The sequence below is a fragment of the Rhodococcus pyridinivorans genome, assembly GCF_900105195.1.
Classification (GTDB): domain Bacteria; phylum Actinomycetota; class Actinomycetes; order Mycobacteriales; family Mycobacteriaceae; genus Rhodococcus; species Rhodococcus pyridinivorans.
This window is the reverse complement of the sequence record NZ_FNRX01000001.1, coordinates 1-57,671: the sequence shown is the minus strand read 5'-3', so window position 1 is coordinate 57,671 and position 57,671 is coordinate 1. Positions and strand designations below refer to the sequence as shown.

At 67.0% G+C, this 57,671-nt stretch carries 51 protein-coding genes and 2 pseudogenes (1 of these 53 running past the window's edge); 25 read left to right on the top strand and 28 right to left on the bottom strand.

Annotation, left to right across the window (positions count from 1 at the left end; all coding sequences use genetic code 11):
• Window positions 1-465: the 5' portion of a DsbA family protein gene (locus tag BLV31_RS00270; protein WP_006553274.1), read on the bottom strand. It extends 207 nt beyond the left edge of the window; 465 of the gene's 672 nt are visible here — the first part of the coding sequence; the start codon lies at window positions 463-465; its stop codon lies beyond the left edge, outside the window.
• 173 nt (window positions 466-638) lie between these two features.
• Between BLV31_RS00270 and BLV31_RS00265 the strand changes: the two genes are divergently transcribed.
• Together BLV31_RS00265 and BLV31_RS00260 are read left to right on the top strand one after the other, a co-directional pair.
• Window positions 639-1,208, top strand: coding sequence for a copper resistance CopC family protein (locus BLV31_RS00265; protein ID WP_006553275.1), 570 nt, complete (start codon window positions 639-641; stop codon window positions 1,206-1,208).
• Between the two features lie 123 nt (window positions 1,209-1,331).
• Window positions 1,332-2,567 carry an Nramp family divalent metal transporter gene (locus BLV31_RS00260; protein WP_006553276.1) on the top strand — a complete coding sequence of 412 codons (1,236 nt, stop codon included), beginning with the start codon at window positions 1,332-1,334 and terminating at the stop codon, window positions 2,565-2,567.
• 34 nt (window positions 2,568-2,601) lie between these two features.
• On the opposite strand, the gene BLV31_RS00255 is transcribed toward BLV31_RS00260, so the two are convergent.
• From BLV31_RS00255 to BLV31_RS00210, 10 genes are all read right to left on the bottom strand, one after another.
• On the bottom strand, window positions 2,602-2,874 hold the full coding sequence (locus BLV31_RS00255) for a DUF4229 domain-containing protein (protein WP_006553277.1): 273 nt from the start codon (window positions 2,872-2,874) through the stop codon (window positions 2,602-2,604).
• Window positions 2,875-2,933: 59 nt separating this feature from the next.
• Entirely contained in the window at window positions 2,934-3,671 is a 738-nt protein-coding gene (locus BLV31_RS00250) for a DUF305 domain-containing protein (RefSeq protein ID WP_033098562.1), read from the bottom strand.
• A 68-nt stretch (window positions 3,672-3,739) separates the two neighbouring features.
• A complete protein-coding gene (locus BLV31_RS00245) occupies window positions 3,740-4,447 on the bottom strand; it encodes a thioredoxin-like domain-containing protein (RefSeq protein ID WP_033098563.1) in 708 nt (235 codons plus the stop codon).
• A gap of 202 nt (window positions 4,448-4,649) precedes the next feature.
• Window positions 4,650-5,321, bottom strand: a complete 672-nt coding sequence (locus BLV31_RS00240; RefSeq protein ID WP_006554177.1) for a M23 family metallopeptidase — start codon at window positions 5,319-5,321, stop codon at window positions 4,650-4,652.
• A 252-nt stretch (window positions 5,322-5,573) separates the two neighbouring features.
• Complete coding sequence (gene lnt, locus BLV31_RS00235; protein ID WP_006554178.1) at window positions 5,574-7,151, bottom strand: apolipoprotein N-acyltransferase; 1,578 nt, start codon at window positions 7,149-7,151, stop codon at window positions 5,574-5,576.
• Between the two features lie 69 nt (window positions 7,152-7,220).
• A complete protein-coding gene (gene ccsB, locus BLV31_RS00230) occupies window positions 7,221-8,198 on the bottom strand; it encodes a c-type cytochrome biogenesis protein CcsB (protein WP_006554179.1) in 978 nt (325 codons plus the stop codon).
• A gap of 3 nt (window positions 8,199-8,201) precedes the next feature.
• Window positions 8,202-9,818 (bottom strand): cytochrome c biogenesis protein ResB, encoded by a 1,617-nt coding sequence (resB, locus tag BLV31_RS00225; RefSeq protein ID WP_006554180.1) that lies wholly within the window; start codon window positions 9,816-9,818, stop codon window positions 8,202-8,204.
• Window positions 9,815-10,636 (bottom strand): cytochrome c biogenesis CcdA family protein, encoded by an 822-nt coding sequence (locus BLV31_RS00220; protein WP_006554181.1) that lies wholly within the window; start codon window positions 10,634-10,636, stop codon window positions 9,815-9,817. Before BLV31_RS00220 ends, resB begins: the two co-directional genes overlap by 4 nt.
• Window positions 10,633-11,256 (bottom strand): TlpA disulfide reductase family protein, encoded by a 624-nt coding sequence (locus tag BLV31_RS00215; protein WP_051121670.1) that lies wholly within the window; start codon window positions 11,254-11,256, stop codon window positions 10,633-10,635. The genes BLV31_RS00220 and BLV31_RS00215 overlap by 4 nt, the downstream gene beginning before the upstream one ends.
• Window positions 11,253-11,885: a TlpA family protein disulfide reductase gene (locus BLV31_RS00210; RefSeq protein ID WP_006554183.1), complete on the bottom strand. Its 633-nt coding sequence runs from the start codon at window positions 11,883-11,885 to the stop codon at window positions 11,253-11,255. The genes BLV31_RS00215 and BLV31_RS00210 overlap by 4 nt, the downstream gene beginning before the upstream one ends.
• A gap of 287 nt (window positions 11,886-12,172) precedes the next feature.
• Here BLV31_RS00210 and BLV31_RS00205 point away from each other — a divergent pair, with 287 nt between their 5' ends.
• The 9 genes from BLV31_RS00205 (at window position 12,173) to BLV31_RS00170 (ending at window position 18,281) form a co-directional block, all read left to right on the top strand.
• Window positions 12,173-12,853 (top strand): metal-dependent transcriptional regulator, encoded by a 681-nt coding sequence (locus BLV31_RS00205; protein WP_081263500.1) that lies wholly within the window; start codon window positions 12,173-12,175, stop codon window positions 12,851-12,853.
• A 109-nt stretch (window positions 12,854-12,962) separates the two neighbouring features.
• Window positions 12,963-13,340, top strand: a complete 378-nt coding sequence (locus tag BLV31_RS00200) for a BlaI/MecI/CopY family transcriptional regulator (protein ID WP_033098566.1) — start codon at window positions 12,963-12,965, stop codon at window positions 13,338-13,340.
• Window positions 13,337-13,771: a hypothetical protein gene (locus BLV31_RS24865; protein ID WP_162273077.1), complete on the top strand. Its 435-nt coding sequence runs from the start codon at window positions 13,337-13,339 to the stop codon at window positions 13,769-13,771. The genes BLV31_RS00200 and BLV31_RS24865 overlap by 4 nt, the downstream gene beginning before the upstream one ends.
• Window positions 13,732-14,253: a M56 family metallopeptidase gene (locus BLV31_RS00195; RefSeq protein ID WP_162273076.1), complete on the top strand. Its 522-nt coding sequence runs from the start codon at window positions 13,732-13,734 to the stop codon at window positions 14,251-14,253. Before BLV31_RS24865 ends, BLV31_RS00195 begins: the two co-directional genes overlap by 40 nt.
• 196 nt (window positions 14,254-14,449) lie before the next feature.
• Complete coding sequence (locus BLV31_RS00190; RefSeq protein ID WP_006554188.1) at window positions 14,450-15,049, top strand: cadmium resistance transporter; 600 nt, start codon at window positions 14,450-14,452, stop codon at window positions 15,047-15,049.
• Between the two features lie 58 nt (window positions 15,050-15,107).
• The gene (locus BLV31_RS00185) at window positions 15,108-15,470 is read left to right on the top strand and encodes an ArsR/SmtB family transcription factor (RefSeq protein ID WP_081263498.1); all 363 of its coding nucleotides are present in this window, start codon (window positions 15,108-15,110) and stop codon (window positions 15,468-15,470) included.
• Window positions 15,467-17,425, top strand: a complete 1,959-nt coding sequence (locus BLV31_RS00180) for a heavy metal translocating P-type ATPase (protein ID WP_033098567.1) — start codon at window positions 15,467-15,469, stop codon at window positions 17,423-17,425. The genes BLV31_RS00185 and BLV31_RS00180 overlap by 4 nt, the downstream gene beginning before the upstream one ends.
• Entirely contained in the window at window positions 17,422-17,937 is a 516-nt protein-coding gene (gene lspA / locus BLV31_RS00175) for a signal peptidase II (protein ID WP_051121673.1), read from the top strand. The genes BLV31_RS00180 and lspA overlap by 4 nt, the downstream gene beginning before the upstream one ends.
• The gene (locus BLV31_RS00170; protein WP_033098568.1) at window positions 17,934-18,281 is read left to right on the top strand and encodes a DUF3703 domain-containing protein; all 348 of its coding nucleotides are present in this window, start codon (window positions 17,934-17,936) and stop codon (window positions 18,279-18,281) included. Before lspA ends, BLV31_RS00170 begins: the two co-directional genes overlap by 4 nt.
• A 447-nt stretch (window positions 18,282-18,728) precedes the next feature.
• Here the strand turns inward: BLV31_RS00170 and BLV31_RS00165 are convergent, their stop codons facing one another.
• The 6 genes from BLV31_RS00165 to BLV31_RS00140 all read right to left on the bottom strand — a co-directional run bounded on the left by BLV31_RS00165 (window position 18,729) and on the right by BLV31_RS00140 (window position 23,987).
• Complete coding sequence (locus BLV31_RS00165; RefSeq protein WP_039958570.1) at window positions 18,729-19,541, bottom strand: SURF1 family cytochrome oxidase biogenesis protein; 813 nt, start codon at window positions 19,539-19,541, stop codon at window positions 18,729-18,731.
• Window positions 19,529-20,083, bottom strand: coding sequence for a DUF6308 family protein (locus BLV31_RS00160; protein ID WP_006554193.1), 555 nt, complete (start codon window positions 20,081-20,083; stop codon window positions 19,529-19,531). The genes BLV31_RS00165 and BLV31_RS00160 overlap by 13 nt, the downstream gene beginning before the upstream one ends.
• Window positions 20,080-21,054: a DUF8453 domain-containing protein gene (locus tag BLV31_RS00155; RefSeq protein WP_138941583.1), complete on the bottom strand. Its 975-nt coding sequence runs from the start codon at window positions 21,052-21,054 to the stop codon at window positions 20,080-20,082. The genes BLV31_RS00160 and BLV31_RS00155 overlap by 4 nt, the downstream gene beginning before the upstream one ends.
• Before the next feature lie 240 nt (window positions 21,055-21,294).
• Window positions 21,295-23,091 carry an arsenical pump-driving ATPase gene (gene arsA / locus BLV31_RS00150; RefSeq protein WP_006554195.1) on the bottom strand — a complete coding sequence of 599 codons (1,797 nt, stop codon included), beginning with the start codon at window positions 23,089-23,091 and terminating at the stop codon, window positions 21,295-21,297.
• A 54-nt stretch (window positions 23,092-23,145) separates the two neighbouring features.
• On the bottom strand, window positions 23,146-23,541 hold the full coding sequence (arsD, locus tag BLV31_RS00145; RefSeq protein WP_006554196.1) for an arsenite efflux transporter metallochaperone ArsD: 396 nt from the start codon (window positions 23,539-23,541) through the stop codon (window positions 23,146-23,148).
• 29 nt (window positions 23,542-23,570) lie between these two features.
• Window positions 23,571-23,987, bottom strand: coding sequence for an arsenate-mycothiol transferase ArsC (locus tag BLV31_RS00140; protein ID WP_006554197.1), 417 nt, complete (start codon window positions 23,985-23,987; stop codon window positions 23,571-23,573).
• 64 nt (window positions 23,988-24,051) lie between these two features.
• Between BLV31_RS00140 and BLV31_RS00135 the strand changes: the two genes are divergently transcribed.
• From BLV31_RS00135 to BLV31_RS00120, 4 genes are read left to right on the top strand one after another with little or no spacing between them, the layout of a single operon-like run.
• Window positions 24,052-24,459, top strand: coding sequence for an ArsR/SmtB family transcription factor (locus tag BLV31_RS00135; protein WP_006554198.1), 408 nt, complete (start codon window positions 24,052-24,054; stop codon window positions 24,457-24,459).
• 35 nt (window positions 24,460-24,494) lie between these two features.
• A complete protein-coding gene (gene arsB / locus BLV31_RS00130; RefSeq protein ID WP_006554199.1) occupies window positions 24,495-25,535 on the top strand; it encodes an ACR3 family arsenite efflux transporter in 1,041 nt (346 codons plus the stop codon).
• Window positions 25,536-25,560: 25 nt separating this feature from the next.
• Window positions 25,561-26,211 carry an arsenate reductase ArsC gene (locus BLV31_RS00125; RefSeq protein ID WP_006554200.1) on the top strand — a complete coding sequence of 217 codons (651 nt, stop codon included), beginning with the start codon at window positions 25,561-25,563 and terminating at the stop codon, window positions 26,209-26,211.
• 45 nt (window positions 26,212-26,256) lie between these two features.
• A complete protein-coding gene (locus BLV31_RS00120; protein ID WP_033098575.1) occupies window positions 26,257-26,712 on the top strand; it encodes an arsenate reductase ArsC in 456 nt (151 codons plus the stop codon).
• 28 nt (window positions 26,713-26,740) lie between these two features.
• Here the strand turns inward: BLV31_RS00120 and BLV31_RS00115 are convergent, their stop codons facing one another.
• The 4 genes from BLV31_RS00115 to BLV31_RS00100 all read right to left on the bottom strand — a co-directional run bounded on the left by BLV31_RS00115 (window position 26,741) and on the right by BLV31_RS00100 (window position 29,853).
• On the bottom strand, window positions 26,741-27,718 hold the full coding sequence (locus BLV31_RS00115) for an arsenic resistance protein (protein WP_064061720.1): 978 nt from the start codon (window positions 27,716-27,718) through the stop codon (window positions 26,741-26,743).
• 83 nt (window positions 27,719-27,801) lie between these two features.
• A complete protein-coding gene (locus BLV31_RS00110) occupies window positions 27,802-28,569 on the bottom strand; it encodes a MerR family transcriptional regulator (RefSeq protein WP_039586197.1) in 768 nt (255 codons plus the stop codon).
• 60 nt (window positions 28,570-28,629) lie between these two features.
• On the bottom strand, window positions 28,630-28,947 hold the full coding sequence (locus BLV31_RS00105) for a DF family (seleno)protein (RefSeq protein WP_006554203.1): 318 nt from the start codon (window positions 28,945-28,947) through the stop codon (window positions 28,630-28,632).
• Window positions 28,948-28,965: 18 nt separating this feature from the next.
• Complete coding sequence (locus BLV31_RS00100; protein ID WP_064061719.1) at window positions 28,966-29,853, bottom strand: helix-turn-helix domain-containing GNAT family N-acetyltransferase; 888 nt, start codon at window positions 29,851-29,853, stop codon at window positions 28,966-28,968.
• Window positions 29,854-29,953: 100 nt separating this feature from the next.
• Here BLV31_RS00100 and BLV31_RS00095 point away from each other — a divergent pair.
• Together BLV31_RS00095 and BLV31_RS00090 are read left to right on the top strand one after the other, a co-directional pair.
• Window positions 29,954-31,167, top strand: a pseudogene (locus BLV31_RS00095) (NAD(P)-binding domain-containing protein).
• Window positions 31,168-31,343: 176 nt separating this feature from the next.
• Window positions 31,344-31,727, top strand: a complete 384-nt coding sequence (locus tag BLV31_RS00090) for a hypothetical protein (protein ID WP_065996612.1) — start codon at window positions 31,344-31,346, stop codon at window positions 31,725-31,727.
• A gap of 920 nt (window positions 31,728-32,647) precedes the next feature.
• Here the strand turns inward: BLV31_RS00090 and BLV31_RS00085 are convergent.
• Entirely contained in the window at window positions 32,648-33,616 is a 969-nt protein-coding gene (locus tag BLV31_RS00085) for a hypothetical protein (RefSeq protein ID WP_064061718.1), read from the bottom strand.
• Complete coding sequence (locus BLV31_RS00080) at window positions 33,613-34,602, bottom strand: hypothetical protein (RefSeq protein WP_019290647.1); 990 nt, start codon at window positions 34,600-34,602, stop codon at window positions 33,613-33,615. The genes BLV31_RS00085 and BLV31_RS00080 overlap by 4 nt, the downstream gene beginning before the upstream one ends.
• Before the next feature lie 1,680 nt (window positions 34,603-36,282).
• Here BLV31_RS00080 and BLV31_RS00070 point away from each other — a divergent pair.
• From BLV31_RS00070 to BLV31_RS00035, 7 genes are all read left to right on the top strand, one after another.
• A complete protein-coding gene (locus tag BLV31_RS00070) occupies window positions 36,283-36,540 on the top strand; it encodes a hypothetical protein (protein ID WP_019287437.1) in 258 nt (85 codons plus the stop codon).
• A 2,260-nt stretch (window positions 36,541-38,800) separates the two neighbouring features.
• On the top strand, window positions 38,801-39,430 hold the full coding sequence (locus BLV31_RS00060; RefSeq protein ID WP_033098580.1) for a hypothetical protein: 630 nt from the start codon (window positions 38,801-38,803) through the stop codon (window positions 39,428-39,430).
• Between the two features lie 95 nt (window positions 39,431-39,525).
• Entirely contained in the window at window positions 39,526-48,621 is a 9,096-nt protein-coding gene (locus BLV31_RS00055; RefSeq protein WP_064061717.1) for a helicase-like domain-containing protein, read from the top strand.
• A gap of 84 nt (window positions 48,622-48,705) precedes the next feature.
• Window positions 48,706-48,894: a hypothetical protein gene (locus BLV31_RS00050; RefSeq protein WP_064061716.1), complete on the top strand. Its 189-nt coding sequence runs from the start codon at window positions 48,706-48,708 to the stop codon at window positions 48,892-48,894.
• 1 nt (window position 48,895) lies between these two features.
• Window positions 48,896-49,849 carry a Fic/DOC family protein gene (locus BLV31_RS00045; RefSeq protein WP_064061715.1) on the top strand — a complete coding sequence of 318 codons (954 nt, stop codon included), beginning with the start codon at window positions 48,896-48,898 and terminating at the stop codon, window positions 49,847-49,849.
• A 268-nt stretch (window positions 49,850-50,117) separates the two neighbouring features.
• Window positions 50,118-50,468 carry a hypothetical protein gene (locus BLV31_RS00040; RefSeq protein ID WP_064061714.1) on the top strand — a complete coding sequence of 117 codons (351 nt, stop codon included), beginning with the start codon at window positions 50,118-50,120 and terminating at the stop codon, window positions 50,466-50,468.
• The gene (locus BLV31_RS00035) at window positions 50,465-51,253 is read left to right on the top strand and encodes a hypothetical protein (protein WP_064061713.1); all 789 of its coding nucleotides are present in this window, start codon (window positions 50,465-50,467) and stop codon (window positions 51,251-51,253) included. The genes BLV31_RS00040 and BLV31_RS00035 overlap by 4 nt, the downstream gene beginning before the upstream one ends.
• A 336-nt stretch (window positions 51,254-51,589) precedes the next feature.
• Here BLV31_RS00035 and BLV31_RS00030 read toward each other — a convergent pair whose 3' ends face one another.
• The 4 genes from BLV31_RS00030 to BLV31_RS00015 form a co-directional block, all read right to left on the bottom strand.
• Window positions 51,590-52,207, bottom strand: coding sequence for a recombinase family protein (locus tag BLV31_RS00030; RefSeq protein WP_006553200.1), 618 nt, complete (start codon window positions 52,205-52,207; stop codon window positions 51,590-51,592).
• Window positions 52,208-52,335: 128 nt separating this feature from the next.
• Entirely contained in the window at window positions 52,336-52,872 is a 537-nt protein-coding gene (locus BLV31_RS00025; protein ID WP_006553199.1) for a PaaI family thioesterase, read from the bottom strand.
• A 22-nt stretch (window positions 52,873-52,894) separates the two neighbouring features.
• Window positions 52,895-53,344, bottom strand: a complete 450-nt coding sequence (locus BLV31_RS00020) for a universal stress protein (protein ID WP_006553198.1) — start codon at window positions 53,342-53,344, stop codon at window positions 52,895-52,897.
• A 12-nt stretch (window positions 53,345-53,356) separates the two neighbouring features.
• Complete coding sequence (locus tag BLV31_RS00015; protein WP_039583601.1) at window positions 53,357-54,928, bottom strand: MFS transporter; 1,572 nt, start codon at window positions 54,926-54,928, stop codon at window positions 53,357-53,359.
• Between the two features lie 129 nt (window positions 54,929-55,057).
• On the opposite strand from BLV31_RS00015, the gene BLV31_RS00010 reads away from it, so the two are divergent.
• Entirely contained in the window at window positions 55,058-55,726 is a 669-nt protein-coding gene (locus tag BLV31_RS00010) for a TetR/AcrR family transcriptional regulator (RefSeq protein ID WP_006554624.1), read from the top strand.
• Between the two features lie 23 nt (window positions 55,727-55,749).
• Here BLV31_RS00010 and BLV31_RS00005 read toward each other — a convergent pair.
• Window positions 55,750-57,671, bottom strand: a pseudogene (locus BLV31_RS00005) (Tn3 family transposase); the annotation flags it as partial.

Sequence of the window (57,671 nt, the reverse complement as noted above, 5' to 3'; positions counted from 1 at the left end):
AAAACCCCAGAATACTTTTTCCTGGGACTGGCTCGACTCGCCCCACTGTGCCTGGGTGTCGTACATGAGCTGATACATCGGCTCGAGACGCCCTTGCCGGGCCGCGGCTTCGACGACCCGTGCGGCCAGATGGCTGTTGGTGTGGCTGGGAATGGGGAAGTAGCGGATCCCAAAGTCGATCCGCCCGACGTACTCGTTGCGGATTTGTTCCATCACCGGGTACAAGGCCCGGCAGGACTCGCATTCGAAATCAAGGAATTCGACGAGTTGGACCTTGTCGTCGGGGGCCGTGGACAAGGTACGGATATCTGGGGTCCACACCGGTGCCGTGGCAGCGCCGGGCGCCTCTTGGCCAGTCGTCCCGGCGTTCGTCCCGGCCCTATTGGTGTAGAGCAACACCGACAACAACACCACGAACAGGGCGACCAGAGCCGCGGACACTTTCACATTGGTCGTCAGTTTCATATTCTCGTCCGTCTCGGTGTCTGAGCGAGCCGGTAGCGTCACCGACCAACCGTAAAACTACGGTACATAGTAGATGGGCTAGGGTAGACCCCGATCAGCACCCTTTGCGTTCTCTCGACAGGCCACCGCGCCGGACGCTGCGCCGGGGTAGGGAGCCGAGAAAGTATGTTCCCATGACCAGACTCATCACGATCTTCGCCGCGGCCGCCGCGGTGCTGCTCCTCGGCGTCGCGCCCGCGCAAGCTCACAGCATGTTGATCGGTTCGACTCCCGCCGCCGACGCCACGGTGGCAAGTTCCCCGGACGGAATCGAACTCGAGTTCAACCAACCCATCAACACCGCTTTCGCCACCGTGACACTTACCGACAGTTCGGGCACTCAACGGGGAAGCTCCGAGGCGATTGTCGACGCAGAACGGGTGCGGCTGGCCATCCCGGAGCCCTTGACCGCAGGGGAGTATACCGTCGGCTACCGGGTCGTCTCCGCCGACGGCCATCCCATCACCGGTTCCTACGCCTTCACCGTCACCGCGGCGGCCGGGCAGACACCGACCTCCGAGGCTCAGGAGGCGTCCCCCTCGTCGGGCGCAGCCGAGCCCGAGACCACCGAAGCGCAGGTTGCCCCTGAGGACTCACAGTCCTCAGGCTCGTCGATTCCGTTGCTGCTGGGGTTCGCAGTACTGGGGGTGCTGGTCATCGCCGGGGGCACCTGGGCGGCAATGCGCGCCTTCCGGAAGAGCTGACACCGGACTCGGCGAGGAGGTGCTGCCCGCAGTCATCTCCTCGCCGGGACTCTGTGCACACCGCGACTTCTTGAAATTTCGGTTCCCCTGACTTTTAATTCAGGGAAACCTTTTGGAGGGCGGATGACGCTGACGCGCAATGTCGGGCCAGTGCAACGGTGGCGCCGTGGGACTCTTCTCGGACCGGCATTCGTCGCCTCTATCGCCTACGTCGATCCGGGCAACGTGGCCTCCAACGTCAGTGCCGGGGCCCAGTTCGGTTATCTGCTGGTGTGGGTCATCGTGGTGGCCAATGTCATGGCCGCGCTGGTGCAGTACCTGTCCGCCAAACTCGGTCTGGTCACCGGCAGGTCGTTGCCCGAGGTGCTCCGCGAGCGCATGTCCCTACCGGCGCGCTTGGCGTACTGGGGACAGGCGGAACTGGTCGCCATGGCTACCGACCTGGCCGAGGTCATCGGCGGCGCCATCGCCCTGAACCTACTGTTCGATCTCCCGCTACTGACGGGAGCGTTGATCACCGGAGCGGTCTCGTTGCTCTTGCTGCTGGTGCAGGACACGCGTGGTCAGCGCGGTTTCGAACGGGTCATCACCGGTCTGTTGCTGGTCATCGCGATCGGGTTCGTCACCAGCCTTTTCGTTGCCCCGCCCCCCGCCCACGCCGTGGCCGCAGGACTCGTGCCGCGCTTCGACGGTGCCGAATCGGTGCTGCTCGCGGCGGCCATGCTCGGTGCGACCGTGATGCCGCATGCGGTGTACCTGCACTCGGGACTGGTCCGGGATCGTCACGGTCATCCCGAGCCCGGTCCGCGACGGGCCGTGCTGCTGCGGGTCACACGCTGGGATGTCGGACTGGCCATGGTGGTGGCGGGCACGGTGAATCTGGCCATGTTGCTCACGGCCGCGACAACGTTGCAGGGCCGGGAGGGGGTCGATTCGATCGAGGAGGCGCACACGGCGCTGGGCCTAGAACTCGGCTCGACGGTAGCGCTGCTGTTCGCGCTGGGCCTGTTGGCCTCCGGGTTCGCGTCGACCTCGGTGGGTGCCTACGCTGGGTCCTTGATCATGGACGGGCTGCTGCGCAGACGGATACCGCTGCTGGCGCGGCGCTTGATCACCCTGGTGCCGGCGTTGGTGGTGGTCGCGCTCGGGACGGATCCGACCCGGGCCCTGGTGCTCTCGCAGGTGGTGCTGTCGTTCGGTATTCCTTTTGCGTTGATCCCTCTGGTGCGTCTGACCAGCGATCGGGCGCTGATGGGCATCGACGTCAACCATCGGCTCACCACCATGGTGGCGTGGGTTATTGCTGCCACGATCACGGCGCTCAATTTGGTGTTGATCTATTTGACGGCGCGGCCTTGACTGCGTCCGTTCCGAAACATCGGATTGATGAGGATCAGGGCCGGGGCCGTTTCGGTGGGTATTTTCGCTGGTTATCGATGATGCGGATCTCGTCGTTGATCCGGGTGCGCAGCCGATGCAGGGCTACCAGCGACACTGCTATCCCGGCGAGTACACCGACAAGGAGCGTCCACGTCAGCGACACCTCGAGTCCGAGAAGGTGGACGCCGGCCACCGCGGCGCCGGCGCAGCCGGCGACCACCGCCAGACGGACTGCGGTGTAGAGGAACACCAGGCGGGACACCCGCATGGTCGACGACTGTTTCATGATCGCTCCTGAGCGCCGACCCGGGACGGTGCCGGTCCGGGTCCTGGCAGTTTCGCCGGTCAGTTCATCGGTAAGGGTGCGGCGCCGTGGGCCGTAAGTAGTTGCTGCATCGTCGTCGATTCGGCTTGCTGGGTGTCGGCGATCTGTCGGGCCAGCGTCGTGACCACTTGTTCGGTGGCGTTGGCCGCGGCGTAGCGTGCCATCGGCAGGCCGCCTTGATGGTGCCGAAGCAGCAGTTGCAGGTACAGGGTGTCGAATGCGGGGCCGGTGGTGCGTCGTAGCGTGTCGAGTTCGGAGGTGGTGGCCATCCCGGGCATCCGTGGTCCTTGGATGGCCGATCCGGGCGGCATCGCCGCGTGCTCGGTCATACCTGCCGCCGTCCCGGCGCTGTCCTCGGTAGCGCGCATCCAGGTCATCGGTTCCCCGGCCGCCTGCAGCGGTCGGTCCCATACGGCCAACCAGCCCTGCATCGTGCCCCATTGGCCCTGCTGGGTGGTGAGCACGTCGTAGGCGAGGGTGCGGACCGCCGGGTCGGTCGCGTTGGTCAGCGCCATGGCCGACATTTCTACCGCCTGGCTGTGGTGCACCGACATGTCCTGGGCGAAGCCAACCTCGACCGAGTCCTGTGCAGGTGGCTCGGGATGACCGCCTCTCAGTCCCGAGGCACCGATACCCAGATAGAGACCGACGACGAGCGCGAACACACCCACGGCGAGCGTGCGGCCGAGCCTGGCCCATCCACCGGCAGCGGGAGCGGCGGGGGCAGTGAGGACGGGAGTGTCGTCGGACTCAGCCATTGCCGGGTCCGAGGTTCGAGCCTGTCGCCGGGGCGGCGGGGGCAGTGAGGACGGGAGTGTCGTCGGACTCAGCCATTGCCGGGTCCGAGGTTCGAGCCTGTCGCCGGGGCGGCGGGGGCAGACTGCTGGCCCACGGTCATGGGGACGGCGTCCGGCCCCGGCGCGGACGCATCGAACGGCGGCGGAGCGCTCGGATCGAAACTGCCTGGAGTGGTGGAGCAGGTGGCACCTGCCTCGGGGTGGGTGTTGGGGTTTCGGCGCAAGGCAGTGATGAACTGGGCGAGTCGATCGTCTTCGGAGTCATCGAGCGCGAGGCGGTGGCCCCAGGACTGCACCGAGATCGGGGATGGCAAGCCCGGATAGGGCGACATCAGGGTGTAGGGCTGGCCGTCGACCTTCGCCTCCAATGTTGACACCTCGTCCCCGGTGACCTTCTGCGGGTCGTACGTAATCCACACCGCGCCGTGTTCGAGCGAATGCACCGCGTTCTCGCTGCGGATCGGTTCGGAATAAACCGTGCCGGTACAGGTGGCCCAGTACTGATCGTGTGGGCCCCCCATCGGGGGAGTCTGGTCGTAGGCCACCCGTTGCGGTGCCTGCACATGCGTTCCGGCCGGGTAGTCGATCTTCTCCACCCCGTCGATCACCGCAGACGGATCGGGGTTGTCCGCACTGGGCACGTACTTCTGGGCCTCGGTGCGTTCGGAGATCTTCGGGACGAGGTTGTACGCGATGGCCCCGATCAGGGCGATGATCACCACGGCAGCGCCGATCATCGGCCACGGCACCCGGTGCGAGTCGGCTAGGAGGAGCGGTCCCGGTCGCTTTCGGGGCGTCTGCGACTTCGGTTTGTCTGAGCTGTTCACCGCGTTTGCCTTCCTCGGCACCGATAGGCCGTCGCCCTACCGTAAATACTATAAATCATAGTTTTCCACGTGGGGGCCGTCGGAGGCTGCCATCGCCGAGCCGACGCGGCGGCTATGCCATCCGCGACAGGTCTGTCGGGGGTACACCCCGTTGCTGCAGCCACTGGGTCGGATCTACCTTCGTACCGGCCGGATCGGTGGTTTCGAAGTGCAGGTGCGGACCGGTGGACTGACCACGATTGCCGACGGTGGCGATCTGCTCACCGGCTTGCACACGCTGATCTACCTCAACCAGCGTTTCGTTGATGTGGCCATAGGTGCTGGTGGACCCGTCATCGTGCCGGACCTGGACCCACAGACCGAACCCGGAGGCCGGGCCGGAGTCGATCACGGTGCCCGAGGCGGCAGCATAGACCGGGGTGCCGATGCTGTTGGCGATGTCCAGACCGGCGTGGGACGAACCCCATCGCGGTCCGAACGCGGAGGTCAAGGTGCCCGAGACCGGAGCGACGGCGAGGGGCTGCAGTGTCGGTGTCGCCCAGGAGGCTGCGTTTGTCGGCACCGCTGAGCTCGACGGCAGGGCCGGAACAGTGGCGGCAGGGGACACTACCGCGGGAAAACCCGGAACCGCGGCGAGTTGGTCGAGCGCCGCCTCGACCTCCGGCAGAGCGGCCAGTGCTGCGAGTTCGGCTGGCAACGGGACCGGTGCAGGCGCGGCGGCATGCACACCACCCGAGGTCGGCTGGGCAGCCGCGGTGCCCGGAGCGAGAATCTGAGATCCCACGATCAGCAGTGCGCCGGTCGCGACCGACGATGCACATGCCCCGGTCGTGGCGCGGTTCGTCGGCGCCCGGTGCCGCCCCCGGCGTCCTTCGGATCCTGGCGCGGAACCCGGTTCTATATCGGTAAGGTAACGGATTTGGTTCCGGGTTGATGCATGGTGCCGTCCCACAATAACGCTCCTGACATGCTCTTTCGATGTAGATCCGCCGTTGCCGCGACGGGTAAGATAACGAAACGATATACTAAGAAGGCGCTAAAAACTACCTGTCTTAGTAATTGGGTGGGTGTGGGCCTTCTGGCGACCGATGAGCAGGATCCACATCACGGCCGCGGCGGCGAGCACCTCAGGGCCCGAACCGAGCCGGGTCGCCCAGGTCAGTCGGGTACCCAGGGGCAGCTCACCGACGAGGACGTCGGCGGTGAACATCGCACTGCGGTTGGTGACCGCGCCGTCGGGAGTGATCAGAGCGCTGACGCCGCTGGTAGCCGCGACCACCACGGACCGCCCGTGCTCTACCGCCCGTAGCCGAGACATGGCCAGCTGCTGGTAGGTCATCTCGGTGCGGCCGAAGGTCGCGTTGTTGGTGGGCACTACCAGCAACTGGGCGCCTGCCCGCACCGACTCGGCAACCGCATCGTCGAAGGCAACCTCGTAACAGGTCGCCACCCCCACCGGTACGCCGTTGAGCTCGACCCGGCCGGTACCGTCTCCGGGGATGAACCGGCCTGCCTGCGCGGCCGCCGGCCACAGGCGCTCGATCACCGGGCGCAGCGGCAGATATTCCCCGAATGGCACCAGGCGCCGCTTGAGGTGCCGGGCCCCGGGACCTGTCACCGGATCCCACACCAGCGCACTGTTACCGCTGGTGCCGTCCCCGTTGTCGAGCACGGCACCGACGAGGATGGGCACGCCGATGGCGGCAGCGGCCTCATCGAGCTCGGCGTGGGCATCGGCCTGACGCAGCGGATCGATGTCCGAGGAGTTCTCCGGCCACACCACCAGCTGCGGCCGGGGCGCGCGACCCGACGCCACGTCGACGGCAAGTCGTTCGGTCGCCGCGACGTGATTGTCGAGCACGGCCCGACGCTGGGCGTTGAAATCGAGCCCCATTCGCGGCACGTTGCCTTGCACGGCCGCGACCGTGACCGTCGATGCCGGGAAGCGGGCGGAGTCGCGCATCCCGACGAGCGGTGCCGCCGCAAATGCGACCGCTGCCAGCAGCATCGAACCCATCGCGACCGCAGGCCGCCGCTCGCGCGCAGCGATCACGGTTGTGACCACCGCGGTGCCGATCACCGCGACGGCGAAGCCCACACCGGCAGGCCCAGCAAGGGAAGCCAGCTGCAGAAGTGGCCCCTCGGCTTGCCCGAAGGCCAGCCGTCCCCACGGAAATCCTCCGAACGGAATCCGTGCGCGTATTGCTTCGGTGACCACCCAGGCGGCGGCAATCGATACCGGGGCCGCCGGGCGGCGGCTGAGCGCCGCGGCCAGGGCGCCGAATATCCCGACCGCGAGCGCCTCGATCGCTGCAAGCGCCAACCAGGGCACTGGTCCGACGTAGACACCGACCCAGGGCAGCAAGGGCAGAAAGAACCCCAACCCGGCCAGGTAGCCGTAGCCGAAGCCGGCGCGCCTGCGTCGGCCGTGCAGTACGGCGGTGAGCACGGCAATGGCGAGCGGGGCCAACCACCATCCCGTGCGGGGTGGGAAACTGGCATAGAGCATCAGCCCGGCCAGAATCGATGCCGCACTACGCACCGGCACCGACAACTCCGGTCCGCGGCGGCGCACCGAGGTAGGGAGCGCCACGGTGGTGGCCCCCTCACTCATCGACGAGTTCCCTCCTATTAGGCGGACGCGCAGACCCCTGTACACACAGGTACACATGCCCAGGGTGTGTCAGTTCAGTCCGGCATAGGAGTGCAGCCCCGAGACCACCATGTTGATGATGAACAGGTTGAACAGCATAGATACGAACCCGGCAATGTTGATCCAGGCCGCGCGGGTTTCCCGCCAGCCGGCGGTGGCCCGGGCGTGCAGGTAGGCGGCGTAGATCACCCATGCGATGAACGAGACGGTTTCTTTCGGGTCCCAGCCCCAGAACCGGCCCCAGGCGGCTTCGGCCCAGATCGCGCCGAGGACGACCCCGGCACCGAACAAGGGGAACGCGAAGATCGTCGTGCGGTAGGCGAGACGGTCGAGGGCGCGGGCGTCGGGGAGCCGTTGCATGAGTCGGGCCAGCCGGGTATCCGGGCGTTTTTCGGCGTTCAACGCCAGCAGAAACAGCGTGCTGGCCACCCCGGAGACGAGGAAAACTCCGCTCGAGACGGACACGACCGAGACGTGGATCGGCAGCCAGAAAGACTGTAGCGCCGGCACCACCGGGGCGGCATCGGCGTAGAGCACGGTGCCAGCGACGAACAGCAGGATCAGCACCGGGATCAGCGCGAATGCCCACAGCACGCGCAGCGCCGGGCGGCGCAGCACGATCAGCCCGGCAAGTACGCCCACCGCGCAGGTGACGGTGACGAACTCGTACATGTTGCCCCAGGGGAAACGCGCGGTGGCCAGCCCGCGCAGCACCATCGAACCAACGTGCAAGATCAGGGCGATCACGAGGACGCTGACGCCCATGCGGCCGAGCCGGTCCGAAAGGTCCCGCCGGGGTGGCTCGGCGACCCGGCCCGGCCTGTCGGCGGGGACCGCAGAGGTGGTAGAAGTGGCAGAGGTGGTGGCGGCCGCGAGGATGGGTGCGGTACGGCGCACCCGCACGGCCGCGAATTCGGCGATGAACAGCACCAGCGCCAGTAAGTAGATGGCGAAGGCTGTTTCGAAGCTCAGGTCGGAGTAGCGGGCGAGGGTGTCGTCAATCGGCATACGCTATCGGTCTTCCTTCGGAGCAGAGGGCACATCGGGTAGCAGGCGCTGACAGATGTCGGTGAACTCCGAACCCCACCCGGCCTGGTCGGTACGGGCCAATCCCCCCAGTTCGAGGGCGGTGCCGGCGCCGTCAGGGCGCAACCGCACCCAGATCCGGCGGCGCTTGATCACCAGCGAGGCCAGAAGTCCGCCCATCATGGTGATTGCGAAGACCAGCACCCAGTTCTGCGCGGGATCATGAGAGACCTGCAGGTAGGCGAATTCCTCGGCGCCGTCGAACCGTACCGCGGTACCGTCGGCCAGGGTCGTGGACTCGCCGGGCTTCAGGTTGACGCGGTCCTGTTTGACCAACCGGCCCTGATTGATCATTTCGGAGTTCAGCTTGAAGATCGACTGCGGAATGCCGGTATCCAGGCCGGTATCGCCCTTGTAGATGTCGATGGCCACGGCCGGATCCAACATGTCGGGGAACACCGAGGTCAGCAAGGTGCCGTCGAACGCTGCGGTGGGCGCGAACAGCCCTTCGAGCGCGATCTGGTTGCGGCGGCGCTCGTCCGGATCCGGGTAGGTGCCGCCGGGCGGATCGAAACGCAGGGCGCCGCTGCTGAGGAACGTGGTGGCGTCCTCGGGGGCGAACTGCAATGTTTCGGTGCGCGATTGTCCGTCGGGGAAGGTCACGGTGAACCGGGGCGCGTAGCCGTGGCCGGTGAGGTAGACCCGTTCGTTGCCCAGGCGCAGCGGTTCGTTGACCCGCAGTCGGTGCTGCTGCCAGCGGTCGGTGCCCAAGTCCTCTCCGTTTTGGTAGGAGATGTTCGAGGTGAACATCTTCGCTTGGCCGTTGTCGAGGTAGTCGGCGGAAAAGTCCTCGACCCTGACGCAGAAGGGCTCGAGTCCGGTGCCGTCGGTGGCGGTACCGGCTCGGAACGAGTCGTACACCGCCGGGGAGGTGTTGCAGAACCCGGGACCGCCGTCGGCGATGACGATCACCGCGCCCTCGTACCCGAACAACCGGCCGGTGGCCACCGCCACCAACAACCCCACCAGGGAGAAGTGGAAGACCAGGTTGCCGGCCTCGCGCAGGTAGCCCTTTTCGGCGGAGATCGACCGGTGCCCGTCGTCGCCGGTGCGGGTGACCGTTCGCCACCGGCGCAGCACGGTCTGTACCTGCTCGAGAGTGTCGTCGATGGGAGTGTCGAGTTTTCCCTGGTGGTGGTGCGGCAGCCGGGACAGATTGCGCGGTACCGCGACCGGCTCACTGCGCAGCGCCCGCAGATGCTCGCGCAGGCGCGGGAGCAGACATCCGATGAGCGAGATCATCAGCAGCGCGTAGATGGCGGTGAACCAGAAGCTGGCGAACACGTCGAACATTTCGAGTCGGTCCAGGAGCGGGCCGAGAACCGGGCGGGCGGCGATGTACTCGTCGACCTTGCCGACGTTGAGGTTGCGTTGCGGGAGCAGCGCCCCGGGGATCGCGGCGACCGCGAGCAGGAACAGCAGCACCAGGGCGGTGCGCATCGAGGTGAGCTGACGCCACAGGTTCCGGGCCTGGGCGAGGGCGCGGCGCCACGGAGGAGGACTCGGTAGCGGTGGTGCCGGATTCCGGTCGGTGAGGGTCATATCGGTAGCACCACGCTGGTGACGAACTCATCCCGGATCCACGCGATGAACAACTCCCATGCCCCGGTCAGCAGAGCGATGCCGACCGCGAGGAGCATCACGCCGCCGACGATTTGAATGGTGCGAGAGTGGCGGCGCAGCCATCCGACACCGCGCAGGGCCGAGGACGAACCGAACGCCAAGGCGATGAACGGCAGTCCCAGTCCCAGGCAGTACGCGACGATCAACAGCACTCCGCGGGCGGCGGTGGTGCCTTCGGTGCCGGCCGCCACAGACAGCACCCCGGCCAACGTCGGGCCCAGGCACGGTGTCCACCCCAGCGCGAAGACCCCACCGAGCAGCGGGGCGCCGGCGAGTGAGGAGATGCGCCGGGGCGCAAAACGGGTGTCCTTCTGCAATGCCGGAATCAGGCCGATGAAGGCCAGGCCCATCACGATGGTGATCACCCCGCCGAGGCGTTGGAGCAGTTCCTGGTTGATCCGCAGTGCCCCGATCACCCCGAATACCGAGGCGGTGGCCAGCACGAACACCACGGTGAAACCGGCGACGAACAGGCCGGCGGCGCCGGTGACCCGCCACCGGCCCGTGGTGTGTACCCCGGCGGTGCCTACACCGGCAGGGGTCAGGGCCGGTGCTTCGGCGCCGGAGACGCCGGCCAGATACGACAGGTAGCCGGGCACCAGGGGCACCACGCACGGAGAGGCGAACGAGATCAACCCGGCCAACAGACAGGCGCCCACCGCCAACAGCAGCGGCCCGGACGCGGCCGCGGTCTGGAAACTCGCCCCGATTCCCTGCGCGAGCACAGTCACGGTCACTGTTCGGCCGCCACGCGTTCGATGACCGGTTGCAGGTCCTCGGTCAGCAGGGCCCGCAGGAACACCGCCGCGACGCGATGCTGCCGGTCGAGGACGAGCGTGGACGGGATGACGCTGGTGGGAAAGGCGCCACCGAGGGCGGTCAAGGTCGCCATCGGCGGGTCGTAGATCGATGGGTAGGACACATTGTTGTCGATCACGAAGTCCTGGGCCTTGTCGCGCTGGGGATCGCGGACGTTGATACCGAGAAACTGCACTCCCAGATCCTGGGTGGCTGCGTAGGCGCGCTCGAGATCGTCGGCTTCGCTGCGGCACGGGGCGCACCACTGTCCCCACAGGTTGAGCACGACCACCTGGTCGGCGTAATCGGCCAGGTCGACGGTGACGCCGTCGGTCATCAGGTCCGGGCCGGAGAGCGCGCCGAGGGTGCCGCGGTCGGCCGGCGGATCGTAGAAAATGTCGGTCTGTCCACCGGGGGCGACGAAATCGAAGGTGCCACCCTGGGCGACGGCGTCGGAGCCGGTGCCGCAGCCGCTCACCCCCACCAGCACCACCACGGCCAGGACCACTCGGCCCAGCAGTCGAGACGGCCGGCCGCCTGTCGGCTTTACGCCGGTCATCGCAGCAGCCCGTTCACCGCGGCACGGACCTGGTCCGGGCCTGTGAACACCGCGGGCTCGGCGATCCGGTCCACCGAACCGTCGCGCTGCAGAAGGAAGGTCAGCGGCAACACGGGTGGGCCGGCCAGTGCCTGCTGTGCCCGGTCGTCGGTGTCGACGAACGAGGGGTAGCCGATGCGCAGGTCGGTCATCAGCGTCGCGGCGGAGCCCGCGGTGTCCTGCACGTTGATCCCGATCACCCGCACCGCGCCGGGCTCGCGGGCGTAGGCATCGAGCACGGGCATTTCTTCCCGGCACGGTCCGCACCACGAGGCCCACACGTTGAGCAGGGCCGGTTCCCCGGCCAGGGCGCCGCCGAGATCGACGGGGCGGTCCGAACCCAGGCACCGCACCGTCACCTCCGCCAGGGGACCTGCAGCCCCGATGCCCGTGCCGGTCGGGCAGGGCGGGGTCGCGCCCGGGTCGGGCAGAGCGTTGCGTGCCGGGGCGGGGCGGGCGGATACCGCGGTCGGCTGTAGCCCGGAATCGGCTGGGGTCACGGTGTCGTCCTCCCGTTGGGGCCACAGCGCCACCACGAACGCGACGATCACGAACAGACACGTGATCGACCATGCGGCTCTGGTAGACATGTGGCCCCTCTCCGTTGTCGTCCGACCGAAATACTACGCGAGATAGTATTTCGATCGGACGACCGGTCGGGATCAGCAGCACATCATCGACGCACACATCTGGCATGCGCCGCTGAGCATCATCACGTGGCAGTCCCACAGCGCCTGCAAATTCGCAATCATTTCCTGCATGTTTCACCTCCTCCTCGATCGCGATGCGCCGCTTTCGCGCATCTACTATCTCCGTACGTAGATAGTAGATGTAGACGGGAACGCTGGTCCTGGGCTCGTCCAGCAAGGAAGCGTTCATGCCGAAAACGACCGGTTCACCTCCGCTGTGGCGCCCGTGGCGGGTTCACCACCTCGAGGCGGTGGAGGACTACCTTGCGAGCCTCTACCGTCGGAGCGGCCGCTGCGAAGAAACCTCGACCACGGCGCGGGCAGCCCGTCTGGGCTGGAGGCTGTCAGCAGTGTCAACCATGCACCGACGCCAGGGGGCCGCCGATCTGATCGTCCGCCCCACGGCGCACCGAGCGGAGTTGACCGGCCACGGCCGACAACACGCGAGAAACGTGGTGCGGCGGAACTGCCCGGTGAAGACCTTCAGGGCACCGGAGTTGTCCCTGCTGTGGATCGAACTCCCGAGAGAGGCCGACCGGCTCGAGCATGTTGTCGGCATACTGTTCGAGGTCCGACTCGTCCGGGTCCTGGGATATCCGCGGTCGAACCCGTTCGGCAGTCCCATCCCGTTCCCGACCGAAGACCGCGCCGAGTCGTGGCCCGATCTTCTGACCGCCGTCCTGCCCTGTCGACGATTCACCGTTCGGCGCATCGCCGATCACGACTCGGTGGCGCTCGGACTGCTGACCGGAGTCCACATCGGCCTGCACACCGTCCTGACCGACGTGGTGCTCGATCCGGTCACCGACCTGGTGCACTTCGACACCGCCGGCCACCGGCACATCCATCCGCTCGGTTGCGCTCAGTAGGTGCACGGTCGATCCGGGTGATCGGGAGGGTCAACGGCGGTGACCGGCCGCGGACGCATCCGGCCCGCCTTACCCTGGGAGAACGGCAGACACGAAAGCGGAGGCAACGGTGCGGGTGAAGGGGTTCGGTGAACTCGAGGCCGTGGTGATGGACCGGATCTGGGAGCGCGAGGGCACCACCACGGTCCGGCAGATCTTCGACGCTCTCGCCGCGCACCGCGACATCGCCTACACCACGGTGATGTCGACGATGGACAACCTGTACCGCAAAGGGTGGCTGGCACGGGTCCGCACCGGCAAGGCATTCACCTACTGGCCGACACTGAGCCGGGAACAACACACGGCTCGGCTGATGCGCGAGGTGTTCGACGCGGGCGGGCAGACCGATCTGGTCTTGACCCACTTCGTCGAGCAGATGAGCGCGGAGGAGTCGGCGAGCCTGCGCCAAGCACTGCGTCGACTGTCCGGCGGCGAGGACACCGCGTGATCCCCGTCCTCTGCCTGCTGCTCTACGCCGCCGCCGTCGCGGTGTTCGGTCCCGTGGTCCTGGCACGGCTGACCGCCGCCGGGATCGCCCCGCGCCTGGGCGTGGCCGCCTGGCTGAGCGCAATCACAGGTGTGTCCGTCGCCGCAACCGCTGCCGTGGCGATTGCCCTCGTCGACGTGCTCGGCAGAGGTGGTGACGCCGCTCGATGGATCGTCGACTGTGTCGGCGCGCTCTCGACAAGCGTCGGCGAGCACTCCGGCGCAGACATGCGTCTGCTGTCGGGAATCGTATTGTCCGGGGGGCGGCCGTGGGGGTCGTCGGGGCGTGGCGGATCTGCCGGGGTGTGCAGCCCCGCCGAGCCCGCACCCATGAGCACGCCCACCTGGCCCGGATGGTCGGACGTCGCATCCCCGATCTCGACGCAGTGGTGATCGACTCCGAGGAACGAGTGGCGTACTGCATAGCCGGACGCGAAAGATCGGTGGTGATCACCCGTGGCGCGTTGGCGGTGCTCGATCCCCGGCAGCTCGCCGCCGTCCTCGCGCACGAGCGAGCCCACCTCGGCGGCCGCCACTCGCTGGTGCTCGATGTCGTTCACAGTGTGGCAGCGGCACTGCCCGGGGTTTCCCTGTTCCGGGTCGGCGCCACCGAGATCGGGCGTCTGTTCGAGATGTGCGCTGACGACGTGTCGGTCCGCGGACAGGGAAGGCGGGCCCTCCTCGGCGGTTTGCTCGCCTTGGGTGGGCATCCGGCCCCGGAAGGTACCCTCGGCGGCGGCGGTGGGCTCACCGCCCGCGCCGCGCGGCTGGTCAGCCCGCCTCCGCCGCTCGTTCGTCTCGGCGTCACCGTCCTGCTCGGGGCCGTCATCGTCACTGTCCTTGCGGGGCCGTTGATGTGCACCTTGATGGATTGAGGCGTTGGGCGGCACCCGAGGTCCCGGGGGCCGGGGGCCGGCGTGGCCGAGGGCGATCCCACCAGGGCGGCGACTCTGTCATCGTCGAAACCCGATATAATCCCCTTCAATCGATTATAGGTGTGCGCCGAAGCGTTGCTGTCTTCCCGGATCGCTCGTAAGCGGACGGGTTCGGGCGCCGGGTCGAAAGGTGCTCATGAATCTGCTCGCGTCCGTCCTGCAGGCGGTCGGCCTGTTTCTCGTGACCAATATCGACGACATCATCGTGCTGTCGCTGTTCTTCGCTCGAGGAGCCGGGGTTGGGGGCACCACCACAGCGATTTTGGTGGGACAGTATCTGGGATTCGGCGCCATCCTCGCCGCCTCCGTTCTGGTCGCAGTGGGGGCGACGACCTTCTTGCCGGAGGAGGTGATCGCCTACTTCGGTCTGATCCCTCTGCTTCTGGGTGCGTACGCCGCATGGCGGGCATGGCGGGGGCGAGGGGAGGACGACGAACAGAAAACCGCCGGTAAGAAGGTCGCGGTAGGGACGGTCGCCGCGGTTACGTTCGCCAATGGAGGCGACAACATCGGGGTCTACGTCCCGGTGTTCGTCACTGTCGGAGCCCCCGCGGTGGTGGCCTACTCGATCGTCTTTTTGGCCTTGGTTGCAGTTCTGGTCATCGCGGCGCGCTACCTCGCCACCCGCAAGCCGATCGCCGAGGTTCTTGAGCGCTGGGAACACGTGCTGTTTCCGATCGTGTTGATCGGTCTCGGCGTGTTCATTCTCGCCGAGGGTGATGCATTCGGGCTGTGAGGATGCCCGCCGGTGACCCGACCTATTCATATCGTTGAGTGCCGGTTATTATCGTCATATGACGATCAATGATGTGGGTTGCCACGCCCGCGAATCCGTGGATTCGGCAGTGGCGTTGTTCCACAGCCTCTCCGACGGCACCCGCCTAGCCATCGTGCGCCGGCTCGCCGGCGGTGAAGCCCGCGTGGCGGATCTGGTGGGCGCGCTCGACTTGGCGCAGTCGACGATTTCCGCGCATGTGGCGTGCCTGCGGGACTGCGGTCTGGTGCAGGGCCGACCCGAGGGCCGGCAGGTGTTCTACTCGCTGACCCGACCGGAACTGCTCGATCTGCTCGCCGCGGCCGAAACCCTCTTGGCCGCGACGGGCAACGCCGTCGCGCTGTGCCCGAACTACAGCACCGACACCGGGGAGAAGTCGTGAGTGACGCGTGCGGTTGCGGCCACGACGAACCCCGCGTCGAGGGTGAGGAAGACCACGAGCCCGACAAGTGGTGGCAGGTCACCGAGATTCGGGCGGCCGCCGTCGCCGGGCTGCTGCTGGTTGCCGCCCTGGTCGTGGGGTGGACCGACGGCCCCCACCCGGTGAAGCTGACCCTCGAAGCCCTGGCGCTGATCGTCGCCGGCTACACCTTCGTCCCCTCCACCCTCACACGCCTGGCCCGCGGCAAGATCGGGGTCGGCACTCTGATGACGATCGCCGCCGTCGGCGCCGTGCTGCTCGGCGAGGTCGGCGAGGCCGCGATGCTCGCCTTTCTGTTCGCCATCAGCGAGGGCCTCGAAGAGTACGCGGTCACCCGCACCCGCCGCGGCCTACGCGCCCTGCTGAATCTGGTGCCGGACACCGCCACCGTCCTGCGTGGCGGTCGTGAACAGACCGTCGCCCCCGCAGAGTTGGTGCTCGGGGAGATCATGATCGTCAAACCCGGGGAGCGGCTCGCCACCGACGGCACCATCCGCACCGGCCGCACCGCCCTGGACACCTCCGCGATCACCGGCGAATCCGTCCCGGTCGAGGCCGCACCGGGCTCCGAGGTGTTCGCCGGCTCGATCAACGGCACCGGCGTTCTCGAGGTCGAGGTCACCGCCGGTGCGCAGGACAACTCGCTGGCCAAGATCGTGCGGATCGTCGAGGCCGAGCAGTCCCGCAAGGGCGAGGCCCAGCGTCTGGCCGACAAGATCGCCAAGCCTCTGGTTCCGGGGGTGATGGTTGCCGCGGCGCTGATCGCCGCGATCGGCAGCGTGTTCGGCGATCCGCTGGTGTGGATCGAACGCGCCCTGGTGGTGCTGGTCGCCGCGTCCCCGTGTGCGCTGGCCATCGCGATCCCGGTCACGGTGGTCGCCGCGATCGGCGCCGCGTCCAAGCTCGGTGTCCTGGTCAAGGGCGGTGCCGCCCTCGAAGCGTTGGGCCGGATCCGCACCGTCGCGCTGGACAAGACCGGCACCCTGACCCGCAACCGCCCCGAGGTCATCGACGTCGCCACCACCGGCGGCGCCACCCGCGGCGACGTCCTGAACGTCGCCGCCGCCCTCGAGGCCCGCAGCGAACACCCCCTCGCCGCAGCGATCCTCGCCGCCGTCGACGACTACACCCCGGCCGAGGACGTCGATGCGGTCCCCGGGGCCGGACTGACCGGACACGTCGGCGGCATCCCCGCCCGGCTCGGCCGGCCCGGCTGGATCGATCCTGGCCCCCTGGCCGCGGATATCGAGCGGATGCAGCACGCCGGAGCCACCGCGGTGCTCATCGAATGCGACGGCGCCCTGATCGGCGCGGTCGCGGTGCGCGACGAACTGCGCCCCGAAGCCCGCGACGTCGTCGCTGAGTTGCGCCGCGACGGTTACACCGTGGCGATGCTCACCGGCGACAACGAGCGCACCGCACGAGCGTTGGCCGCCGCCGTCGGCATCGACGAGGTCCACGCCGATCTGCGTCCGGAGGACAAGGCCCGCATCATCGACACTCTCCGCGGTACGCGGCCGACGGCGATGGTCGGCGACGGCGTCAACGACGCCCCGGCCCTGGCCACCGCCGACCTCGGGATCGCGATGGGCGCGATGGGCACCGACGTCGCCATCGAAACCGCCGATGTCGCCCTGATGGGTGAGGACTTGCGGCACCTACCCCAAGCCCTGCAGCACGCCCGACGCTCCCGGACGATCATGTTGCAGAACGTCGGCCTCTCGCTCGCGATCATCACCGTCCTGATGCCCCTGGCCCTGTTCGGGATACTCGGGCTGGCCGCCGTCGTCCTGGTCCACGAGATCGCCGAGATCATTGTGATCGCCAACGGGGTGCGCGCCGGACACGCCCGGAGCCTGACCGCGACAACAGAATCGACAAAGTCATCCGTGCCGGTCGCCGGAGCTCGGTCATGACAGATAAGGACAACTCCGTGTCGTCCGTAGTGCCCGTGGGCAGGCGGCGTTGCGGCCGAGGTATTCTCGTCGTGCTGGTGGGTGCCCTGGCTGCGGTCGCGTTGGCCCTCGATCCGGTGGCGCGCGACGCGCTGTCCGGTGGGCGGGCAATCGATTTCGGGTTGTTGCAACTACGGTTGGCCTACAACACCGGGGTCGCGTTCAGTCTCGGTGACCAGCTCCCCCCTACCGTCGTTCTTGCCGTCACCGCTGCCCTCACCGTGACGATCGGCGTGTTCGCCTGGCGCACTGCACTCGACAGTCCACTGATCCAGACCATCGGCCTGGCCGCGATCGTCGCCGGCGCCACCGCCAACGTCGTCGACCGCTTCCTTGATGGCAAAGTCACCGATTATTTCCACACCGGGTGGTGGCCCACCTTCAACCTCGCCGACACCTACATCACCTGCGGTGTTGTCCTCGTCGTCGGCGCCCTGCTTCTCGCAACCTCCAACAGGGACCACATCTCATGAGTCGAATGCCCGAACAGCTGCGCACCCTCTACACCGCGGAGATGACCGCCGCTCGACATAGCAGCGACGATGTCAGGCGCTGGCGCCACCTCGAACGCGCCCACATCTTGTCCCAGCCCTACCCGTGGCCGCACACCCGCAACCACCTCGCCATGTTCACCTTGGCGCTGCGCCAGCGTGATCGCCGCGAGGCTGTGGGCCAGGTCGTGCGGATTCTGCTCGCCGCTCCCGGCTCGGCGCTGGGCCGCTACCCTCAAGGCAACACCGGGCGTACTTCGGCGGGGCTGATGACCCCGATGCAGGTCCCGGAGGATCTGGTTTCGATGCTCACTCGACCCACCTGACACCGCGCCTCTCGCTGCGATTGAGTCAGACGGAACAACAAGTCCGGTAGTGCACCGTCTTCCTCATCTACTACTTGCTGTCCGAGTTCGAAAGGGGCCAGTCAGGGACCACCCGCACGTTGTGCTGCGCAGACACGGATTATGTTGAGGTCCGGGCAATCATGTGGCGGCCAGAATCGCAGGACTCGACTTGCCCTCATACCGTCGAACCGAGGTGAACGAGTCCTGCGACCTGACTCTCCCTTCCCTCAGAAGGGAAGAAAACCTTCCGTCTCATTCTACAGAGCAGATCCCGAAACCGGCACGGCACTTTGTGTGCTGGAACTTTTTTGCTCGAAGCATGAGGAACCGCTGGGCGTTGATGCTGAAATGTGCGCGGTCCAAAGATGGCCGTCGCTGCCCGCGTAGCTCGTGGACTGTCGAATCGGAGCACAACGTTGGGCTCGGTTACCGCGGCCGGCCGTACCGGGCGGCGAGACTCTCGCTCGCGGAGAGCGGCGTCTCGTCGTCGGTTCGGGTGGCCTTCACCTTGCGGCGTTCCCTCAACTCCGCCCACACGAAATACCCCAGTCCCATTGGGGCCATTATCCCGAACGCGAGCCACTGCAGCCCGTACGACAGATACGGACCCGCATCAAGTTGGGGAAGTGGGATGACTCCGAGCCCGCCCGGCTGGTGAGCATCGAGTTGTAGGTAGACGTCTTCGAGTTCGAGACCCGTCACAGCCGCGACCTGCGGCGCGTCGATAAAATACACTTGCTGATAGCCCGCGTCAGTGAAGGGCTCCTTGCCGTCCATTGTGCCTTGGGACTTGCGGATCCGAGCATCGAGCGAGACATTTCCGCCCGGTGCGGCGGGGATTGCGGGGACCTCGCTACCGCGTACCGGACGCACATAACCTCGATTGACGAGAATCGTCCGACCATTACCCAGCGCAAACGGCGTGAGCACTTCGTACGCGGGTTGGGATTCGACGCTGCGCAACCGGACGAGCACATCAGAGTCGGGCAGATACGAGCCCTGCGCGACGACCCGCCTCCACTCGTCGTCGATCGTCGCACTGTCACCGCCGAGCAGCTCGGCGACAGGGACCGGGTCCTGCGCCATCGATGCCGAGATCCGCGCATTCCGATCCTCGGTGCTCGTGTTCTTGCTCAGCTGCCACGGGGCGAGCAGGGTGAAGCACCCATACGCGAAACCGACTACCACCACGGCCAGAATGAACCAGCTCGGACGGAGAAGAAACATCACACGGCGCACTTGTTCACGGTAGACCCCAGAGTGGACTCTTCTGCCATCGCATCCCCTCTCGACGCGCTCAACGCCCAGCTGCTGCGGCGCCTCCACCTCGACCTCACCCACCTGACCTTCGAGTCGAGGATGGGGAACAATCCGGGGCGTTTGAGGTGGAGCACCTTGCTGATCTTGGCTACCCCCACGCGCCGGGGCGCGGCCGTGCGGAAATGGTCGTAGAGGGCTTCGGCCCGGTCGTAGAGCTCGCCGCTGATGTTCGGGTCGGCCTCGACCAGTTGTGCTTCGATCGGCGCCGCCGCCCACGGGGCGTCGACGGCGGTACGGATGAACCAGTCGAGTTGGGCGTGGCTGATGCGGGAGCGCACCTTGTGGGTGCGGGCGATCTCGTCGGCGGTGATCTCCTTGAGTGCTCCGGGTCCGGGCAGGTCGTAGCGGGCCACGGTCACCGCCGGATAGCCGTGGGCCTTGGCGGTCGCGGTGTCGATGTCGATGCTGCGTCCGGCGATCACCAACACGGTGGCCCCGTCCTCGCCGCGGGTGCGGTTCATGGCTTCTGCCGCCCGGCCGGGTCCGGGTCGGTGTCGTTGATGCCTCCCAGATCGGTGTATGGAGTCGCAGCGGACGTGTCTGCGGTCGTCGCAGCGGCGATTTCCGTCGGGTCCGGCCGGCTCGAGATGCGGATCGTGCGAGCGAGTGCCCGCAGGTCCTGGAGCGAGCGGATTCCGTCCGGGACGCTGTCGTCACCGGGTGACCGTAAGGCGTTCGAGTTCAGCGGGTTGGTGGCATGCCGCTCTTCTCCATCCTCGTCCGCGTACGGAGAACGGTCTCCGAGCATCTGGCGGCTCAATTCGCGCATCTGGCGACATTCCTCGATCTTTTCGACGGCCTGCTGTGCTCGGATCTTTTCGGGCTTGAGGTACTCCTCGATCCGTCCGATGTCCGTGGCGAGGTGCGCCATCGCGGGGGCGATCTTCTCCAATGCCTGTATTGAGCGTTTCTGCAGGGAGTGCAGTGAGTCCGAGTGCGTCGAGAATGTTCCCCACCTATGAACGCTCATGTCGAGCACGAACGTGTCGCTGTAGGTATCACGCTCGTTGGGGGCAGATCCGTAGGTGATGGTCACGGTGACTCGATCGGGGATCTGTTCATCGTTGCGGATGGACCGGTCGGGGTCGTCCGGGTCCTCTTTGCCGATGAAATAGATGTTGAACAGTTCGTTACCGGGCATGAAGGTGGGGATGGGGTCGGCGTAGCGCTTGAGGAGGAATGCGATGATGCTCGGCTGGCCGCTGTGGGTAGGTTGCTCAGCCAGTGGTGGGTCGAATTCAACCTTGACGTTGTACGCCACCGAGGGTCCGAAGTTGCGTACGACCAGAGACGCCGTCCGAGCAGATAGTTGAGGATCGATCACCAATTCAGCACCGACCATCGGCCGTGATCGGTCCCGACTGTCACGCTTCGTCGCCCGCAACGTGCGAACAGCCACGAAAGCTGCGGCGACCGCCGCCGCTGCGGCCACGACCGTCGCACCACCACCGACAGCCGCACCCACCGCGGACACAAGATCGGTGGTGTCGGACGCAAGGACAGTCGGCACAGTTCTTCTCCACGGGTATTCAGGCGGCAGGGTGGGCGATAATGTCCGATACATCGTCGCAGCATCGAGTTTCAATACTCGAGCGGCGAGTAGCTCCCGATTCTGGGTAGACCTGTGGACGGACTTCCGCGGGAGAAGTTCCGCTGAATCCTCTACAGGTAGCTACTGCACCGGCGACGGTTCCGGACGCAGTTCGGCCAAGGATCCCACCGCGGTGATTCCGACGGGTTCGGTGGTGGATAGCGGAATCACCGCGTACCGGTCGGCAAGCTCACCCCGGACCTTGTCGATCTGCTCGAGTTCGGCTACGGCCCGCCGGCGGAGCAGCGGTGCGGTGGGCTCCGCTGCGGCAAGAGAGTTGTTGACCACCCACGCCCACGGCTCGATACCGGCGCGTCGCAAATCGCCCTGCAGACCGGCGGCCTCGAGCACCGGAGTGGTCTCGGCGAGCGTGACCAGCACAATCTTGGTCTGTGCCGGGTCCTGCAGCCGCATCAAAGGAGTGGTGAAGCGTCCGCCGTCGCCCATCTGCCGGGCGATCTCACGGTGATACGAGCCGGTCGCATCGAGCAACAGCAAGGTGTGACCCGTGGGGGCGGTGTCGACGACGACAAACTTGCGGCGTGATTCGTGGATGACCTTCGAAAACGCCTGGAACACCGCGACTTCTTCGGTGCAGGGGGACCGCAGATCTTCGGCGAGGGTGGCGCGGCCGGCGTCGTCGAGCCCGGCGCCCTTGGCGGCCAGCACCCGGTTGCGGTAGGCCTGACTGGCCTCATGGGGGTCGATGCGGGAGACCTCAAGATGGTCGAGTTCCCCGGCGAGAGTGTCGGTCAGGTGCGCGGCAGGGTCGGTGGTGGTCAGGTGCACGTCATGGCCACGGCGGGCCAGTGCCACCGCGATCGCGGCGGCGACGGTGGTCTTACCGACCCCGCCCTTGCCCATGCACATCACCAAACCGTGCCCGTCGGACTCGATCTCATCGACCAGATCCGCCAGGGAAGCATCGGTGACCGCCGCGACGTCCGGATCGACGCCGACGGCACTCGAGGCCGTGGTGATGTCGAACAGGGTGGCCAGAGCGTCGAGACCGACCATGTTCACCGGCTTGAGGGCGACCAGATCCGTGGGCAGCGCCGCGATCGCGGCGGGAACCGCGGCGAGCGCCGCCTGTTCGCGGTGATGCACGGCGGTGGCCAGCTGATCGGTGTCGTCGACGGGGGCGGGCAGCACGCCGTTGACGACCACATGCTGTCTCGTCATGCCGATCGCGGCGAGTTCGTCGTGGGTGCGGGCGATTTCGGTCAGCGCAGAGCGGTTGGCGCGGGCGACGAGCACCAGGCGGGTGCGACCGGGATCCGACAGCGCCTCGACCGCGCCGGCGTACATGGCCTTCTGCTTGTCGAGGCCGGCGAGCGGCCCGAGGCAGGACGCGTCGCCCTTGCCGTTATCGAGGAATTCGGTCCAGTTGCCGGGCAGCTGCAGCAGCCGGATGGTGTGGCCGGTGGGGGCGGTGTCGAACAGCACGTGATCGAACCCGGCGACCCGGTCGTCGGGATCGGTGAGCAGCGAGGTGAATTCGTCGAACGAGGCCACTTCGGTGGTGCACGAGCCGGACAACTGTTCGGTGATCGACGCGATCTCCGCGTCGGGCAGCAATCCGCGGACCGGGCCGACGATGCGTTCACGGTAGGCGGCGGCGGCCTGTTCGGGATCGATCTCGAGCGCCGACAACCCCGGCACCGCGGGGATCTCGGTGATCGTGTTGCCGATGCTCAGACCGAAGACCTGCCCGACGTTCGACGCGGGGTCGGTCGAGACCAGCAGCACCCTCTTGCCGGCTCGGGCCAGGCGCAGCGCCGACGCGCACGCGATGGAGGTCTTGCCGACCCCGCCTTTGCCGGTGAAGAACACGAACCTGGGTGGGTCGGTCAGGAACGTCGGGTCGGTGGCAGTCATGGCAGCAGATACTCCTCGTCGGACGGATCGGCGGGCGGGTGCGGATCTGGGTGGTCAGCAGCAGGTGGACTCGTCCGGTGTGCAGCACGAGTCGTTGTCGTCGGCGAGCCCGAGCATGGTCACCCCGGACGGCGCTGCGGCGGGAACATCGAGTCCGGCCCACGTGGCGAGCTCGGCGCGGGTCGGGTAACGCCCGGTGGCGACGGTGACGTCGTCGACGAGCACCAGCGGAAGACCGTCCGATCCGGCAAGTTCGAGGAACTTTGTGACGGTCTCGTTGTGCGCGAACGCGAGCGGGTCGTTGGCCAGATTGTGGCGGGTGATGGTGGCGCCCTGCCCGGTCAGCGCGGCCATGTCGGCGGTGAAGGTGACCAGGTTCTGGTCGAGGTCCTCGCCGCACACGCCGGTGTTGCAGCACAGGGCCGGTTCGAAGACTGCGATCGTGCTCATGGTGTTCTGCTCCTGGTTGGGGTAGGTGCTCAGCGGGTCGCGTCGAGTAGCCGGGTGGCGAGTTCGTCGACGCGGGTGGCGATGTCGCCGCGGACCAGACGCATCCGCTCGATACCGTCGACGCCGCGCTCGGACGGCTCGTCGATGTCCCAGTTCTCCACGACTACGCCGGCGGGCGCGTCGACGTGGGCTTCGCCGCCGAGGGTGACGACGAGGTCGACCTCGGACAGCAGCTGCGGATCGATCGGCTTGGGGTACTCGCCCGCGGTGGGTGCCCCGACTTCCTCGAGAACCTGCATCGACAGGGCGTTGAGCGACGAGCCGGGCGTGGTGCCGGCCGAATGGACAACGATCCGGTCGCTTGCGGTCTTGCGCATGAGGGCGGCAGCCATCTGGGATTTGCCGCCGTTTTTCACGCACACGAACAGCACCGAGGGTGTGGGCACGAGGGGTGGTCCTTTCCGACGGACTCGGGTTGACGATTGAATTGATAGAAGTCAATATAGACGTATGTCGAATCAGATGTCGAGCGAGGCCGAGCTGTGCTGCCCTCCACTCTCGCGTGAGCCCCTGACCTCCGATTGGGCCGGCGACCTGGCCCGCATGTTCAAGGCCCTCGGCGATCCGGTGCGCCTGCGCATGCTCAGCATGATCGCCAGCCACCAGGGCGGCGAGAGTTGCGTGTGCGACATCAGTCCCGCCTTCGACCTGTCCCAGCCCACCATCTCGCACCACCTCAAGGTGCTGCGCGAAGCCGGACTGCTCGACTGCGAACGCCGCGGCACCTGGGTGTACTACCGGGTGATCCCTGCCGCGCTCGAGCAGTTGTCCGCAGTGCTGGCCACCGAATCGGGGGTGCTACCCGGATCGACCTGTGCGTGCACCCCGGCCGAACCTCATCAGGAGACCGTTTCGTGACCACCACCACCGAAAACCGTTCTGTGGCAGGAAAAATGTCGACCCTCGACCGCTTCCTGGCCGTGTGGATCGGCATCTCCATGGTCGTCGGCCTGCTGCTCGGCCGGATGATCCCCGGGCTCGGCGACGCTCTGAGCGTCCTCGAGATCGACAACATCTCGCTGCCGATCGCCCTCGGTCTGCTGATCATGATGTATCCGGTGCTCGCGAAGGTGCGCTACGACCGTCTCGACACCGTCACCGGCGACCGCAAACTGCTGATCTCGTCGTTGATTCTGAACTGGGTACTCGGCCCGGCGCTGATGTTCGCCCTTGCGTGGTTGCTGCTGCCGGATCTGCCCGAGTACCGTACGGGTCTGATCATCGTCGGCCTCGCACGCTGCATTGCGATGGTCATCATCTGGAACGACCTCGCGTGCGGCGACCGCGAAGCCGCCGCGGTGCTGGTCGCGATCAACTCGGTGTTCCAGGTGATCATGTTCGCCGTCCTCGGCTGGTTCTATCTCTCGGTGCTGCCGGGATGGCTCGGACTCGAGCAGACCGCTTTCGACGTCTCCCCGTGGCAGATCGCCAAATCGGTGTTGATCTTCCTCGGCATCCCGCTCGTCGCCGGTTTCCTGACCCGGCACTTCGGTGAAAAGGCCAAGGGCCGTGACTGGTACGAAGACACATTCCTGCCGAAGATCGGACCGTGGGCGCTGTACGGGTTGCTGTTCACGATCGTGCTCCTGTTCGCGCTCCAGGGCGAGCAGATCACGTCGCAGCCGTGGGACGTCGCGCGGATCGCGTTGCCGCTGCTCGCCTATTTCGTCCTCATGTGGGGCGGTGGGTTCCTGTTCGGCGCCGCGATCGGTCTGGGTTACGAGCGCACGACCACCTTGGCGTTCACCGCTGCGGGCAACAACTTCGAACTCGCTATTGCCGTGGCGATCGGCACCTTCGGTGTCACCTCGGGTCAAGCTCTGGCCGGTGTCGTCGGTCCGCTGATCGAAGTGCCGATCCTCGTCGCCCTCATCTATGTCTCGTTGGCGCTGCGCAAGCGTTTCAAGAGTTCAAATACCCCTGCTGTGCAGTAAAAGTCGATACGCCAGGAGGCGACCGATGTCTTCACACCCCGCACAACCGGAACTGCTCATGCCTCAGGCGGTGCTGCAGCGTTCCGCCGAGCACCTCGCCGACAAGTACGCCGGGGTGTTCTCCCCGCAGACCGTGGAACGGATGGTGTTCGAGTCGTACGCTGCGCTGCGCCGCACCGCCAAGATCCACACGCACCTGACCGCCCTGGCCACCCGGTTCGCCGGCGAACGCCTCACCGCGCTGGCACAAGCCGACGGTGCGATCACCAAGGACGTACCGGAGGTGCTGTTCGTGTGCGTGCGCAACAGCGGCCGCTCCCAGATGGCGGCGGCGTTGCTCGCCCACCACGGCGTCGGACGCGTGCATGTGCGCTCCGCCGGATCGGCGCCCGCATCGTCGATCCATCCCGTTGTCGTCGAGGCGATGGCCGAGATCGGGCTCGATCTCGGCGCCGAATACCCCAAACCGCTCACTGATGATGTGGTGGCGGCCGCGGACGTGGTGGTCACCATGGGCTGCGGTGACGCCTGCGCGGTGTATCCGGGCAAGCGCTACCTCGATTGGTCGCTGCTCGACCCGGAAGACGAGTCGCTCGAGGCGGTGCGCGGCATCCGCGACGACATCGATGCCCGGGTCCGTGTCCTGCTGACCGAGCTCGGCGCTGTCTCTGTCTGATCTTGTCTCTGCCTGACCTTCCTCTACGAAAGGACGTTCCACTTCATGACCACCCACTCCGCCACCGATCGCACGCCGTCGGTGCTGTTCGTGTGCGTGCACAACGCCGGCCGTTCCCAGATGGCCGCCGGGTTCCTCACCGCCCTGGCCGGGGATCGGATCGAGGTCCGCTCCGCCGGCTCCGCTCCGGCCGCGCAGGTCAACCCCGCTGCGGTCGAGGCGATGGCCGAGGTGGGGATCGATATCTCCACGCAGAATCCGAAGATCCTCACCGTCGACGCAGTGCAGGCCTCCGATGTGGTGATCACCATGGGGTGCGGCGACACCTGCCCGGCATTCCCGGGCAAGTCCTACCGGGACTGGGTGCTCGAGGACCCGGCCGGGCAAGGGGTCGAGGCGGTGCGGCCGATCCGCGACGAGATCAAGGCCCAGGTCGAGGCGCTGATCGCCGAGCTCGTTCCAAACGTCGCCCGCGCATCAGCGTCCCCGCACTGTCGATGACCTGATCATCGACAGTGCGAGCGATGCCTCACGGCAGAGATGCTGTCGGTGTGTCGGGAACCATGCGTGGCACGAGCCGGACGTAGAGGACCATGCCGACGAGCTCGACCAGGGTTTGCGTGACGACGATGACGGGGGTCAGGGCATAGCCGGCCGGTAAGGCGAGCGCGAGCGGAAGTACCACGAGCGAATTGCGGGTGGCACCACTGAAGATCAACGCACGTGAGCGGCCGACGTCGAACCGGAACACTCGTGCCGCGATGAATCCGAGTCCGGCCATGAGAATCAAGAAGGCGGCGTAGACGGGGATGACCGTGCCGACGTGGTGGAGTTCGTCGCGAATTTTCGGGATCTGACCAGCCACGACGACGAACAGGGTTCCGGCCATCAGTGGAACCATCGCCGCGGTGAACGCGGTGGTGAGCACGACACCGACACGGCGCCGTGCAGCCAGGGCCTGCGTGACCCACGCCAGGGCGAGCGGTGCGACGATCAGGATGAGAAACGCCTCGAGGAACGGTGCGACGTCGACGATATCGGTGAGCTCTGATCCCATGAACAGCCACAACAGCAGCGGCAGTGCCGCCATCTGGGCGAACATCAGCAGCGGTGAGGCGGCAAGCAGTCGCCTGCTGTCACCTCCGGCGAGACCGGAGAACACGATGACGTAGTCGATGCAGGGCGTGAGCAGGGTCAGCAGGATGCCCAGCAGCACGGCCTGCGGGAATGTCACCACCAACGTCAGGGCGGCGACGACGAGCGGGACGACGACGAAATTGAGAACCAGGGCCGCGGTGAGGAACCGGCGGTCGCGGACGGCCTCGGCCAGTGTGGTGAACGGCACCTGCAGGAAGGTGGCGTAGAGCAGTGCCCCGAGCAGCGGGTAGATGCTCGCTTCGAACACCGACGAGGAATCCGGCAGGGTCAGTCCCACGACGGCGCCGGTCACCAGGGCACCGAGGTAGACGAGGATCTGGTGGCGTTCGAGCCACTGGGTCGCGGACATGCGCTGGTAGAGGCCTTTCGAGGCGGGTCGAGCGAGGCAGCAGTGGGGACCGGCTGTGAAAGCCAGGGATGTGGGACCGGTGGTCAGCGAGCAGGTGGGGCGCTCGTGCCGTCGCCGAACAACGCGCGCACCATTTCTGCAGCCGCTGCCGGTGCCCCCACGTCGAGGATCACTTCGGTACCGCGCAGATGCAGGTCGAATTCGTAGAACGGGCAGCAGTGCTGCTCGGCGGCGGCGAGTTCGGCGAGTGCACCGACTCGGTCGATGGGCAGGCGCAGTCGCACATCCGCCGGACCGGGTTCGCGGACAACGTCGACGAGTACCTGCTGCCACCGGTGCACACGTTCCCCGTGGTCGGCGGCGTCGAGGGAGCAGGCAATCGGCGGGTCGGCCGGCACGGTGATCGCCGCGCCAGGCGCAGCGAAAGGAGGGTCGACGACCTGGGTGCGGGGCTGCGGCGCAAGGAATCCGCAGCCGGCATCGCACGGCTCGGCGCGATCAGGCAGGTCGTCGAGCTGGGCAAGAGCATGCCGAAGCGTGTCGGTGAAGGCGGCGAGTTCCGCGGTCCGGGTGGCGGCCTCGTCCAGGCGAGCGGCCATCTTCGGGCGTAGCTGCGCACGGACCTCGGCGCAGGGATCGTGCTCCCACACCGCCAGTAGTTCGCGGATCTCACCCAAGGGGAGTCCCACGTGCTTGGCCGCCTGGATGAACGCAACGCGGTCGACATCCCGATCTCCGTAGACGCGATATCCACTGTCGGTGCGCCCCGCCGGGACCAGTCCTGCGGATTCGTAGAACCGCAAGGTGGTGGCCGGGACACCGGTGTGTTCGGCGAACTGGGAGATCAGCATCGTGCTCACTCCTCGACGGTAAACCTTCGAGTCGACTCGAAGGTCAAGCCCGACACCGGCTCAGCCCTGCCGACCTTCGACCCGGCGGAGCACGTCGATCAGCTCCGCGGTGCTCGGGGCGCCGCCGGGTCCGTCGGCGGTGCGGTAGACGCGGCAGGTCAACCCGACACCCTCGGTGGGACCGAACGGGTCGATCCCGTCGATGCGGATCGTCGGGGAGCCCGCGAAGGCGGCGCGCTCAGCAGCCTCCGGGGTCTCGATACGGCGCAGCCGGATCGGGGTGCCGGCGTTGCCGGTTGCGGCCAGGGCCTCGGCGAGGCGGTCGCGGGCGAGCTGCCAGTTCGGGCAGCCGTCGAAGTACAGCAGTTCGATATCCATGGCGGTCGGTCCCGTTCGTCAGTGGTTGTCAGCGGCGGGAACGGACTCGGAGCGGCGTTCGAGCAGTACCGTATCGCGCCACACCCCGGCGAGTTTGCCGATGCGTTCGCGCACACCGACGGTGCGAAACCCCGCCGAATGGTGCAGGGCGAGGCTGGGACGGTTCTCCGGGAAGATGGAGGTCTGCAGCGTCCACAGTCCGGCCTGATCGGCGGCGATGACCTGGGTACGCAGCAGCGCTTTGCCGACCCCGCGTCCGCGCATGCCGTCGCCGACGTACACCGAGTTCTCGGCCACCCCCCGGTAGCACTCGCGCCCCGACACCGGGCTCAACGCTGCCCAGCCGACCACCTGGCCCTCGATCTCGGCGACCCACCGATGCCCGGGCAGCCACTGGTCCTCGAGGACCTCGCGGGTGGGAACCTCGGTGGTGAACGTTGCGGTACCGGTGGCGATGCCCTCTCCGTAGATGCGGCGCACCGCCTCCCAATCGCGGTCGGCGAGCGGGCGCACGCTCACGTCGGCCGGGACGTCCTCGGGGCAGCACGGCCGTGCGGTGAGCACACCCATGACCGCGTCGGCGGCACTGGGTAGGTCGCTGCAGCAACTCGGGTTGACCATCACCACGGTGCTGGTGCCGTGTTTGCCGGTGGTGACGAAGCCGACGTCGGCGAGCTTGCGGACGTGATGGGAGATGGTGGGCTGGCCGATCCCGAGGATCTCGGCGAGTTCCCCGACGGTGATGCCGGCCGGGCGGGCGGCGACGTGGTGCAGCAGCCGCACCCGGGTGGGCTCGGCCAGGCAGGCGAACCACCCGGCGTAGGTGGCCGCGTCCTCGGGGCTCAGGGCGTCGATGTCCACCTCCGCGCCGGGGATGGCCGGGGTCGGCAGGCCGAGTGATGTCATACCCCCACTATATCGATCGGCATCGATGGCTGCATTCATCGATGCCCATCTATATTCTGGCGGCAGCTTAGATCGATACCCATCGATGAAAGGATCTGTTATGAGCGAGTTGCCCGTCGTCGTGGTGGGAGCCGGACCGATCGGCCTGGCCGCCGCCGCTCACCTGCGTGAAGGCGGCCTCGAGCCGCTGGTACTCGAGCGGGGTACCAGCGCCGGAGCCGCCATCACGCAGTGGCACAGCGTCCACACCTTCTCCCGCTGGGCCGAACTGATCGACCCCGCAGCCCGCGTCTCCTCGACACCACCGGCTGGAGCGCCCCCGGCGTCGACTCCTACCCCACCGGCCAGGACTGGGCCGGCCGGTACCTGACCCCGCTGGCCGACGCCCTCGGCGACGCGGTCCGGCTCGACCACCAGGTCATCGGCATCGCCCGCCGCGGCCGCGACCGGATCGTCGACGCCGGACGCGACACCGAACCGTTGTCGGTGCACGTACGCCACCGCGACGGCACCGAATCCCGCCTGCTCGCCCGCGCCGTGATCGACGCCTCGGTCACCTGGGACACCCCCAGCCCCCTCGGCGGTGAAGGACTGCCCGCCCTGGGCGAGCGCGCCGCCGCCGAGAAGATCACCTACCGCGTCCCGGACCTGGGCGAGGACGCGGTGCGCGCCCGCTACGCCGGCCGGCACACCGTCATCGCCGGTAGTGGCCACTCAACGCTCAATGCCATCGTCGCGCTGGCCGAACTCGCCCGCACCACCCCCGGCACCCGGCTGACCTGGGTGCTGCGCCGCGGCGACGTCGGGCTGCGCGCCAAGACGGCCGTCGACGCCGGACTCCTCGAGGTCGTCACCGGCTTCCGCACCGCCGCCGTCGAACCCACCACCGACGGTCAGCTCACGCTGGTCTCTGACACCGGCGCCCGCATCGACGCCGTCGGCGAGGTCATCGCCTCGACCGGGTTCCGCCCCGATCTGTCGTGGCTCTCGGAAATCCGCCTCGACCTCGACCCGGTCCTGCAGGCCCCGACCGCGCTGGCCCCGCTGATCGACCCAAACGTGCACTCCTGCGGCACCGTCTATCCGCACGGAGTCGCCGAGCTCTCCCACCCCGAACCCGGCTTCTACGTCGTCGGCATGAAGAGCTACGGCCGGGCCCCGACGTTCCTGGCGATGACCGGATACGAGCAGGTCCGCAGCATCGCCGCCGCCCTGGCCGGTGACCACGACGCCGCGGCCCGGGTCGAGCTGACCCTGCCCGACACCGGGGTGTGCGGCGGCGCCGGAGTCTTCGACGAATCGACCAATCCCTGATCCCCCGCTCCCAAGGCCATCACTCGTATCGCAGTCAGATGCGGCGCCGACGCATCGATGCCCGCCTCGTACATGTCGGTGACTGATCGAGCGCTGTGCGTGCGCCTGTAGCTTCCACCGCCGACCAGCTGTCCGAAGGAAACCTCCAAGTCCCGGTTCCCGGTTATCCGGAGATAGTGACCGAAAAGCCGGGTGAACTGATCCGGGGAAAGGCTGATCGCTATGTCGTTGTCGGCTACGTCGTGTCGTCCAGCCGTGCGAGCACCCGTGACAATTACATCGGCGCCCAGTGTGCCTGCGGCACTGGCCAACGCAGCCGCTCGATGGCGGTCGGCGATCGACAACTCATCGTGGCCAGCGGCTACCTCACCACGGTGATGGTCGAGCTGCGAGTAGACACCGAAGAAGTGTCCTGTGGCGCCCAGCACCTGGTCAACGCCAACAAACCCCTCCACCCCCACGACCGAGGAGTCACCCCTTCGGGGAGCCTCGTCCACGGTAGTGAAGTGAAAGCGGTACCACCGGTCGATGCCGAGAGCATTCATCCAATCGGATGGTGAATCGTCGTCGTTCTGAACGACAAGGCAGGACTCGATCTCGCTCCTCGTCAAGAGCGCTACCAGCGCCTCCACCGAGGATTGTTCGAGGGTGCCAGTGTCAACGAGAACTCTGATCTGACGAGTCGCCGGTTGTAGGGGATACAGCGGAACGCTCTCGCGTCCAGGAGAACTGACAGGTGGTCGAACGTAGCGGACGAAACGATGATTGGGGAGACCCCGGGGCACAATCAGCGGCACGATATTAGATTCGCATCTCCTGGCCCCGGGACCATCCAGCGACATCGCCGTCGGCGGCACATCACGTGAATAATCTGTGATCACCTGGTGTAAGTCGCTGGACCTGGCACCTGACGTAAGTGTCGATACTGATGGTGACAGTCCGGAGGCACGGGAGTGTCCGAGCGGGCGGGGATGTCGTCCCCATATCGTGCCGCCGCCGGTTGATGTCGGTGTCTGGTTCACCGGCTCCACGACCGTACCGACAAGGCGTTGCAGAAGCTCGCGGTGCCGGCCGGATGCTGCGCGAGGCAGGTGGGCAATGGGCTACGCCGCCGCAGCGTGCTGGCACGAAGTGGACGGGGAAGGGATCGGGTGCATTCGGTCGCCTCTCGGCGAAAGGCGCAACACGGCTCCAGCCGAACGGAACTCCGTGAAGGCAAAGGGTTGAGCCCGGGGGACACGGAAACGCACCCGATCCGGACAGTGCAACGCGCCCCTGCCTCCGGCTATTCCCGGCGCGAGTTGTCGTGGGCACGATAGCGTGAACTGCACCAGTGGCTCGGACCCAGGCCTTCTGATCCGCGTCGATACCGATGCGTGCAGTGCGTGCGATGCGTGCACGCATCGCGAGCCATGCATGCACCGTGGGTCGCGGACAGCGTGCGAGGTCTGGGGCTCCTCTCGAACAAGGAATGCCGGGCTTACAGCTCCAGGTCGGGGCCAGCCTGGGGACTGTGGTCGGGTGGCTCCGGCTGGGCCGGGGTCGTACTACCGCCGGGTGTACCGGGCTTCGAGCGTGGTGGGTGACCGGACACGGCGGCGCGCAGAGCCGACAGCAACGCCTCCTGTCCGCTGGGATCACGAGCGATCTGCTGCGCGGTGCCGGTGTCGCTTGGCGGTCGGGCCGTGTGGGGGTCGACCACGTAGCGGCGAATGAGACCGGACAGACGCGCCGGGGCGATAGTCAGTCCGTCGATGCGCTGGCCGCGGTCGAGCATGGCGACCAGCTCGTGCAGAGCCCGGGCTGCGTCCTTGCGGGCACCGGTACGGGCGGTGTGCAGCTTCCAAGCGGGAAACCGGTCTCGGTGTTCATGGGTGATCGACAACAGGGTGCACAGGTCGGCGACATCCTTGGCGGCGAGGCGGCTGCGCCAGGCGAGCGCCTTGAGCACCACCGCCTGCTCGACGCCGGGCACCGGCACCCCGAAACGCACGGTCTCGCCGGTCGTCAGGCGTGCCCGCACCCGCACCCGAATCGGGTCGGCGGCCAGCGCGAGGGTCAGACCGGGAATGGCGTCGAAGCCGCGCCCGGCGTACTCGACGCGTTCGATCCGGCGACCACCGGTGCCGGGAACCAGGAGATCAACCGACAGGGGAGTGCCGTCCCCGGAGGGTGCCTCGTAGTGGTTGCCGGTCACCAGCCGATAACCACGGGCGAGTAGCGCGGTGTGGAAGGTGGCGTCGGCTGCGGCGACAGGGTCCATGCCGGCATCGGCGTCGGCGGTGACCCGGGCAGCGGTGTCGGTGGGGTAGAGGCGACCGAGCAGGTGCACCATGTGCCCGCCAACGACCCGATAGTTGGCCCCGGCCGCAGCGGCGGCGAGATCGGCCAACGCCCGCAGGCCGCGGTCGGCGGCATTCGACGCGGCGAGGATCTCCACCTCGGTCACAGAGCAGCCTTCTGACGGATCGTGGCGAACACATGATCGGCGGCTTCGGCGGCATCAGCGCCACCGGTGCGCAGCACATCGCCCGCAGTGATCAGCGGATCGGCCAACAGCACTGGCTCGCTGATCTCCGCGGTGCGCCACAGGGTCGGATCGGCGGGGACCTGCACGGCCATGGTGTGTTCGGCCTCGGTGGCGGGACTGAAGCCCGCGGCGGCGAGGTCGACGAACCGATCGGTGTAGAGCATCGCCCGGGTCGGCAGCCGCCATGGGGCGTACACATCGGCCGCGGCATCGCCGCTGACCAACACTGCCACATCCTGCCGGGCGCAGAAGTCAACAACGGCGGTGGCCTGGGCAATCACCGGATCCAGGCCGTACCAGTAGGTCACGGCGCCACCGGGACCGGGATAGCCGGCCAGATAGTCCGCGAGCAACTCCTCGGGGGATGCGGCGAACCAGCCGTGCTCGGTGCGCCGCACCGCCTGTAGCTGTTTGAGGGCGAATGAGACTGCCTGCTGGGAGACCTCCAGTGTCTCGGCGAGCCGGTGTTGGGTTTGCGCCCTATCCGAGAGCAGCAGGACCCGGGCCAGAGCCCAGCGCACCCAGGGTTTGCGGCCCCGGGCAGCAGATGCGGCAGGGGATGTAGGGGTTGCGTTTTCGGTCACGTCGTAGCGCGCGCCGGCGAATACGAGTAGGTCTTCGTCCACGGCGATGAGATCGATTTCGCCGTTTGTCGCGAGAGTGCGCAGATGCGCCGTGGCGTGTGGGGTTACCACGAGCACGCGCCGGGCTGGGCCCGGTTCGGCGAGCAGCCGGGCGAGGACCGTGGGGGTGGGTGGCCGCCGGGATATGCGCACCCGGGTCGGCAATTCCCGGCCGTCGGGCAGAGTCAGGTCCCAGGCGTCGAGGGAACCGGAGACAAGGCGGATGCCGGCACGACGCAGCAGCGCGATCGCGCCGGAGAGAAGCTGTGATGTTTCGGCCATGCTCGTCCCCTCGACGTGTACAAGCTTAGATGAGAAATCCTACTTTATCTTGTATTAGCTGCTAGAGCGTATAAGAATGTCGAAGTTCGCCCGGTCGCTGGTCGACTGGAGGCACGAGCGGGCACCGAACGGTGGAGCGGCTCGGCGCCGGCGTGCCTAACGTGACGGTGTCCGGTTCTGGTCCACCCTTCCGTGACGATCCAGCGGCGGGGTCGGTATCACCGGTTGTCGGGGTGAGACGGTCGCCGGGTCCCGATCCAGTGAATACCGTCGGGGCCAGGCGAATACGGGTGCGGCAGGTAGCTGGGACAGAACTCGCCGGTGTGCCAGGCGCTCGCGACTGTCTCCGGATCGTCGGGTGCGAAACCTGCTCGGATTGTGGGCAGGTGTTCGCGCCAACCGACCAGGCCGGAGTCATCGCGACCCCATACCCGCACCACCAACGTCATGACCGAATCCGCCCAGCTCAGCCGTTCGATCTCGTACACCCCAGTGTCCCAGGATCGTGCCGACAGATGTCTGGTCAGCGCGGACAAAAAGCGCATATCCTAGTCCGCTTGTTCGAAGTCACCGTGCCGGACGGTCGGCAGTTCCTCACCGACGTCGCTGGTGCTGTAGTACTCGTGGCGACCGTTGTTTCCGGTGCCTCGGTTCCGGTCCATGGCCGAAGTCTGCCAGGCGGAATTGCCAGGATCCCTACCCTGAGTCGCAGTGTCGCACCATCACACACAGTGGTCCAGAACCCGGTTTCCGACCCCACAGAGGATCCCCGGTAGCAACTCGCACGTGCCAGCGGGCTTGACGGCCTCTCGACGTGGCGTCCTTCGGATCGCAGGATGGCGCTGATTGGCGGGGTCACCCTTGCGCAGTTCCGCCACTGCGATAAATCATGGATAACCCCGATTATCCATCAAATGTGGAAGAGGCGAGAAGGGGCGATCGGTGGTCGCAGCACCCCGGGGGACGGGATGATCCCGCGCCACCAACATGCGCATCGTCCGCGCGATCTGCGGCGCGCAACGCGCACGCGACGACCACACGGTGCTGCCGCAACGCCGCATCGGTGAACCGTGGGTCGGTGCAGTGTGCGCGTCGCTGCGGCATGGCACCCGATGCATGAGCAGCCGAACGCGCGTCGAGCGGATCGGCGGCTCGATCCGGCACGGGCGCCGGCAGGCCGGTCGCAGTCCGGAGGTGAGCCGGACTCGAGCCAGAGGCCGAGTGACAGGTGGGGCCCATCGCATCGATCCGGGGCGAACCAGGGATCCCCGAACGCCTCGGACGCCCTGCCGCACCTGTCCGGAGGAGGTCCGGTTCCACTCTAGTTAACATAACTTAGGTTATCGGCAATCCTGCGACCTGCGCCTTTGCCGTCTATCTTGAGATTTGCGCGACTCTCGCTGCTTCGGCACCTCTCGCAGGCTTGTAGTGAGGTCGCTTGGGATCGTTCTACAAACAGGCTGCCGTGCGGAGGGTATAGACAGTAATCCTCGATGTGCAATCTGGTATCAATGACGCACTGTCGTAGCATCACTCGACGGTTTCCCGTCGCTTCGGCGTCCGATGGCAAGATCACTGCCCGCGCACGCTTAGCTCGTGCACCTAACTCTCTACTTCGTAGGTAGCAGAAAATTTCTGCAAGTCCGGCGTGTCTAGAGTGAAAGAACAAGACGAACTGTCATGATCGTCGGCATGTCCGATTGTGTCCGTCGCCGCAGAGTGGGCCGTCCCGCGCTGCCGTATACGCCTGTGCAGATGAACCTTCGTGTGCACCCAAGCGTGCGTCGGTTCCTTCATACCGAAGCGGAACGGCGTGGGCTCAACGCCAACACGCTGCTTATGGAGATCGTTGCGGACGCTATGGGGACGACAGTCGCCGACCTGACCGCCGCAGGGCTGCAGGAAGAGGAGGACACCCAGATCCAACGAAGCGCCTGACCGCGTAGAGCAGGCCTATACAAAAACGAAACCCCCGGCGTGCCGGCCAGGGGCTTCGAAATAAGTCACGTAGAGGAGAAGCGCCAACTTCTTGTTCCTCTACCTCCCCGAAGGGACACTCTTGCCTGAGTGGTCTCAGGGTATCGCACACCCTGAAGAAGGTTCAATCAAATCACCGCGTGTCGCCAGCGATTTAAGTACGGCCACTAAATGCTGCGGTTCGAACACGTCACAGATAAGTGACCCGCGTCTCATAGAGCGCTTGTTTGAGGTGTGTACTCGTAAATGGTCACCGCGACCCCGAGTACGTCTCGACGTGCAGCAAACGCATGACTACCTGGCCACATCAGCGATGCCTGCGACTGCACCGGCCGTGCCGTGGGCTATTCACCTCACTGATACACAGCGACGATTCCGGCTACTCGCGTTCGACTTCGATAGCAGTCGGCACGGTACTGAGACTGCCGTCAGTGATGCAGATCGCCTGTGCAATGTGCTTGATGACCTGGGAGTCGCATATCTGCGTACAGTCTCCGGTCCGACGAAGGGCCAGCACATATGGGTCCGGCTCACCGAACCGGGCACTTCTGCGGACAGTGTGCGCCGCTTAGCGCACGTACTACGCCAACACTACCCAAGTCTCGATCTGTCCCCGCTCACCAACTCCGCCACTGGCGCGGTGCGACCTCCTGGCGCTCCCCATCGTCACGGTGGCTGGTCCCTCCCCCATCTTCGTGGGCAAGCACTGATCGACACGTTGGTGCGCATGGATGCAGGTACTTCGCCCGAGGTGGTGCAATGGCTTCTCGCCCAGCATCCTCACACCGAATCTCATTTGCGAGACCCCCGTCTTCAGAGGGTCCGCATCGTCAAGGACCAGGCCGGACCGCATCTCGATCGCCCGCGCCGACCACTTACCGCCCGAACTCGCGCGCTTCTATCTACGACTCCCCCGCTAGGCACCGACAGATCGGCCCTCGCACACAGCATCCTGCTCGGGATGGCGAAAGCTGGTCGTACCCTGGCAGATGTCGAAGCAGTTGTCGGTTCAGCCCCGGGTCTTGTCCGCCTACGCGAAGACCGTGACCGGGGCCGAGATGAGACGGTTCGCCAGTGGCGGCGTGCCCTCGATACCGCCGCTCGGTTTACTCCGCCCAGTGTCACCGAACGCGAAGTTATCGATGACGAGCTCGACCAAATCGAAGCCGCTATTACAACAGACCCGACTCGTTGGGCACGCGCCGGCGGAGCGAGCGACGAACGAATCCTGCATGCCCTGGTCGTCCTGGCACGTACGGCCCGCACACGGACGCTGGACATAGATGTACGCCGATTGGCCGAAGCAGCCGCCGTTGATGCTTCCACGGTGTCTCGACGCCTGCGAGTGCTTGCACAGGAAGGCTGGATTTCTCGAGTTCGAGCAGGAGCAGGGACTCGAGCCTCCACCTGGGAGTTGAACATTCGGTGTTCTACTGCAACACAAGGGGAACCCGCCCCCCGCTCTGGTTCAGGGCTATCCCTAGAACTGTTGGACCACCACACTCACGATGTCTGGTCGAACGGAGCAGGGCTCGGTGGTGTGGGTGCCCGTGTTCACTGGGCAGTTCTCAAGTTCGGGGAAACCTCAACTTCCGCTTCCTTCGGAAATGACATAATTTCCTGGGTTACATCCTTTACTGGCTACACCCGAAGCACCGTGTCCCGGATCGTAGGAAAACTCTATGAGAAGGGGCTGCTTCCGAAGTTGTCGACTTCAAGAAATTCGCAACAGATGGACCGAGTGGCTGCCTCGCTCGGAGTTAGAGGCGTGGCAGCACAGAGAGCTCATCGGCACCTTGTCGACCGTGAACTGCATCGGTGGTGGCTCGAAGAAATTGAGTGGAGAAGCCGCCGCGGTAAGAAGCACGGCGTCCCTAGGACTCCCCCATCGAATCTGGCCCTCCCCATGGACGCAAGCGCTCGGATGCGATACGGACGATTTCCTGCCAGGGCCAATGGCCGTGCGGACTACCGGTCGGCGCGCCTGATCGTCACAGAAGCGCTTGCTGCGACGTCGTCCAACAGAAAGGCCGCATAAGTCTTGGAGAGGCCGAGCTTTCCCCTGGCAACGGATTCACCTATTACTATTGTAATATCTCCGGCAGTCCTGCGGATGAAGGGGGCGCTACGCCCAGAGTCGGGGGCAGTCGAGGAGGTCGCGTGACGGGGGAAGACGCCCAGCAGGGGGCATTCGGTTCCGAGGATCAGGGAGGACAGGGCGGTGGCGCAGAGCGAGGAATTCACGACACAGGTCGAGGGGATCGACCTGACGATCGCGGCCGAGACCAGGCGGATTCTGGTCGAGTGGCTGGGCGTCGATCCGGCGACCGAGCAGGAACGGATCGATCGGCAGGCCCTGCGCCTGCAGCAGCTGACCGAGGACGCGGCCGAACAGTTCGAGCAGGCGAACCCGCCGGCGCCGGACGCGACGTACCAGGACGCGGTCCGCGCGAAGGAAACGGCGTGGCGGGCAGCACGGGAGATGGTGCTCGAGAACGAACTGTATCCGCAGGTGACCCCCGAGATCCGACAGGACTGGGAGCAGTTCGAGCAGTGGGCCGAGCAGGAAGCCGAGAAGGACTGGGAAGCGGCTCGGGTAGCGCAGGACCCCGACCGGTGGCGGACGCAGAACGTCAGGCCGAACCCGACCGCGGTGCGGGTGGTCGAGCGAGTGTGGCTGGACAAGCCGGCATGGTTCCGGGCGTTGGCGCAGGCCCTGATCGCACAGCGGATCGAGGACAACCAGCCGGTGCCGGCGACCTCCCGCGACCGGCTGACCGAGGAGCTGACGGAGTTGATCGAGGACGAGATGCGGCGCAACCCGCCGGAGGACCCGGATCTGCCGTTCTGATCCAGGCGCAGTGGGCGCAAGTCCGCAGCGAATTCGTAGACCTGGAGCTGCTGGGACGCAAGCTCGCCAAGAGGCTGGGCGCAGCGAACACAGCTTTGGAGACTGCGCAGGAACGCGGTTTCGACCGTGGCATCGAGGTCAACGGTCAGCGCGTCACCACGCTGACCGAACGGCTCGACCGTCTGCGGGGACGCTGGCGTGAGCTGCGGGCGCAGGAAAACCAGCTGCGCACCGAGCTGCACACCTGGGGCATCGACCCGGAGGCCGTCCCCAAGCAGACGGTGCGCGAGGTCGCCGCCGCACAACCGGCCTGGCGGGAGCATCCCGCAACCGAGCGGCAACTGCGCACCATCGAGCGCCTGGCCGCGGAGGCGAACGTGCCGTTCGTCCTCGACGACGACATCACCAAAGGCCAAGCCCACGATCTGATCACGGCGATGCTCGCCGGCAACCTGCCCAACGCCCAGTTCACCGACCGTCCCGCCGGGCCGATGTTCATCCCGGCCGCGACACCGGCCGAGCCGGCCACACCACCTGCCCCAGCCGCTGCCGAGACATCCCAGGACGAAGAACCGCAGGTCGAGCAGCCGCGGCCGCGGCCGCGGATCGACCCCCTGGCCGACGTCGAGCGCCGGGTGCTCGAACGCCTCGCCGAACCGGACACCGACGCCGACACTGCCGCCAACCCGCAGGTCAACACCGCAGCGCAGTTCCTGTCGTGGGCCGACGGGCATTTCACGGTCAAAGCCCAGGTCGCCCTCGCGGATCTGATGGCCGATCGCGACTCGCTCACCGACGAGCAGTTCCTGGTGTGCCGAGTGATGCTGTCCGACCCGAAACGCTGGGGCGAGCTCGGGCACCGCGCTGCCGAGGCGTACTGGCAGGCCCGCACCGGCGAGCCGACACAGCATCCGGTCACCACCGAGGTCGCCGACGCGATCGTCGAGGCCCGCGCCGACGTCGAGCGTCCGTTCACCGAGGACTTCCTCGACACCACCCAGGCTGTACTCGACACCCAGGAGCCGGCCGAACCGGCCACCGCCGAGCAGCGCGGCGAGCACGTCGCCGCAGTGCAGGACGGGATCGACCAGGCCGCCACGGTCGAGGTCGATCAGTGGTGGGCACGAGGCCGCGCCGCCTATGACCCGGCCGATCCGCTGACGCTGCCGCAGCCGGACACCGATCCGCAGGTCGCCGCCGCGATCGGCAAGGTGCGCAGCCGCACGGGCCGCGATGAGATCCGCCACCAGTGGTTCGCCGGTGTCGAGCAGGCACGTCGCGAGGCCACCGCTGGCGAACGGCAGGCTCTGATCGCCGAGGTCGCCGTCGATCCGCGGCTGATCGCTCAGGTCGAAGGCCGGCGCCCGGACTACTTGCCGGCCGTGACCCGTTCCGAGGTCAAGAGCCTGATCGCCGAGGCCGCCCGCAAGGCGCCCCCGCTGCGCCAGGCCGCAGCGAAGGTACTGCTCGAACACCGGTTGCCGGACGAGCTGTATGAGCGGGCCTACGCCGAATGGGAGCGTGTGCACGGTCCCGAGCTGACCTGGGATCAGGGCACCGCCGCGCAGTGGACGGCGTGGATGACCATGCACGCCCGACGGGACCCGCTGCTCGGATCGTGGGTCGGGCTGCCGATGTACCCGCGCACCCCGATCATCGAGATCGGTATCGAGACCGCCTTCGAGGTCATGGCCGAAGAGCGCCCCGATCTGATCGCCGCCACCGCGGACATTCCCACCGAGCGTCTGGCTGCGGAGATGCGCGGGAACATCATCCCGAACCTGCCCGCACCCGACCCGTCGGAGCTGTCCGCCCAGTTCCGGGACGGGGCGGCCTACTGCGCCCTGACGTTGAAGGACCATCCGAACAGCAAGGTCGCCTACTTCCCGATGCGGGGCTGGGACTACACCCTCGGCGGCGAGAGCAGCTCCGTAACCTGCGGCCGCAACGCCCGGGCGGCAATCGGTGCGCTGCTCGAAGCCCGCAACATCGCGCTCCCGGAGTGGATCGAGCGGGCCTACCGGCCCTACGCCCAGGCCCGCGCCACCGTGCTGACCAGGGCGATCGCCTACGCCCGCAACAACGAGTTCTACCACGCTGCCGCCAGTGCGGACCTGCTGTGGCGCTACAGCCAATCCGGTTCCGCGGTTGCCGACCACGCACTCATCAAGGATGTGCGGCGCGGCATCATCGACCAGCTGCGCAGCGACTTCCCGGCCGAAACCGCCCTGCTCGACCGCTACGGCATCGACCTGGCCTGGACCCTTCAACACGATGTGGACCCGAAGGTTCTGCGCGAGCTTCGGGCAGCCGGGGACGACCTCTACAGCCTCACCCCGGCCGATCTGACCTTCGCCGGGGTCGGAGATGTGGTCATCGGCGACCCGGACGGCCGGCACGTGACGATCCGCTTGGGGCGGACACCGGGCAGCAAAGAACGCATCACCACCGTCGACGGCCGGCCCCGACCCGAGCTGACCCTGCGGGACGCGATCGCCGAAGCCCGCACCGTGCTCGCCGCCGAACACGACGGCGAGCAGCTCGACCCGCAGAACACCGCCGAGATCGGCCCACAGGCCGAGGCCGATGTCGACGCGGGAGCAGAACCGCAGCGCGAGGAGGCCGAACCGCCGTCCCCCCGAGTCGTAGCGCCTGCGATCGACGACGCAGGCGCGGTGATCTTCGACGAGGTCGACCCCGCTCCCACCGAGCCGTCGACCCCGACCGTCACCGACCCTGCCCTCGAGACGTCCGCAACCTCGTGGGTGCTCACCGAACACCTGATGGTCGGCCACGCCAGGCCGATCACCGATCCGGCCCCCGAGCCGGTTCTGGAGCAGGAAGAACCTGCCGCGCCCGCCGCGACCCCTCCGGCGGCGACCGTCGAGCCGGAGGCTGCCGCCTCGACCGATGAGGCGGCGCCCAGGACCCCGGCTGTGGACACCGACGAGCTGGTTGTTCCCGAGACCGAGTACGGCGAGCCGCTGTCGAGTCCCCTGTGGCGGGACAAGCGCCAGCTGGTGCGCGTCCGTAAGAAATCCGGCGCACACATCTGGGTTTCCCGCACCGCCGCCGCCAAGTACACCGCCGCAGCCAGCAGCGAGCTACCGGCCACCGCGGCCGCGGACCAGCCGACCGCGCCCGAGATGGTCGCGGAGACCGGCCTCGAGGAAAGCGCGCCGGCCGCCGAACACGGTGCCGACGCCGCGGTGGCCCGCCCTGCCGCCCCAGCCGCGGCGGTGCAGGACTTCGCCCTCGGAACCGAGGTGCTCGTCCCCAGCGGGGCGAAGGCCCGGGCACGGGCGAACATCGCCGCTCTGCGTCTGGTGCAGCACCTCGACCAGCAGCAGCGACCGGCCACCGCCGACGAGCAGGCGGTGCTGGCGCAGTGGTCCGGCTGGGGAGCGATCCCGGAGATCTTCGACAACCGAGCGAAGATCCTCGCGCAGTGGGGTAACGAGCACGCCGAGCTGCTGGACCTGCTCGGGGACAAGGGCTTCGCCCAGGCCCGTCAGACCACCCTGAACGCGCACTACACCGACCCCGCGGTGGTGGCGGAGCTGTGGCGGGCGGTGGCGCGGGCCGGGTTGCCCGACGGCGCCGTGGTGCTCGAGCCGGGCTGCGGGGCCGGCCACTTCGTCGGCACCGCACCGGAGTCGGTGCGCATGGTCGGCGTCGAGATCGAGCCGATCAGCGCGAAAATCGCACACTACCTGTATCCCTCGCAGCAGATCCGCAACCACGGCTTCGAGCGCAACTTCGCCCCCGAGAACACCTTCACCGGGGCGATCGGCAACGTACCGTTCGGCAAGTTCGCGCCCGTCGACCCGATCCACAACGCAGACGGTCTGTCCATCCACAACCACTTCATCGCCAAATCACTGGCGTTGACCGCTCCCGGTGGCTACGTCGCGGTGGTCACCTCGATGTTCACCTCCGATGCCCGCCGCGCCGAAGAACGCGCCGCGATCGTCGCCAAGGGGGATCTAATCGGGGCGGTACGCCTGCCCACCGGGGCATTCGACCGGCAGGCCGGCACCGACGTGGTCACCGACGTGCTGGTATTCCGCCGCCGCGACGACGGCGCCACCCCCACCGAGGACACCCTCGAATGGGCACAGCCCGCCGTCCAGGTCGAAGCGATCGACGCCAAGACCGGCGAAGCCGCCCACACCTGGATCAACCCATACTTCAAGAAGTACCCGCAGCGGGTGCTGGGCACCCTGACGGTCGGGGGCGGCATGTACGCCGGATCGTCGCTGCGCGTTGCCCCCACCACCACAAAGCCGCTGGCGACGCAGCTGCGCGAGCAGCTCGACCCGATCATCGACCAGGCCCTCGGTCGCGGACTCGGATTCACCGCCCCGGCCCCCGCTCCGGCGCAGGTCGAAGCGTTCACCACGCCGGGGCTGCGCACCGGAGCCGACCTCGATTCCCACGAGGTGCTGCCCGGTGCGATGCGCTTCAACGAAGCCGAGGACCGCTTCGAGCAGTTCACCCTCGGTCGCGGCTGGGCCGAGGTCGGCTGCCGCGGCAAGGACCTGGCCGAGCAGTGGAAGGTCATCACCGGTCTCGGTGAGACGGTGATGGAGCTGGCCGAGGCCAGCCGCTCGCGCACCGCCACCGTCGCCGACCGCGACGTCATCCGCGCCCGCCTGGGTGGGCTCTACGACCGCTACGTCGGCACATGGGGGCCGCTGAACCGCTTCAAGCTCACCGAACCGACCCCGCTGTCGGAAGACAAGATCGCCGCCCGCCTCGACAAGGCGATCGCCGAGTGGCGGATCAAGACCGGTCGCGAGGAGGCCCTCGCCGACGGGCTGGATCCGAAGGAGGCCGGCCCCTACACCGGGTCGATCCCCGACGAGGTGTACGAGGAGCTGTACGACAAGGCGTCCGAGCAGCCGCAACCGCGCCGCTATTCCGCGCATCTGCAAGGCGCGATCGCCCGAGATCCACGCCTGGGCATGGTTCTCGCCATCGAGAACTTCCAGTCGAAGTTCGACGGCAGCGACGCAGTGGCGACCAAGACGGCGATCTTCACCGAGGACACCACCCCGTTCAAGGACAAGGCCGCCAGCGCCGCCGACGTCGACGAAGCGCTGGCGATCAGCTTCGACGAGCTCGGACACATCTCGCCGCAGCGAGTCGCCGAGCTGCTGAACATGTCCGTCGAGGACGCGCTCGAGCAGGCTCAGGGGAAGATCTATCCGTCCCTGCACGACGCCGACCGGTGGGAATTGGCCACCGTGGCCCTGTCCGGGCAGGTGCGAGACAAGCTGGCGCGGGCGACGATCAAAGCCGGCGACGATCCTCGCTACGCGCCGCTGGTGGAGGCACTGGCAGAGGTGGTGCCGCCGGATGTGGATCCCGCCGAGATCGGGGTGCGCATCGGCGCGACCTGGGTGCCGATCGAGGACTACCGCGCGTTCTTGGTCGAGGAGTTCGGGCTGCGCCCGGACCGGCTGACCGTCGAACACGATCAGATCAGCGGAAACTGGCAGATCACCACCGATCAGCGCAGCCGCCACGAATTCTCCGGTGGCTACCCGGACAAGTACGGCAGTGCCCGGCTGCCGGGCGTGAAGATGGTCGAGCTGCTCGCCAACAACAAGCCGGTCCAGGTCAACAAGACCGGCGACGAGCTCGAACGCTCCCCGAAGCCGCGGTTCCACGTCAAGCTCACCGAGCAGGCGCAAGCCTCGGCCGCAGCCTTGCAGGAGCGGTTCGAACAATGGCTGTGGGAGGACGGCGACCGCTATGTGCGCCTGGCCCGCATCTTCAACGAGCGCTACAACTCCTACGTCAAGCCGGTCCACGACGCCAGCACCAAGTCGTTCCCCGGCATGAACGGCAAGTACACGCCGTACGACTACCAGGCCGCCGCCGTGACACGGTTCCTGCACGACGAGACGATCCTGCTCGACCACGTGGTCGGGGCCGGCAAGACCTTGACGATCACCGCCTCGTGCATGGAAGCCAAACGGCTCGGGCAGATCCGCCAGCCGTGGATCGTGGTGCCCAATCACCTGCTCGGGCAGTGGTCGGTCGAGGCCCGCGACGCCTATCCGAACGCGAACATCCTCGTCGCCGCCGACCTGGACGGGCGCGATGACCGGCAACGCTTCGTCGGGCAGAGCGCCGTCGGGGACTGGGACCTGGTGATCGTGCCGCAGTCGGTGTTCAGTCGCATCGCCATGCGCCGCGAAGCGCAGATCGAGTACCTCGAAGGCGAACTCGGTGAGCTGCGCGAGGCCCTCGACGCCGCCAACAGTCAAGGCGCGGAGTTCACGGTCAAGCAGATCGAGCAGGCGATCAAGAACGCCGAGGCCAGGGTCGAGAAGATCATCGCGGCCAAGGCCACCGACGAAGGCTTGACCTTCGAACAGTCGGGGTGTGACTTTTTGTTCATCGACGAGGCGCACGACTACAAGAACCTCACCCGCCCGTCCAACAGCGCAGATCTGGCGGTCACCAACGGCTCTCAGCGGGCCACCGACCTGGAGATGAAGGCCAAGTATCTGCGGGAGAAGGCCCGCGCCCTGGGCGCCGAGCAGGGGATGGCGCACGCGCCGGCCAAGGCGATCGCCTTCGCCACCGGCACTCCGATCAGCAATTCGCTGTCGGAAATCTGGGTGATGACCAAGTACCTGCGCCCGGACCTGCTGCACGAGGCCGGCCTGGGACGGATCGACAACTGGGCGGGTACCTTCGCCAAGCCGGTGTCGGTGCCGGAGATGAACACCACCGCCACCCGCATCCAGATGAAAACCCGCATGGCCGAATACGCCAACGTCCCGCAGCTGGTGGCGATGCTCGACCAGTTCCGGGACGTGGTGACCTCCGATCGGATCCCGGTGCGCCTGCCCGTCCTCGACGGCGGAGCCCCGAAGATCGTGGAGTTCGACATGGGACAGGACGCGATCGACGCGATGGCCGATCTGGATGTGCGCATGTCCCAGATCCAGGGCGATCGGATGGACCTGGACAACAGCCTCAAGATCGCCACCGACGGGCGGAATCTGACGATGTATCCGTCATTGGCGAACCTGGGTGCACCGGACCCGCAGCACAGCCGGGTCGAGCACGCCGCCGACCTGATCTGGCAGGTCCACCGCGACCACGCCGACCTGCACATCCCGGCCGACAAGTACGGCCCCGAGATGACCGGGGTGTTCCAGCTGGTGTTCTGCGACCGCGGCACCCCCAAGGCCGGTGCCGGCCCCAAGGCCCGCAATCTCTACACCGAGTTGCGCGACGCCCTGGTGGCCCGAGGGATGAAACCCGAGCACGTTGCCTTCATGCACGACTACGACAACCCCAGGGCCAAGGCCCGCCTGGTGCAAGCCTGCGCCGACGGGCGGATCCGGGTGCTGCTGACCTCCACCAAGAAGGGTGGCACCGGCCTGAACGTCCAACGGGCACTCAAGCAGATGATCAACCTCGACCCGGCGTGGACGGCTGCGGACATGGAACAACGTCTCGGCCGCATCATCCGTCAGGGCAACGTCCACGAGACCGTCAGCGTGGTCAACATGGTCGCCCGCCGCTCCTACGACGCGATGATGTACCAGTACGTCGCCCGCAAATCGAACTTCGTGTCGATGATCCGCAAGGCCGATGTGCCACCCACCATGGACGACATCGGCGGGGACCTGACCGTCTCGTGGGCGCAGAGCAAGGCCGCGGCCACGGGTGATCCGGTGTTCGTCGAGCAAGTCGAAGCCGACCAGAAGGTCGCCGAACTCGAAGCCCGTCGCGATGCGGTGCTCAATGCCAATGCGGCCCGCAATGCTGCGATCCGGGCACTGAGCCGGTCGATCACCGCCGACGAGAAGCGGCTGCCCGAGGTCCGGGAGGTCGCCGGCAAGCTCGCCGCCTGGAGCGGCATCGACGACCGTGCCCAGAAAAAGTGGGCGTTCCCCGACGCCACGATCCCCGACTCGCAGACTGCGGATCTGGCCGATGCCCTGCGAGGGTCGTTGATCCGGCTCAAAGACGAGGTGACCCGCAGCAGTGACGAGCAGGTTTTCGGTGTCATCGGCGGGGTGCCGCTGAGCCTGGGCTACAGCCAGATCCTCGGCCAGTTCTACGTCACCGTCGGGGAGGAAACCGCCTGGTACGAGCGGGATCGGTTCTTCAACGTCCTCGAACGCTCCACCGGAGCGCAGGGAATGCTGTCCACCATCCGCAAGATCGCCGATCGCGCCGACCGGCACATCACCACCATCGAGTCGCGGATCGAACACAACCGTCGCCGACTCGCCGAGGCCGAGGCCGAGCCGGAACTCGACTTCACCGACACGGCCGAACTCGAGGCCGCGAAGCTGCGGGCCGAGGAACTGCGGCTCGAAGTCAACGCCCGCGAGAACTCTCCCGAGGCGTTGCGCCGAGTCCGCGAAGACCAGCAGCGACGGGCTGCGGACGGGCAGTACCCGCAGTGGACTCTGGATCTGAACCCGACCGATGCGTGGGCCGAACACCGGAACATGAGCAAGGCCGAGCTCATCGCCTCGGTGCCCGAGCGCATGGCCGCAGCCCGGCAAGAATGGCTCGACGGCGCCGAGATGCGCGAGGCGAACCGCAAGGCCGATCCGTGGGTGGCCCTCGACGACACCGAAGCGATCTGGCAGTACGGCTTCGACTCGGGCAGCGGCCGGCCCGGCGCGCGAGTGCGCTGGGACGATCGGCAATGGCACCTCGAAGTCTGGGACGGGGGCGGCAACGTCGAACGTGACGCCGTGAACACCCGCAGCGAAGCATTCGGTATCGCTGCACGGGCGGTCGAGAAGTTCGCCGCCGAGCAGAACATCAGCCGCGAAGCCATCCACCGGGCCGGCTTCGCCCGCCGTGACAGCCTCGACGTCACAGCGGTCACCGGGACCGCCAGCATGGTTGACGAAGTGACTCCTCGGAAGATCTCCGAGAAAGTCAATGCTGTCGTCGAGCCGACCGAGGCGGTTATCCAACCGATCGATGCCGTGGTGGAACCGACCGACGCGGTGACAGCCACCGAGAGCACCTATGTGCTCGACGAGACCCTCGAAGAGGGATTGAGGGCGGCCAGTGACATTCGACCGCTACGTCCCGTCGATCCGCGCACCGGGACGGAGCGCCCGCAGTACACCGACCCGATGCGGCAGTACGAGGCCGGTTACGAGGGCGGCTACGACGACGGTCGCGCCGTCTGACCACGACCGTCACACTCGACACCACAGATGGGGAGGGACCGATCCCGGTCCTGCCCCATCACCGCACACCCCAGGGAAGGCACCGTGGACCCGCACATCACCGAAGCTGAAGCCCGCGCAGATATTGCCGACATGGAACCGATCATGGCGATCGAAGGTCGCCAGATGAGCGACGGCGACAAGGAACTGTTGGTTGATCTGATCCGGGGAACCAAGACCTTCGAAGAGATCAGCAAAATACTCGCCCGCGAAGCCGGCTACGAGATCGACTGAAATGACCCCGCGATATTCACAAGAGTGGCTGGACTACTTCATTCCCGACACGATCGAATGGACCCCGGACGAGATGCCCGACATCAGCCGCGCCGTGATGAAGAACCTGGTCCTGCAATCAGACCGGTGGCCGCACGGCTTCCCGGACGCCCAGACCGTGCACCGCGCCGAAGGCATCGCGTCTTACCAGCGAATGCGGGAACTGACCGAACGACCCCTCCCGGGCCGCTACGACCTGGATCACTTCCAGCGCACTCACTACCACCTGTTTCAGGACGTCTACCCTTGGGCCGGGCAACTACGCACTGCCCCGCAGGACTGGCCGATGGTCAAGTGGGGGCCGGACGTCGCCGCCATCCGCAACGGGCAAAACCGCGTCACCGAAATTCCGCACAAGTATTTCAAGGCCCGCGAAGTCCCTCAGGCCGCTAAAGTCGTTCTCGACCGCATCGCTGTTAAAGACAATCTGCGCGGACTTGCCCGCAGCGACTTCATCGGCGAACTGACCACAGTGTGGCTGCGGATAAACTTCGTCCATCCATTTCGTGAGGGCAACACCCGTACTCAATTCGCCTTTTTCCGGCAACTGTCCGCCGAAGCCGGTTACAGGCTCGACACCGATCGCTTCCAAGCCGTCAGCAAGACCGAGCTGAAGCAGAACCCCCTGGTCGGGGACCTGCGTGAGCAGTTCGTCTGGGGACGTTTCGAGTACATGCAGAACGGCGACACCGGCCTGATGCGCGACGTGCTGGACATGGCGATCACCGAGGTGGTCGATCCTGTTCCCGCCGGTCCGGCCATCGACCACGGTGTTGATCTGCGCGCTATCACCGCCGCCATGTCCGCGCACCCACGCTCTGTTCACGACTTCTCCGCCAATACCTCCACGCCGGGTCCTGTGACTCCACCCGTGGACGCGCCTCGCAGCCGACCCACCCTCGACCTCGACTTCTAGACGGATACGTAACCGGCGGTTGGCGGTGCCGGCAGCATCGCCACCGACACTCGCATCTACGACATGGCGCATCCACCCCCCGCCGCGCCTGCCGGTCAGGGTTCTGCAGAGGAAAGTGGACCGCCATCGCTGGCCCGCCGTGCATCACCGAGCACCACCCAAAAGTGTTGCAGCGAGCAACAACAGGGTGAAACTGCTGCATACACGCACTATCATGAGAGCGATCCGTGCAGAGGGCGCAGATGGTTCGAGCCGAGGAGGTGTACAGATGAGCGTGGTCACACCGAAGACTGTGCGTCAGCAGCTCGTGCAGTCCGCCGTGCTCGACAAGATCATCACCACCGGTCTGTCGGTCGACACCGAACCGGTGCGCCGCAGCCTGCAAACGATCCGCCGTCAGGTGAACCGGAGCCCACTGATGGAGCGCTACCTGGACCGATGGGACATGATCGTCCGCACCAACGACATCGATGACATCCGCCGGATCGTCGAGACGGACGACGACACCAGCCGGGAAATGCGCAACCTGTCCCCCCTGTCGGTTCTGCTCAGCGATGACGAACGTCGCCGCGTCCTCACCGAATTCAGAACCAGACTCAAAGCTACTGCGCAGCGGTGAACCGGGACGAACTCGGACGGGCGATCAAGGCCGCGTGCGCCAACCTCGACGAACCTCGCGTGATCGTGCTCGGTTCCCAATCGATCCTCGGCAGCTTCGACATCACCGCCCTGCCTCCGGCCGCCTTCCTCTCGCGAGAAGTCGACATCCTGCCCCTGAGTGGGATCACCGATCCACCTGCCGTCGAAGACAAGCTGCTGCTCCTCGATGCCCGACTCGGCGAGGGCTCGCCTTTCCACATGTCCTTCGGTTTCTACGTCGAAGGCATCCACAAAGACGTCGTAGTCCTGCCCCGACACTGGGAACACCGCCTCGTCCACTTCATCGTCGACGACGACACCTCCACCCTCTACGGCCGAACCGGATTGTGCCTGGACCCAGTGGATCTGTGCGTGTCGAAAACGATCGCCGGCCGCGAGAAAGACTACGAATTCGTCGCCGCCCTGGTCGCAGAACAACTCGTGCGAGCCGCCGACATCCGCGCCCGCATCGACAGCGGAATCGAGTGGCCACCGACCTACACCGAGAACAAGGATCTCTGCCTCGATCGAGCGCGGAACTGGCTGAGCAGTCTGGCCGACCCCACCGCGACCTCGGCCAAGGAAGATCCTGCCTCTAATGCTCCGGCGTCGGTGGCCGCCGACATCGCCACCGCTCTCCTCGGCCATCCCCGCTCGGTCGAGCAGATGCTCAACAGCAAGAACCGAGGTGAGAACCCCTCGACGTCCGCTGCTCCCCCTGACACCGGACCGACCCGAGAAGCCGGACCCGACCTCTCTCAATGAGTGCTGTACGAATCTGCCTCCACAGACCGGCGTGCGAATACCGAACCAGACGGAAATAATGGAAAAACAGAACTTGTGCGCCAGTCGGCTAGGGGTAGCCGTAGCATTTGCCGAAAATCGGGCGGATATGGCGTAGTGCCCGGTCGGTGATCCGCTCGGCCTGTTGGGTCGAAACGATCGTCTGTCTCGCCACCGGCTCCTGGCGGGCGCGGCGTATCCGCCCAGCTCGCCGACGATCCGATTCGGGCCAGAACTCGTGTGGGACGTAAGGGCCCGCAACCCAAGGTTGTCAGGAAGTGCAAAGTAGCGGGATCCTGACGACAGGCTGGTGAATTCTCAGGCTCGTGGTGCAGCACTGCTGACGATGCGGTGGATGGTGGAGCGGCCGACGCTGTATTCCTCGGCCAGGTCCGCCAGGCTCGCGTCGTCGGCGGGGTCGTGGTAGCGGCGGTGGATTGTTTTCCGTGCCGTGAGAGGAAGTTTCGGCTGCTTGCCCTTGAGCCTGCCTTTCGCGCGGGCCTTGGCCATGCCCTCGCGGGTGCGTAGGTGGTTGAGGTTGGCCTCGAATTCGGCGACCATGGCCAAGGTTTGCAGGAAGAGCTTGCCGAACGGGTCGTTCCAGTCGTAGATCGAGCTCCCGAGTCCGAACAGCACCTCGCGCTCGCGCAGTTCGGTCAGGGTCTGGCCTGCTTCGGCCATGTTGCGTGCGAATCGGTCGAACTTCGGCGTGGTCAGCACTACCTGTCGCCCGTCGATGGCCGCCGCGGCGGAGGTGACGGCGGCGAGTGCGTTGTCGAGCCCGGCCCGGTTCTTGCGGGTGGTCCCGGAGAACCCTTTGTCGATGAAGATCCGCTCACGCGGCACTCCGAGCGCCAATAGCTGCTCGGTTTGGATCTCGACGTCTTGTTCGTCGGTGGAGCAGCGGCAGTATCCGACGCGGAACGGCTCACCCATGCCGAAAGTGTTCCAGATAGCGGGGGTTGACCGGCACAGTCAGCGGAACACCTCTACGGAACACCGGTGAGCTGGGCCGACGTTGGCTCTGCGTGGTGTTCCGGTGGCCGATCCGGTTACGGAACAGGTCAGGGGGTGTTATCGGTGTGTGGGGGTGTGTTGTGGGTGAGGAAGTGGTTGACGTCGACGGTGAGGAACAGGGCGGTGGCGGTGGTGATCACGTGGGCGTGGTCGTTTTCGATGGTGGCTTGCAGGTGGAGTTTGCGGCCGTCGCGGGCGTGGATGTGGGCGCGGAGGGTGTAAGGGGTGTCGAGCAGGATCGGGGCGAGGTAGTCGATGGCAAGGTGGCGGGTGACCGCGGGTTCCCCGACGGTGTAGAGCAAGAGTCCGAACAGTTCGTCGAGGACGGTGGCGACCGCGCCGCCGTGGGCGATCGCGGGGGCGCCGACGTGGCGAGAGTCGAAGCGGTGGTGGGCGTGGACGCCGTGTGCGTCGCGGCGGGCGCGTAGCTGGTGGCCGTGGGGGTTGGCCGGTCCGCAGCCGAGGCAGTGGTCGTGGTGGGGTGGCAGGTCGGCGGAGTCGGGTGCGAGCACAGGGAAGGCGGGAATCCAGTCCGGGACCTGTCGGGGCTCGGGTGTATGGGTGCTGGGTGTGTTCTCGGTCATGGGCGCTTTCTGTGGGGTGTGTCTACCGTGCGGTGGTGAAGAGGATGTCGCAGTGGGCTTTGCGGGCGAGCTCGATCGGTGGGGTAGTCAGCAGCCGGGCCAGCAGCGGTGGCCGGTGGGGATCGGCGGTGACAATGAGGTCGGCGCCGGTGGCGGCGGCCAGGTGCAGCAGCGCGTGCGGGGCGGGTTCGGACAGGATGTGGGTTTCGATGTCGGTGGCGCCGTGGGCGAGGGCGTGCTGGTGGGCGGTCCGCAGGATGGCCTCGGTGGGAGTGGTGCCGCGTAGCTGGTAGGCGTCGGGTCCGAGCCGGTCGAGGTCCGCCCCGAGCTCACGTGCGTCGATGTGGTGGCGGGCGCAGATGATCAGGAGCCGGGCGTGGGTGGCGTGGGCGAGTTCGGCGGCGTGGTCGACCACACGGTAGGAGCGGTCGGATCCGTCGGTGTCGACGATGATCGTGCGATAGGCCGTCATGACGGGCGTCTTTCACGAGAAGGGAGCGTGTTTTGCGGGGGAAATGGTCGAGATGTATCGGCGGCGTGGTGCGCGGCCGGGGGCCAGTACTGCCAGCACGATCGCCCCGACGGTGGTGAGGGCGGCCAGGGCGAGCGCGGCCTGGCCGCTGCCGTGCACGAACGCGGCCTTGGCGAACTCGGCCAGCGGTGCGGCCACCGGTCCGGCCTGGTCGGCGACCTGCAGCGCCGCGGCCAGGGAATCGGCGACCGGGCCGCGGGCGGGCTCGGGCAACTGGGGCAGGGCGGGCTGGATGCGGTGGGTGTAGCCGGCGGCCAGCACGCTGCCGGCCACGGCGATCCCGATCGCGGCGCCGATCTCGCGGGCGGCGTCGTTGACCGCGGCGGCGACCCCGTGTTTGGCCTCGGGGGTGTCGGCGACGATGGCATAGGTCGCCGGCGCGGTGCACAATCCCAGGCCCGCGCTCATGATCAGCAGCGGCCACAGCAGGTCGAGGTAGTGCGCGGCGAGTGTCAGCCGGCTCACCAGCACCAGCCCGGCGGCGATGGTGAGCAGGCCGGCCACGGTCATCACCCGTAACCCGACCAGGCTCGACAGCCACGGCGCGATCACCGAGATCACGACCAGCGGCACCACCATCGGCGCCAACGCCAGCGCCGAGGCCAGCGGCCCGTAACCGAAGACCAGCTGCAGGTACTGCACAAGCAGCAGGAATACCCCGAAGGTGACCAGGAACTGGATGGTCACCGACAGCGACCCGGCACCGAAACCACGGCGGGCGAACAACCGCACATCCAGCAGCGGCGCCGCCGAGCGCAGCTCGACGACCACGAAGGCCGCCGTCGCGGCCACGCCGACCCCGGCGGCGGCGGCGACGAGCGGGTCGGCCCAGCCGCGCGCGGGGAACTCGATCACGGCGAACACGATCGCCGCGACAGCGACCGCCACCGCCACCGCGCCCACCCAGTCCACCTGCGGATGCTCGCGCTGGCGGGACTCGGCGATGGTGCACGCCAACCCCGCCAGCACCGCCCCGGCCACGGTCAACCCTACGAACACCGATAGCCACGACCATCGTTCGAGCAGCACCCCGGCACCGAGAATCCCCAGTATCGCCCCGGATCCGGCGACCCCGGCCCATATCCCCACCGCCCGGCCGCGATGAGCGGGGGCGAACCCTGCAGTGAGGATCGACAGCGTCGAGGGCATCACCAGCGCGGCGCCTGCCCCGGCCAGCGCGCGCGTCGCGATCAACCAGGCCGGGTCGGACAGCAGCAGCGGCAGCGCCGAGGCGGCGGCGAACACCACCAACCCCACCACCAGCACCACGCGGCGCCCGTAACGGTCACCGACGGCGCCGGCGGGCAGCACCAGACACGCCAGCACCAGCGTGTAGCCGTCGACGATCCAGGTCAGCTGGGCTTGGGTGGCCCCGGTCGCAAGCGCGATCTGCGGCAACGCCGAATACAACGCCGCCATCGCCGCGACCACCAGCGCCACCGCCAGGCACGACACCGCCAGCATCCACCACTGGGCCCTGGTCCAGCGGGCGATCTCGACAGTGTCCGTTCCGGGTGTGGCCACCGGCACCTCCCCGACTTTGAAGACCAACGGTATCTGTACGAGACCATTCGTATCATAGTGGTTGGGGGGTGGGATAGAGTTCACCCATATCAAGAGTTCAACGACACGAATTCGGAGGAAGGCGCGTCCATGACCGACCCAGGCCCGGCGGCGACCGACCCGCTCGCCGCGGACGACGAGCAGGCCGATCCGCGACTGGCGCGCTCACGCAACCGGTTGCTCGACGCGGCCACCCATCTGCTGTCCACCGGCGGTGTCGAGGCGGTCACCGTCGAGGCGGTCACCCGCGTGTCGAAGGTCGCCCGCGCCACCCTCTACCGGCACTTCGGCAGCACCACCCAGCTGCTCGCGGCGACTTTCGAACGACTACTTCCCCAGGTCGACACACCGACCGGCACCGGGCCCGTGCGTGAGCGGCTCCTGGCGCTGCTCGCCAGCCAGGCCGACCTCATCGAACAGGCTCCGGTGCAGATGACCACCCTGGCCTGGCTGGCGATGGGTTCCATCGGCGAGGACCACCCCGACCCGGCCGCGGTCACCTCGCTGCGCGCGCGCGTCATCGAGCAGTACCGCCACCCGTTCGACCAGATCCTCACCAGTCCCGAGGCCCGCGCGATGCTCGGCGAGCTCGACACCACCTTCGCCATCATCGAACTCCTCGGCCCGATCGTGTTCGCCCGTCTCACCGGATTACGCAGCATCGACCACGACGACTGCACCCGGCTCGTCGACAACTTCCTCACCGCCCACCGAACACCCACGCCAGCAGACACCGCTATCGACATCGCCACGCCGTAACCACGGGCCCCGGTTCCGCGCGGTCAGAACAAGGTGTCGCGCACCCGCAGCGGCCGGTACCCGGTCGGGCCCAGCTGGGCCAGCTCGGCGTCGATGTCGACCTCGATCGCGCCGAAGAAGTTGATGTTGGCACTGTGGGCCGGGCTGATGTGGGCCAGGACCTCGTCATCGATACGCTGCCCGGTCCGGCGCATCTGCTCGACAGCGAACCCGTAATACTCTGTGGTCCAGGCGATCACAGCGTTGGTCGTCAAGGTCAGGCACCAGGCCTGCTCGGTCTGGTCCTCGAGGTGGCGCGCCCGGATCATCCCCTCATGGGCATAGAGCAGGTCGCGGCGCAGCGCGTGCAGCGACTCGCCCTTGTTGAGCTGCCGCGAGATCTTGCGCCGGTAGTCCGGATCGGAGAGGTATCTCGCGGCGTAAATGGTGCGCCGCAGCGCCCCGTACTCCTTGAGCGCCGCGGCCAGGGTGTTCTGCCGCCCCGACGCCGACAGCTTGCCGACCAACAGCGACGCGGTGGCGTGCCCGAACTTCAGCGATCCGGCCAACCGCAGCAGATCGTCCCAGTGCTCGGCGATCAAACCCAGGTTGGCCTTGCGGGTCATCAGCGGGCCGCGTGCGGGAACCGGGCCTCGGCCTCGGCGCGCGGGCCCGGCCGGTACAGGGTGATCCGCCCCAGATCCCGGATCCGTGGCGAGAGCTGCATCCCGAGCAGGTCGAACAACCCGAAGTTGACCAGGGTGACCCCGTGGGTGTCGGTGGCGTGCTCGGTGATCGGCAGATCGGTGGCGTTGCCCAGGATCTCATCGAGCACGTAGTGGGCTTCGCGTTTGGTCGCCACGATGACCTTGGTGCCGTAGGTGGCGTGGGTGTCGCTGACATGGGTGTAGGTCGACAGGCCCTCGCTGGCGAAATAGCGGCTCAACGGCCGCGCCGTGGTCGACTTACCGCGCGTCGGGAAACGCTGCCCGTCGCTCGACGACAGTGTTCCGGCGCCGAACACCGCGGTCAGCGGCAGCCGCTGGTGGTAGCCGACCAGTACCAGGTTGGCCGCGCGCAGGGTCTCCTCGCGCACATACCACTCGTCGGTCCAGGCCAGGATGTCGTAGGTGATTCCGCACGCCTCGGCCATCCGGGTCAACCCCAGGTTCGTCGAGTGCGCCAGCAGTACCGCGATCAGGTTGCGTTTGAGCTCCGGCGTCCGGGTGGCCTGACCGCCGGCGTGGGTGAAGCAGTCCAGGTAGCCGGTGCGTTTGTCCAGCTCGATCAGCAGCGACACGATCGGCGCGAACGGCAGCATTTCGGTCAGCTCGGCCTTGAGCGTGATCGCCTCGGCGGGAACATCTTCCGCGCTCAGCGGCGAGATCACCAGATCCCCGCCCTCGTCCAGCCGGACCGGGCCGTCCCCGCCGGCCAGCACCTCCTCCAGCTCACCGAGAGCGTCGTGCAGTTCGGCGACCACGGTGGCCAGCGCGACGCCAGGATCGGCGGATCGCCCGACCAGGCCGCAGAACTCAACGCGTTGCGGTTCCCACTGCCCGGTGGTGAGCAGGTAGGCGGCCGGGTCGGCGTAACGGCGCGAGCCCGGCACGAACACATCCCCGCTGCGCAACCCGTCACGCAATCCGAGCAGCACACACAACTCCCAGTAGTGCCGATACGCGGTCGCGCTGCCGGATTTGCGGGCCTCGTCGAGGTAGCCGCGCCACTTCATCGGCACGAACCCGGTCGGGGCGTCATCGAAGACCTTGCGCCGCCCGGTCGCGTTCAACTCGCGCAGCATGTTCACCGCGATCAGCAACTCGGTCGCGGCGGTACCGCCGCAGAAGCGCACCGCTTCGAGCACCGCGGGGGTGAACTGACGCAGGTAGTTGTAGGAGGAATCCAACGCCGCCAGATGCCCGTGATCACGCGGCAACCTGGGCTTGGCCTGGGCGATCGCCGC

Coding starts and splice junctions, on each gene's coding strand:
- arsA (WP_006554195.1), bottom strand. CDS start 23,091: ATGACTGCCACCGACCCGACGTTCCTGACCGACCCACCCAGGTTCGTG.
- BLV31_RS00025 (WP_006553199.1), bottom strand. CDS start 52,872: ATGACCGAGAACACACCCAGCACCCATACACCCGAGCCCCGACAGGTC.
- BLV31_RS00195 (WP_162273076.1), top strand. CDS start 13,732: ATGGTCGGACGTCGCATCCCCGATCTCGACGCAGTGGTGATCGACTCC.
- BLV31_RS00115 (WP_064061720.1), bottom strand. CDS start 27,718: ATGTCCGCGACCCAGTGGCTCGAACGCCACCAGATCCTCGTCTACCTC.
- BLV31_RS00160 (WP_006554193.1), bottom strand. CDS start 20,083: ATGAACCGCACCCGCGGCGAGGACGGGGCCACCGTGTTGGTGATCGCC.
- BLV31_RS00070 (WP_019287437.1), top strand. CDS start 36,283: ATGATCGTCGGCATGTCCGATTGTGTCCGTCGCCGCAGAGTGGGCCGT.
- BLV31_RS00100 (WP_064061719.1), bottom strand. CDS start 29,853: ATGACATCACTCGGCCTGCCGACCCCGGCCATCCCCGGCGCGGAGGTG.
- BLV31_RS00170 (WP_033098568.1), top strand. CDS start 17,934: ATGAGTCGAATGCCCGAACAGCTGCGCACCCTCTACACCGCGGAGATG.
- BLV31_RS00010 (WP_006554624.1), top strand. CDS start 55,058: ATGACCGACCCAGGCCCGGCGGCGACCGACCCGCTCGCCGCGGACGAC.
- arsB (WP_006554199.1), top strand. CDS start 24,495: ATGTCGACCCTCGACCGCTTCCTGGCCGTGTGGATCGGCATCTCCATG.
- BLV31_RS00030 (WP_006553200.1), bottom strand. CDS start 52,207: ATGGGTGAGCCGTTCCGCGTCGGATACTGCCGCTGCTCCACCGACGAA.
- BLV31_RS00190 (WP_006554188.1), top strand. CDS start 14,450: ATGAATCTGCTCGCGTCCGTCCTGCAGGCGGTCGGCCTGTTTCTCGTG.
- resB (WP_006554180.1), bottom strand. CDS start 9,818: ATGACCCTCACCGACCGGAATCCGGCACCACCGCTACCGAGTCCTCCT.
- BLV31_RS00105 (WP_006554203.1), bottom strand. CDS start 28,947: ATGGATATCGAACTGCTGTACTTCGACGGCTGCCCGAACTGGCAGCTC.
- lnt (WP_006554178.1), bottom strand. CDS start 7,151: ATGAGTGAGGGGGCCACCACCGTGGCGCTCCCTACCTCGGTGCGCCGC.
- BLV31_RS00020 (WP_006553198.1), bottom strand. CDS start 53,344: ATGACGGCCTATCGCACGATCATCGTCGACACCGACGGATCCGACCGC.
- BLV31_RS00265 (WP_006553275.1), top strand. CDS start 639: ATGACCAGACTCATCACGATCTTCGCCGCGGCCGCCGCGGTGCTGCTC.
- lspA (WP_051121673.1), top strand. CDS start 17,422: ATGACAGATAAGGACAACTCCGTGTCGTCCGTAGTGCCCGTGGGCAGG.
- BLV31_RS00185 (WP_081263498.1), top strand. CDS start 15,108: ATGACGATCAATGATGTGGGTTGCCACGCCCGCGAATCCGTGGATTCG.
- BLV31_RS00205 (WP_081263500.1), top strand. CDS start 12,173: ATGCCGAAAACGACCGGTTCACCTCCGCTGTGGCGCCCGTGGCGGGTT.
- ccsB (WP_006554179.1), bottom strand. CDS start 8,198: ATGCCGATTGACGACACCCTCGCCCGCTACTCCGACCTGAGCTTCGAA.
- BLV31_RS00135 (WP_006554198.1), top strand. CDS start 24,052: ATGTCGAATCAGATGTCGAGCGAGGCCGAGCTGTGCTGCCCTCCACTC.
- BLV31_RS00210 (WP_006554183.1), bottom strand. CDS start 11,885: ATGTCTACCAGAGCCGCATGGTCGATCACGTGTCTGTTCGTGATCGTC.
- BLV31_RS00255 (WP_006553277.1), bottom strand. CDS start 2,874: ATGAAACAGTCGTCGACCATGCGGGTGTCCCGCCTGGTGTTCCTCTAC.
- BLV31_RS00245 (WP_033098563.1), bottom strand. CDS start 4,447: ATGATCGGCGCTGCCGTGGTGATCATCGCCCTGATCGGGGCCATCGCG.
- BLV31_RS00080 (WP_019290647.1), bottom strand. CDS start 34,602: ATGGCCGAAACATCACAGCTTCTCTCCGGCGCGATCGCGCTGCTGCGT.
- arsD (WP_006554196.1), bottom strand. CDS start 23,541: ATGAGCACGATCGCAGTCTTCGAACCGGCCCTGTGCTGCAACACCGGC.
- BLV31_RS00040 (WP_064061714.1), top strand. CDS start 50,118: ATGAGCGTGGTCACACCGAAGACTGTGCGTCAGCAGCTCGTGCAGTCC.
- BLV31_RS00045 (WP_064061715.1), top strand. CDS start 48,896: ATGACCCCGCGATATTCACAAGAGTGGCTGGACTACTTCATTCCCGAC.
- BLV31_RS00120 (WP_033098575.1), top strand. CDS start 26,257: ATGACCACCCACTCCGCCACCGATCGCACGCCGTCGGTGCTGTTCGTG.
- BLV31_RS00215 (WP_051121670.1), bottom strand. CDS start 11,256: ATGACCGGCGTAAAGCCGACAGGCGGCCGGCCGTCTCGACTGCTGGGC.
- BLV31_RS00125 (WP_006554200.1), top strand. CDS start 25,561: ATGTCTTCACACCCCGCACAACCGGAACTGCTCATGCCTCAGGCGGTG.
- BLV31_RS00110 (WP_039586197.1), bottom strand. CDS start 28,569: ATGCTGATCTCCCAGTTCGCCGAACACACCGGTGTCCCGGCCACCACC.
- BLV31_RS00250 (WP_033098562.1), bottom strand. CDS start 3,671: ATGGCTGAGTCCGACGACACTCCCGTCCTCACTGCCCCCGCCGCTCCC.
- BLV31_RS00260 (WP_006553276.1), top strand. CDS start 1,332: ATGACGCTGACGCGCAATGTCGGGCCAGTGCAACGGTGGCGCCGTGGG.